This window comes from Thermofilum sp. (assembly GCF_038871435.1).
GTDB classification, from domain to species: domain Archaea; phylum Thermoproteota; class Thermoprotei; order Thermofilales; family Thermofilaceae; genus Thermofilum; species Thermofilum adornatum.
In genome coordinates this window covers 54,615-108,442 of sequence record NZ_JAVZIC010000003.1, presented here as the reverse complement: position 1 = coordinate 108,442, position 53,828 = coordinate 54,615, and the positions used below count along the sequence as shown (strand labels likewise).

Annotated in this window: 63 protein-coding genes, 4 tRNA genes, 2 rRNA genes, 1 other RNA gene and 1 CRISPR repeat array (1 of these 71 only partly in view); of the genes, 31 read left to right on the top strand and 39 right to left on the bottom strand. The window is 48.9% G+C overall.

Annotated elements, in window-relative coordinates; translation table 11 throughout:
* Positions 1-10: 10 nt before the first annotated feature.
* Genes QXT17_RS05300 through QXT17_RS05290 form a run of 3 tightly spaced genes read right to left on the bottom strand, consistent with a single transcriptional unit; the run spans position 11 to position 2,096 of the window.
* Positions 11-493, bottom strand: coding sequence for an RNA-binding domain-containing protein (locus QXT17_RS05300; RefSeq protein ID WP_020962275.1), 483 nt, complete (start codon positions 491-493; stop codon positions 11-13).
* A complete protein-coding gene (locus QXT17_RS05295) occupies positions 471-1,022 on the bottom strand; it encodes a 50S ribosomal protein L15e (protein WP_020962276.1) in 552 nt (183 codons plus the stop codon). Before QXT17_RS05295 ends, QXT17_RS05300 begins: the two co-directional genes overlap by 23 nt.
* 48 nt (positions 1,023-1,070) lie before the next feature.
* Complete coding sequence (locus QXT17_RS05290) at positions 1,071-2,096, bottom strand: GTPase (protein WP_020962277.1); 1,026 nt, start codon at positions 2,094-2,096, stop codon at positions 1,071-1,073.
* Between the two features lie 63 nt (positions 2,097-2,159).
* Between QXT17_RS05290 and psmB the strand changes: the two genes are divergently transcribed.
* Together psmB and QXT17_RS05280 are read left to right on the top strand one after the other, a co-directional pair.
* Positions 2,160-2,777 carry an archaeal proteasome endopeptidase complex subunit beta gene (gene psmB, locus QXT17_RS05285; protein ID WP_020962278.1) on the top strand — a complete coding sequence of 206 codons (618 nt, stop codon included), beginning with the start codon at positions 2,160-2,162 and terminating at the stop codon, positions 2,775-2,777.
* Positions 2,778-2,857: 80 nt separating this feature from the next.
* Positions 2,858-5,248, top strand: coding sequence for a DNA-directed DNA polymerase (locus QXT17_RS05280; RefSeq protein ID WP_052887164.1), 2,391 nt, complete (start codon positions 2,858-2,860; stop codon positions 5,246-5,248).
* A 10-nt stretch (positions 5,249-5,258) separates the two neighbouring features.
* Here the strand turns inward: QXT17_RS05280 and QXT17_RS05275 are convergent, their stop codons facing one another.
* The 3 genes from QXT17_RS05275 to QXT17_RS05265 form a co-directional block, all read right to left on the bottom strand.
* Positions 5,259-5,912, bottom strand: coding sequence for a DUF47 domain-containing protein (locus QXT17_RS05275; RefSeq protein WP_020962280.1), 654 nt, complete (start codon positions 5,910-5,912; stop codon positions 5,259-5,261).
* Positions 5,913-6,179, bottom strand: a complete 267-nt coding sequence (locus QXT17_RS05270; RefSeq protein ID WP_287912225.1) for a hypothetical protein — start codon at positions 6,177-6,179, stop codon at positions 5,913-5,915.
* 91 nt (positions 6,180-6,270) lie between these two features.
* Positions 6,271-7,248, bottom strand: a complete 978-nt coding sequence (locus tag QXT17_RS05265) for an ATP-binding protein (RefSeq protein ID WP_020962282.1) — start codon at positions 7,246-7,248, stop codon at positions 6,271-6,273.
* 78 nt (positions 7,249-7,326) lie between these two features.
* On the opposite strand from QXT17_RS05265, the gene QXT17_RS05260 reads away from it, so the two are divergent.
* Positions 7,327-7,794 (top strand): OB-fold nucleic acid binding domain-containing protein, encoded by a 468-nt coding sequence (locus QXT17_RS05260; protein ID WP_052887165.1) that lies wholly within the window; start codon positions 7,327-7,329, stop codon positions 7,792-7,794.
* A gap of 55 nt (positions 7,795-7,849) precedes the next feature.
* A complete protein-coding gene (locus QXT17_RS05255; RefSeq protein WP_020962284.1) occupies positions 7,850-8,203 on the top strand; it encodes a hypothetical protein in 354 nt (117 codons plus the stop codon).
* 2 nt (positions 8,204-8,205) lie between these two features.
* Here the strand turns inward: QXT17_RS05255 and QXT17_RS05250 are convergent, their stop codons facing one another.
* The 7 genes from QXT17_RS05250 to QXT17_RS05220 all read right to left on the bottom strand — a co-directional run bounded on the left by QXT17_RS05250 (position 8,206) and on the right by QXT17_RS05220 (position 15,508).
* Positions 8,206-8,532, bottom strand: coding sequence for a hypothetical protein (locus tag QXT17_RS05250; protein ID WP_020962285.1), 327 nt, complete (start codon positions 8,530-8,532; stop codon positions 8,206-8,208).
* 61 nt (positions 8,533-8,593) lie between these two features.
* Positions 8,594-8,670, bottom strand: a tRNA-Gly gene (locus QXT17_RS05245).
* A gap of 61 nt (positions 8,671-8,731) precedes the next feature.
* Positions 8,732-8,807, bottom strand: a tRNA-Met gene (locus QXT17_RS05240).
* Between the two features lie 115 nt (positions 8,808-8,922).
* A complete protein-coding gene (locus QXT17_RS05235; RefSeq protein WP_020962286.1) occupies positions 8,923-9,822 on the bottom strand; it encodes a CBS domain-containing protein in 900 nt (299 codons plus the stop codon).
* Positions 9,823-9,928: 106 nt separating this feature from the next.
* Positions 9,929-13,009, bottom strand: a 23S ribosomal RNA gene (locus QXT17_RS05230).
* A 161-nt stretch (positions 13,010-13,170) separates the two neighbouring features.
* Positions 13,171-14,671 (bottom strand): 16S ribosomal RNA (locus QXT17_RS05225).
* The 16S and 23S rRNA genes sit together here, the layout of an rRNA operon.
* A 225-nt stretch (positions 14,672-14,896) precedes the next feature.
* Positions 14,897-15,508, bottom strand: a complete 612-nt coding sequence (locus QXT17_RS05220) for a hypothetical protein (protein ID WP_052887166.1) — start codon at positions 15,506-15,508, stop codon at positions 14,897-14,899.
* Positions 15,509-15,553: 45 nt separating this feature from the next.
* Here QXT17_RS05220 and QXT17_RS05215 point away from each other — a divergent pair, with 45 nt between their 5' ends.
* On the top strand, positions 15,554-15,940 hold the full coding sequence (locus tag QXT17_RS05215) for a hypothetical protein (protein WP_287912550.1): 387 nt from the start codon (positions 15,554-15,556) through the stop codon (positions 15,938-15,940).
* A 29-nt stretch (positions 15,941-15,969) separates the two neighbouring features.
* Here QXT17_RS05215 and QXT17_RS05210 read toward each other — a convergent pair whose 3' ends face one another.
* From QXT17_RS05210 to argF, 4 genes are all read right to left on the bottom strand, one after another.
* Complete coding sequence (locus QXT17_RS05210) at positions 15,970-17,292, bottom strand: UbiD family decarboxylase (protein ID WP_148682006.1); 1,323 nt, start codon at positions 17,290-17,292, stop codon at positions 15,970-15,972.
* A gap of 69 nt (positions 17,293-17,361) precedes the next feature.
* Positions 17,362-17,841: a transcription elongation factor Spt5 gene (locus QXT17_RS05205; protein WP_020962290.1), complete on the bottom strand. Its 480-nt coding sequence runs from the start codon at positions 17,839-17,841 to the stop codon at positions 17,362-17,364.
* A gap of 17 nt (positions 17,842-17,858) precedes the next feature.
* Complete coding sequence (locus QXT17_RS05200; protein WP_020962291.1) at positions 17,859-18,137, bottom strand: SecE/sec61-gamma family protein translocase subunit; 279 nt, start codon at positions 18,135-18,137, stop codon at positions 17,859-17,861.
* A 57-nt stretch (positions 18,138-18,194) separates the two neighbouring features.
* On the bottom strand, positions 18,195-19,154 hold the full coding sequence (gene argF, locus QXT17_RS05195; RefSeq protein WP_020962292.1) for an ornithine carbamoyltransferase: 960 nt from the start codon (positions 19,152-19,154) through the stop codon (positions 18,195-18,197).
* 93 nt (positions 19,155-19,247) lie between these two features.
* Between argF and serS the strand changes: the two genes are divergently transcribed.
* The 3 genes from serS to QXT17_RS05180 all read left to right on the top strand — a co-directional run bounded on the left by serS (position 19,248) and on the right by QXT17_RS05180 (position 21,683).
* Positions 19,248-20,606, top strand: a complete 1,359-nt coding sequence (gene serS, locus QXT17_RS05190) for a serine--tRNA ligase (protein ID WP_052885503.1) — start codon at positions 19,248-19,250, stop codon at positions 20,604-20,606.
* A 70-nt stretch (positions 20,607-20,676) separates the two neighbouring features.
* Positions 20,677-21,075, top strand: coding sequence for a translation initiation factor IF-5A (locus tag QXT17_RS05185; RefSeq protein ID WP_020962294.1), 399 nt, complete (start codon positions 20,677-20,679; stop codon positions 21,073-21,075).
* Between the two features lie 59 nt (positions 21,076-21,134).
* On the top strand, positions 21,135-21,683 hold the full coding sequence (locus tag QXT17_RS05180; protein ID WP_020962295.1) for a pantetheine-phosphate adenylyltransferase: 549 nt from the start codon (positions 21,135-21,137) through the stop codon (positions 21,681-21,683).
* Here the strand turns inward: QXT17_RS05180 and QXT17_RS05175 are convergent.
* From QXT17_RS05175 to QXT17_RS05155, 5 genes are all read right to left on the bottom strand, one after another.
* Positions 21,624-21,857: a hypothetical protein gene (locus tag QXT17_RS05175; RefSeq protein ID WP_148682008.1), complete on the bottom strand. Its 234-nt coding sequence runs from the start codon at positions 21,855-21,857 to the stop codon at positions 21,624-21,626. The genes QXT17_RS05180 and QXT17_RS05175 overlap by 60 nt on opposite strands.
* Positions 21,858-21,862: 5 nt before the next feature.
* Entirely contained in the window at positions 21,863-22,885 is a 1,023-nt protein-coding gene (locus QXT17_RS05170; protein WP_148682009.1) for a glycosyltransferase 4 family protein, read from the bottom strand.
* A gap of 13 nt (positions 22,886-22,898) precedes the next feature.
* Positions 22,899-23,894, bottom strand: coding sequence for a deoxyhypusine synthase (locus tag QXT17_RS05165; RefSeq protein ID WP_020962297.1), 996 nt, complete (start codon positions 23,892-23,894; stop codon positions 22,899-22,901).
* Positions 23,895-23,975: 81 nt separating this feature from the next.
* Positions 23,976-24,185, bottom strand: a complete 210-nt coding sequence (spt4, locus tag QXT17_RS05160; RefSeq protein ID WP_020962298.1) for a transcription elongation factor subunit Spt4 — start codon at positions 24,183-24,185, stop codon at positions 23,976-23,978.
* Positions 24,178-24,765, bottom strand: a complete 588-nt coding sequence (locus tag QXT17_RS05155) for a DNA-directed RNA polymerase (RefSeq protein WP_187147051.1) — start codon at positions 24,763-24,765, stop codon at positions 24,178-24,180. The genes spt4 and QXT17_RS05155 overlap by 8 nt, the downstream gene beginning before the upstream one ends.
* Positions 24,766-24,878: 113 nt before the next feature.
* On the opposite strand from QXT17_RS05155, the gene ffs reads away from it, so the two are divergent.
* The 3 genes from ffs (at position 24,879) to QXT17_RS05140 (ending at position 27,118) form a co-directional block, all read left to right on the top strand.
* Positions 24,879-25,197: signal recognition particle sRNA (ffs, locus tag QXT17_RS05150), an RNA gene on the top strand.
* A 419-nt stretch (positions 25,198-25,616) separates the two neighbouring features.
* A complete protein-coding gene (locus QXT17_RS05145) occupies positions 25,617-26,564 on the top strand; it encodes a DNA cytosine methyltransferase (protein WP_240366754.1) in 948 nt (315 codons plus the stop codon).
* Positions 26,565-26,629: 65 nt separating this feature from the next.
* Positions 26,630-27,118 carry a RecB-family nuclease gene (locus QXT17_RS05140; RefSeq protein ID WP_020962301.1) on the top strand — a complete coding sequence of 163 codons (489 nt, stop codon included), beginning with the start codon at positions 26,630-26,632 and terminating at the stop codon, positions 27,116-27,118.
* Here QXT17_RS05140 and QXT17_RS05135 read toward each other — a convergent pair.
* The 3 genes from QXT17_RS05135 to QXT17_RS05125 form a co-directional block, all read right to left on the bottom strand.
* Positions 27,105-27,296: a 50S ribosomal protein L37e gene (locus QXT17_RS05135; RefSeq protein ID WP_148682010.1), complete on the bottom strand. Its 192-nt coding sequence runs from the start codon at positions 27,294-27,296 to the stop codon at positions 27,105-27,107. The two genes, QXT17_RS05140 and QXT17_RS05135, sit on opposite strands and share 14 nt — an antisense overlap.
* Before the next feature lie 13 nt (positions 27,297-27,309).
* On the bottom strand, positions 27,310-27,531 hold the full coding sequence (locus QXT17_RS05130; protein ID WP_020962302.1) for an LSm family protein: 222 nt from the start codon (positions 27,529-27,531) through the stop codon (positions 27,310-27,312).
* Between the two features lie 65 nt (positions 27,532-27,596).
* Positions 27,597-27,767 carry a ribbon-helix-helix domain-containing protein gene (locus QXT17_RS05125; RefSeq protein ID WP_020962303.1) on the bottom strand — a complete coding sequence of 57 codons (171 nt, stop codon included), beginning with the start codon at positions 27,765-27,767 and terminating at the stop codon, positions 27,597-27,599.
* A 111-nt stretch (positions 27,768-27,878) separates the two neighbouring features.
* Here QXT17_RS05125 and QXT17_RS05120 point away from each other — a divergent pair, with 111 nt between their 5' ends.
* Both QXT17_RS05120 and QXT17_RS05115 read left to right on the top strand, forming a co-directional pair.
* Complete coding sequence (locus tag QXT17_RS05120) at positions 27,879-28,256, top strand: 30S ribosomal protein S6e (RefSeq protein WP_020962304.1); 378 nt, start codon at positions 27,879-27,881, stop codon at positions 28,254-28,256.
* Between the two features lie 83 nt (positions 28,257-28,339).
* Complete coding sequence (locus QXT17_RS05115; RefSeq protein ID WP_020962305.1) at positions 28,340-28,660, top strand: translation initiation factor aIF-1A; 321 nt, start codon at positions 28,340-28,342, stop codon at positions 28,658-28,660.
* 2 nt (positions 28,661-28,662) lie between these two features.
* Here QXT17_RS05115 and QXT17_RS05110 read toward each other — a convergent pair whose 3' ends face one another.
* Complete coding sequence (locus tag QXT17_RS05110) at positions 28,663-29,013, bottom strand: co-chaperone YbbN (protein WP_020962306.1); 351 nt, start codon at positions 29,011-29,013, stop codon at positions 28,663-28,665.
* 64 nt (positions 29,014-29,077) lie between these two features.
* On the opposite strand from QXT17_RS05110, the gene fen reads away from it, so the two are divergent.
* The 4 genes from fen to QXT17_RS05090 all read left to right on the top strand — a co-directional run bounded on the left by fen (position 29,078) and on the right by QXT17_RS05090 (position 33,674).
* Positions 29,078-30,100 carry a flap endonuclease-1 gene (gene fen, locus QXT17_RS05105; protein ID WP_020962307.1) on the top strand — a complete coding sequence of 341 codons (1,023 nt, stop codon included), beginning with the start codon at positions 29,078-29,080 and terminating at the stop codon, positions 30,098-30,100.
* Between the two features lie 24 nt (positions 30,101-30,124).
* The gene (locus QXT17_RS05100) at positions 30,125-31,726 is read left to right on the top strand and encodes an ATP-dependent DNA ligase (RefSeq protein ID WP_020962308.1); all 1,602 of its coding nucleotides are present in this window, start codon (positions 30,125-30,127) and stop codon (positions 31,724-31,726) included.
* Positions 31,710-32,708: an MBL fold metallo-hydrolase gene (locus tag QXT17_RS05095; RefSeq protein WP_020962309.1), complete on the top strand. Its 999-nt coding sequence runs from the start codon at positions 31,710-31,712 to the stop codon at positions 32,706-32,708. Before QXT17_RS05100 ends, QXT17_RS05095 begins: the two co-directional genes overlap by 17 nt.
* A gap of 66 nt (positions 32,709-32,774) precedes the next feature.
* The gene (locus QXT17_RS05090) at positions 32,775-33,674 is read left to right on the top strand and encodes a hypothetical protein (RefSeq protein ID WP_148684702.1); all 900 of its coding nucleotides are present in this window, start codon (positions 32,775-32,777) and stop codon (positions 33,672-33,674) included.
* A 7-nt stretch (positions 33,675-33,681) separates the two neighbouring features.
* On the opposite strand, the gene ftsY is transcribed toward QXT17_RS05090, so the two are convergent.
* From ftsY to QXT17_RS05070, 4 genes are all read right to left on the bottom strand, one after another.
* Complete coding sequence (gene ftsY, locus QXT17_RS05085; protein WP_020962311.1) at positions 33,682-34,590, bottom strand: signal recognition particle-docking protein FtsY; 909 nt, start codon at positions 34,588-34,590, stop codon at positions 33,682-33,684.
* Between the two features lie 20 nt (positions 34,591-34,610).
* Positions 34,611-35,012, bottom strand: a complete 402-nt coding sequence (gene pfdA / locus QXT17_RS05080; protein WP_020962312.1) for a prefoldin subunit alpha — start codon at positions 35,010-35,012, stop codon at positions 34,611-34,613.
* Positions 35,013-35,018: 6 nt separating this feature from the next.
* Positions 35,019-35,282 (bottom strand): 50S ribosomal protein L18Ae, encoded by a 264-nt coding sequence (gene rpl18a / locus QXT17_RS05075; protein ID WP_052887180.1) that lies wholly within the window; start codon positions 35,280-35,282, stop codon positions 35,019-35,021.
* An 88-nt stretch (positions 35,283-35,370) separates the two neighbouring features.
* Positions 35,371-35,473: transfer RNA gene (locus QXT17_RS05070), tRNA-Ala, on the bottom strand.
* Positions 35,474-35,697: 224 nt separating this feature from the next.
* Here QXT17_RS05070 and QXT17_RS05065 point away from each other — a divergent pair.
* The 3 genes from QXT17_RS05065 to QXT17_RS05055 all read left to right on the top strand — a co-directional run bounded on the left by QXT17_RS05065 (position 35,698) and on the right by QXT17_RS05055 (position 37,145).
* Positions 35,698-35,940: a hypothetical protein gene (locus tag QXT17_RS05065; protein WP_148682012.1), complete on the top strand. Its 243-nt coding sequence runs from the start codon at positions 35,698-35,700 to the stop codon at positions 35,938-35,940.
* 49 nt (positions 35,941-35,989) lie between these two features.
* Complete coding sequence (locus tag QXT17_RS05060; RefSeq protein ID WP_020962315.1) at positions 35,990-36,646, top strand: CDP-2,3-bis-(O-geranylgeranyl)-sn-glycerol synthase; 657 nt, start codon at positions 35,990-35,992, stop codon at positions 36,644-36,646.
* Positions 36,647-36,737: 91 nt separating this feature from the next.
* The gene (locus QXT17_RS05055; protein ID WP_342783197.1) at positions 36,738-37,145 is read left to right on the top strand and encodes a hypothetical protein; all 408 of its coding nucleotides are present in this window, start codon (positions 36,738-36,740) and stop codon (positions 37,143-37,145) included.
* A 21-nt stretch (positions 37,146-37,166) separates the two neighbouring features.
* Here the strand turns inward: QXT17_RS05055 and QXT17_RS05050 are convergent, their stop codons facing one another.
* Complete coding sequence (locus tag QXT17_RS05050; protein WP_020962317.1) at positions 37,167-37,484, bottom strand: AbrB/MazE/SpoVT family DNA-binding domain-containing protein; 318 nt, start codon at positions 37,482-37,484, stop codon at positions 37,167-37,169.
* 196 nt (positions 37,485-37,680) lie between these two features.
* Here QXT17_RS05050 and QXT17_RS05045 point away from each other — a divergent pair, with 196 nt between their 5' ends.
* Complete coding sequence (locus tag QXT17_RS05045; protein WP_020962318.1) at positions 37,681-37,926, top strand: hypothetical protein; 246 nt, start codon at positions 37,681-37,683, stop codon at positions 37,924-37,926.
* A 40-nt stretch (positions 37,927-37,966) separates the two neighbouring features.
* Here QXT17_RS05045 and QXT17_RS05040 read toward each other — a convergent pair whose 3' ends face one another.
* Complete coding sequence (locus tag QXT17_RS05040; protein ID WP_020962319.1) at positions 37,967-39,013, bottom strand: hypothetical protein; 1,047 nt, start codon at positions 39,011-39,013, stop codon at positions 37,967-37,969.
* Positions 39,014-39,083: 70 nt separating this feature from the next.
* Here QXT17_RS05040 and QXT17_RS05035 point away from each other — a divergent pair, with 70 nt between their 5' ends.
* From QXT17_RS05035 to rgy, 5 genes are all read left to right on the top strand, one after another.
* Positions 39,084-39,656 (top strand): 2-oxoacid:acceptor oxidoreductase family protein, encoded by a 573-nt coding sequence (locus QXT17_RS05035; protein ID WP_342783198.1) that lies wholly within the window; start codon positions 39,084-39,086, stop codon positions 39,654-39,656.
* Positions 39,649-39,945, top strand: coding sequence for a pyruvate synthase subunit PorD (gene porD, locus QXT17_RS05030; protein ID WP_020962321.1), 297 nt, complete (start codon positions 39,649-39,651; stop codon positions 39,943-39,945). The genes QXT17_RS05035 and porD overlap by 8 nt, the downstream gene beginning before the upstream one ends.
* Positions 39,942-41,126: a transketolase C-terminal domain-containing protein gene (locus QXT17_RS05025; protein ID WP_020962322.1), complete on the top strand. Its 1,185-nt coding sequence runs from the start codon at positions 39,942-39,944 to the stop codon at positions 41,124-41,126. The genes porD and QXT17_RS05025 overlap by 4 nt, the downstream gene beginning before the upstream one ends.
* 4 nt (positions 41,127-41,130) lie before the next feature.
* Positions 41,131-42,075 (top strand): thiamine pyrophosphate-dependent enzyme, encoded by a 945-nt coding sequence (locus QXT17_RS05020; protein ID WP_020962323.1) that lies wholly within the window; start codon positions 41,131-41,133, stop codon positions 42,073-42,075.
* A gap of 83 nt (positions 42,076-42,158) precedes the next feature.
* Positions 42,159-45,998: a reverse gyrase gene (gene rgy / locus QXT17_RS05015; protein WP_020962324.1), complete on the top strand. Its 3,840-nt coding sequence runs from the start codon at positions 42,159-42,161 to the stop codon at positions 45,996-45,998.
* A gap of 4 nt (positions 45,999-46,002) precedes the next feature.
* Here the strand turns inward: rgy and QXT17_RS05010 are convergent, their stop codons facing one another.
* The 5 genes from QXT17_RS05010 to QXT17_RS04990 form a co-directional block, all read right to left on the bottom strand.
* Positions 46,003-46,530, bottom strand: coding sequence for a nicotinamide-nucleotide adenylyltransferase (locus tag QXT17_RS05010; RefSeq protein ID WP_020962325.1), 528 nt, complete (start codon positions 46,528-46,530; stop codon positions 46,003-46,005).
* A 74-nt stretch (positions 46,531-46,604) separates the two neighbouring features.
* Positions 46,605-47,226: direct repeats of the CRISPR family, unit length 25 nt; unit sequence CTTTCAATTCATTCGTTTCTGATAC.
* Between the two features lie 332 nt (positions 47,227-47,558).
* Positions 47,559-48,284, bottom strand: a complete 726-nt coding sequence (locus tag QXT17_RS05005; RefSeq protein ID WP_020962326.1) for a Kae1-associated kinase Bud32 — start codon at positions 48,282-48,284, stop codon at positions 47,559-47,561.
* A complete protein-coding gene (kae1, locus tag QXT17_RS05000) occupies positions 48,269-49,261 on the bottom strand; it encodes a KEOPS complex N(6)-L-threonylcarbamoyladenine synthase Kae1 (protein ID WP_020962327.1) in 993 nt (330 codons plus the stop codon). Before kae1 ends, QXT17_RS05005 begins: the two co-directional genes overlap by 16 nt.
* A gap of 9 nt (positions 49,262-49,270) precedes the next feature.
* Positions 49,271-49,429 (bottom strand): 30S ribosomal protein S27ae, encoded by a 159-nt coding sequence (locus QXT17_RS04995; RefSeq protein ID WP_148682014.1) that lies wholly within the window; start codon positions 49,427-49,429, stop codon positions 49,271-49,273.
* 4 nt (positions 49,430-49,433) lie between these two features.
* Entirely contained in the window at positions 49,434-49,745 is a 312-nt protein-coding gene (locus QXT17_RS04990; RefSeq protein ID WP_020962328.1) for a 30S ribosomal protein S24e, read from the bottom strand.
* A gap of 150 nt (positions 49,746-49,895) precedes the next feature.
* Between QXT17_RS04990 and QXT17_RS04985 the strand changes: the two genes are divergently transcribed.
* Positions 49,896-49,989: transfer RNA gene (locus tag QXT17_RS04985), tRNA-Cys, on the top strand.
* 79 nt (positions 49,990-50,068) lie between these two features.
* Entirely contained in the window at positions 50,069-50,584 is a 516-nt protein-coding gene (locus QXT17_RS04980; RefSeq protein ID WP_187147052.1) for a hypothetical protein, read from the top strand.
* On the opposite strand, the gene QXT17_RS04975 is transcribed toward QXT17_RS04980, so the two are convergent.
* Positions 50,581-51,600: an RNA-guided pseudouridylation complex pseudouridine synthase subunit Cbf5 gene (locus QXT17_RS04975; RefSeq protein WP_020962330.1), complete on the bottom strand. Its 1,020-nt coding sequence runs from the start codon at positions 51,598-51,600 to the stop codon at positions 50,581-50,583. The genes QXT17_RS04980 and QXT17_RS04975 overlap by 4 nt on opposite strands.
* Positions 51,601-51,617: 17 nt before the next feature.
* Positions 51,618-51,914, bottom strand: coding sequence for a 50S ribosomal protein L14e (locus tag QXT17_RS04970; RefSeq protein WP_020962331.1), 297 nt, complete (start codon positions 51,912-51,914; stop codon positions 51,618-51,620).
* A 134-nt stretch (positions 51,915-52,048) separates the two neighbouring features.
* Between QXT17_RS04970 and QXT17_RS04965 the strand changes: the two genes are divergently transcribed.
* The 3 genes from QXT17_RS04965 to QXT17_RS04955 form a co-directional block, all read left to right on the top strand.
* Complete coding sequence (locus QXT17_RS04965) at positions 52,049-52,309, top strand: UPF0147 family protein (protein ID WP_020962332.1); 261 nt, start codon at positions 52,049-52,051, stop codon at positions 52,307-52,309.
* A gap of 11 nt (positions 52,310-52,320) precedes the next feature.
* On the top strand, positions 52,321-53,367 hold the full coding sequence (locus tag QXT17_RS04960) for a radical SAM protein (protein WP_020962333.1): 1,047 nt from the start codon (positions 52,321-52,323) through the stop codon (positions 53,365-53,367).
* A 213-nt stretch (positions 53,368-53,580) separates the two neighbouring features.
* Positions 53,581-53,828, top strand: the beginning of a protein-coding gene (locus QXT17_RS04955; RefSeq protein ID WP_342783831.1) for a hypothetical protein. It continues 1,108 nt past the right edge of the window; the window shows 248 of its 1,356 coding nt (coding positions 1-248); it begins with the start codon at positions 53,581-53,583; its stop codon lies beyond the right edge, outside the window.

The following is a 53,828-nucleotide window of genomic DNA, read 5'->3' as shown; positions in this document are numbered from 1 at the left end:
TGGGCTCCTCTTACGCGGCGCGGGTTGGAGCCTTTCTCAACGAAATCAGGAAGTTTTCAATACTTTGGGGACTTCTTAAGTGTGGCTTCAAAGAGACAACAATCCTTATTACGTCGTCGCTCTCGCTAAGAGAAACGTTTCCCCCATATGCTTTTTGCTTGTCAACGCGTATGTACAGTTTGCCGTGGTCAAATCTCTCCGGTATAGTTGACACAAGTGATTGAAAATCGTCCTCGCTTAGGCTAGAAACTATGTGAGAAAAAGTATTTTCGGAGTCCTTTTCGCTCGACAATAACACACGCAAGATGACTATAGGGTTTCCATGGTAGCCATGAGTAACCATTTTATAGATATTTTTAGTAACATCTTCTCTTAGTTCCTCTGGAAAAAGGTTCAAAACTGCATTCGTGACTTTTGATTCTTCTTCAGTTGCATGGACAAAACAGGAAAATTCTATCCTGCTTACTGAATTACTGTGTGTTCTTCTGCTCATTTTCTACATCTAGCTTGGCTTTGGAAAGTATCTTGAGCAATAATTCTCGGGATGGCCGTGCTTTTTCTACTTTGTATCCGGATACCCAGCGGCGCTCAATATCTTTCTTTACTGCGGGGTGGTTCGGGTCGACCATTACCACTTCGTACCACTTGTATACTCCGTCTTCTCCGACATAGTAAGACCCTAGCACAACAAGGTTCGGGAACTTCCTAGCGGCTTTTTCCTCTGCAATAAGCTGTGCACTCTTGTGTGGGGAATAGCCGTACACACCCATTCTCTTTGGTCTCCTTCCGCTGGATGGACGCGGCCTATTTAGACCGCCCTTGCGAATCCTTACGCGTGCTACAACAAATCCCTGCTTGGCCTTGTATCCCAGTGCTCTTGCCCTGTTAATTCTGGTTGGCTTCGGGATTCTCACGACTGTTGGCTCTCTCCTCCAGATAAGCATCCTTTGCCTCATTAATTCTGCGTGTTCACCTTGCATGGGTCTTTTCCACTGTTCGGCCATGTATTTTAGATACCCCATTTTGTTATCCCTTGCTCTTCAGTAAAACCCTGTTTATAAGTTTTCCTGTTAAATCTTGGCGTTTCTGTTTTGAAAATACTCTATAATCTCGTTTTTTAGCTTGTCAATGTTTACTCCTTTTTCGGCGGATATTATAAAAAATTCATTAATGTTAAATTTCTTCTTAAAGTTTTCAACGTGTGAGGGGGAAGCTATGTCCGCCTTATTCAATACTATCCAAACGTCACAGCTGACTATTGACCTAACGGTTTCTAGGACTTTTTTCTGGTAGTCGAGTGAAAAGCCGCATGTTTCAGTTGGGTCAACGATAAACAGTACAAGGTTGGAAATGTGTTTCAAGGCGATGACCGCCTTTCTCTCTACGTTTTTCTTCTCTTCTAGTGGAGAATCCAGAAGACCGGGGGTATCTATTAATTGGATTTTTCCAAGCAAGTGTTCCAGATGGCCAACGATTAGTTCCTTGGTGGTAAATGGATATGGTTTTACCTCGGGCTTCGCCCTAGATAGTCTCCTTAGTAGAGATGATTTTCCAACATTGGGGGCACCAGCTATTATAACGGTTGGAAGGGAGACATCTATATCGGGAAGGTTTTGAAAGGTTACCTGGAAGTTCCTGACAGTTGAAAGACAATCTTCAATATCTTTTAGAATAGAATATGTCCTGCCAAAGAACTCTCTCTCGAAACGAACTATTTCATCTGTTTTCTGGCTTCGTTTAACTTTTATAATATAGCCGCGTCCAATCCTGTTTATGAGTTTGGACGCACTGTAGACACGCGAGGCACAACTCTTATAGTCCTCTATATTGACACTTATCTCGAGGAGTTCTCTGAAAAATGGATGAAGATCCTCAACGAATGGGCTCTTTAATGCAACATTCTTTAGTTTACCTGCGGCAAACCTTGTTGCCGACTTGATGCATTCAAGTGTTCTTATCCTCCTAGTCTCAAGCTTGTTTGCGCCTTTTTTCGTCGTCCTTTTTCTACATTGTTTGACCATTTGTTCGAAAAGCTCGCTAGAAGTCTTGGGTGCAAACACCATCTGTTGCTTCAGCCTAGCTATCTCTGCACACATTCAATATGTATCCACAGACATAGTTTTATATGTGTGTCCTTTCTTTCTTCATAGGCGAAGTGTATGGAGGCATTACCAGGCACAACAGTAGGCATAAAGGTTGACGGGGGCGTTGTTCTAGCTGCCGAGAAGAGAGTAGCTTATCAGCTTTACCTAATGAGTAAAAGCGGGAAAAAAGTCTACCTCATACTGGACAAAATGGGACTTGCCAGCGCTGGATTGATGGCTGACATGCAGACGCTTGCTAGGATAATCGAGGCAGAGATGAGGCTGTACGAGCTCGACTCTGGAATCTCGCCAAAGGTCCAAACAGTTGCAAAGACACTTTCCTATATCCTTTATGAGAGAAGATTGTTCCCGTATTATGCCGAGATCCTTGTGGGCGGGATAGATGAAGAGGGATCTCATCTTTACACACTTGACCCTATAGGTGCAATAATTGAGGACAACTATTCTGCCCTTGGCTCTGGAACACAGCTTGCAATAAGCATCATTGAGGCAGAGTACAAGCCCGACATGAAGGTGGAAGATGCAAAAACCCTTGCCATAAAAGCCCTCTACGCGGCCATGAAGAGGGACGCGTCTAGCGGCGACGGCGTGGACGTGCTTGTCATCAGCAAAGACAAGACATATGAGCAGACATACTCCGTGGGAGACATAGAAAAAATGTTTTCCAAATAGCCTTTCCGATTTTTCCAAGGTTTCTTCTAGAACTCTAAACTTTAAATCATTGTGCTTCATGTAAAATACTGTAGCATACTATGGCGACAAGCTTTACTCAAACACTTTCTAATGGAGTTTCAAGCGTAGAGTTTTGGCTACTAGACATAAACTACGACGTAATAGATGAAGAGCCCATAATCTATATGTGGGGAGTAACTAGAGATGACAAAAGGATAGTTGTAGTAGAGAAAAACTTTAGACCTTACTTTTATGTCTTGACAGACCCTGGAAACATAGAGATAATAAAGAAAAAATTGCAGCCATACAGGGTTCTCAGTATTGATCGAGTCGAGAAAAAGTACTTTGGAAGGCCCGTCACAGCAATTAAAGTCACGCTCAGCAATCCACGAACCGTCCCAGAAGCCAGAGAAGCAGTGGCGAGTTTAGCCGGCATAAGGGAAGTCCTGGAGGCAGACATTCGGTTCTATATGAGATACATGGTTGACAAGGGGATTCTCCCTAGCTCATGGCTAGAGGCAAAGGTTCGCGAAGTAGAGGTTCCAAGGGGCTGGCAAGTAGATGAGGCATATGAAGTCGTCGGTGACATTACTGTACTTGACGAAAAAAGGGCGCCAAAGCTGAGAACCTATGCGTTTGATATTGAGTGCTATAATAAATATGGTGAGCCTGACCCAGAAAGAGACCCCATAATTATTATTAGCAGGATGCACGACGCTGGGGAAGAAGTTTTCACGGCAGAAAACGGGGGAGAAAGAAGACTAATTGAAGAATTCGTCGAAGACCTGAGAACATACGACCCAGACATTATATTCGGATACAACACGAACCTCTTCGACTGGCCATACCTACTCAAGCGGGCACATGTAAATAATGTGAAACTCAAACTGGGAAGAAACATGGGAGAACCAGCGCAAAGCGTCTATGGGCATTTCTCGGTCGTCGGCAGGGCAAACATAGATCTATACGACTACGCTGGCGACCTGCAAGAAGTAAAAATAAAGACCCTAGAGAATGTGGCCGAATTCTTGGGCGTGGTTCCGAAGTCGAGGAGGATACTGATAGACACCAATAGGATATATGAATATTGGGACGACGCGTCAAAGAGGCCTATATTAAGGCAGTATGCGCTGGACGACGCGAAGAGCACGTACCTGCTTGGACAGGTAGTTTTACCTTTTGGAATACAACTCTCGAGCCTCGTTGGGCTACCCCTTGACCAGGTTTTTGCCGCTTCGGTTGGGAACAGGGTTGAATGGTTCCTGATCAGGCAGGCGTATCGATTTAATGAGCTTGTTCCAAATGTGAAGGAGAGACGTGAAGAAACATACCAAGGCGCAATCGTTCTAAAACCGAAGCCTGGAATACACAAGAACATCGCGGTGCTGGACTTTTCCTCGATGTATCCAAACGTGATGATAAAGTACAACGTCTCTCCTGACACATATGTTCCGCCGGACGAGGATGTCCCCAGGGATATGGTGTGGGTCGCCCCAGAAGTTGGCCACCGCTTCAGAAAGGAGCCTCCCGGTTTCTATCGGGTTGTCTTGGAGAGCTTGATAAGGGCTAGGAAAGAAATAAGGGAAGCCATGAAGAGGCTCGACGTCAAAAGCGACGAATACAAGATACTCGATGAGAGACAAAAAGCCATAAAGGTAATTACTAACGCGACGTATGGCTATAGTGGCTGGAGCCTGGCACGGTGGTACAAGAGAGAGGTTGCCGAGGCTACGACTGCCTGGGGACGCGAATTAATCAAGAAGACTATTTCTTACGCCGAGGGGCTCGGGCTGGAAATAATCTATGGCGACACAGACAGCGTATTTGTAAAAAACGATGAAGAAAAAGTTGCAAAACTAATAGAGTTTGTCGAGGGAGAGCTAGGATTCGAGATAAAGGTAGACAAGGTGTATTCAAAGGTGTTCTTCACAGAGGCAAAGAAAAAGTATTGCGGCCTGCTTGCAGACGGCAGGATAGACGTTGTTGGGTTCGAGGCTGTTCGTGGAGACTGGGCAGAGATATCAAAGGACATACAGGAAGAAGTCGTCCGTATAGTTCTAACAGAAGAGGATCCATGGGAGGCAGTGGACTACGTAAAGAAAACCATAGGTGAACTAAGCAGAGGAAAAGTTCCCCTCGAGAAACTAATAATCTGGAAAACTCTCTCAAAGGACCTAGAAGAATACGAGGTTGACGCCCCCCATGTTCAGGCAGCAAGAGAACTCAAGAGGCTTGGCTACAGGGTTGGCAAGGGGTCCAAGATAGGATACATAGTCGTTAAAGGCTCCGGCAAGGTTTCTGAAAAAGCGAAGCCCTATGTTGCCGTAAAGTCTCCAGACGAGATAGACATAGACTACTATGTTAAGCGTCAAATCATACCGGCAGCGTTGAGAATCCTTGAGTATTTCGGTGTGAGAGAAGAACACTTCTTGGGAGGCAAGAAACAGGCTTCCCTGACAGACTTTTTCTAGCTCAGTGTTTCTAGGTGATTTCTAAGAGTATAATGTAGAGGTTGTTCACGATGTCGTAGAGGGTGTCAGAGCTGTCTTCCAGCATCTCTGCTATGCTTGTTAGCAGGAGCATTGTTCCGCTTGAGATATTGGACCCAAGAACCTCGAAGATTGTTTCTCTGTATAGCGCGTCATTGGCGTGCTCGAGTTCGGCGATTTTTCTCAGGTCTCCTAGCGACTGAGAGGGGTCGTTGAGCAACTTGTTCATAGCCTGGCTGAGTAGCTCGGTCATTGCTGAGACGTTGTCGCATATCTTGACGAGGTTTGTTGCGACATTTTCGGGGATAATCCAGTTTTTGTCCGTCAGGAATCCCAGCCTGTAGGATATCCCGCTCAACTTGTCAATTACAGCGAGGATCTGTGAACCAATTCTTACCCATTCTTCGCGATGCATCAGTGCACGCGAGGCCTTCGTTAAGTAGCTCAGGTAGTCTGTTTGGAGATTTATTGTTTCTTCTTTTGCCTTCTGTATCCTGTTTATCCGTGCCTTCTGGTCCTCCCGATACTTCTCGTCATTAATAGTCTTTATTATCCTCCGTATCTCCTCTAGCATTTCCTGTGAGAGCTGGAGCTCTTTCCTCAATGTCGCGATTAGTTTTGCGTCCGCGATGGATAGGTTGGACATTTATTCCACCCTTTTCGCCCTTATAGTAGCTATCGAGTTGTCTGCGACGCCATTGCTTTTAAGTTCATCGGTGTTGCACCAGACTTCTCCTCGTGGTACAGACTCATTTGGCATGGCTGTGAAGTAGAGTTTTTTCTTGCCGGCTATAACTACTTCTATGTCCGAGGATATCGAGAGCTCGTTCATTGTGTCGGGGTGCATGAATGCTTTGCCAGCCGGGACCTCTTCGCGCCATCGGAGCCTTAGCCTTCTTTCCTTGCGTTGCATAGCCATACGGACTCATGAATGTAAACGCTTGTAATAATTATTTTTTTCGCAGTTAGGATAAAAATACATGTTCAGGCATACTGAATCTATTCTACCTGTGCATAGATCTTTTTGCTCTACGCACCTTTAACCTTCGTATCCTACAATTCTCAGTTATGCATAATACGACGCCTCTTTTCAATTTTGTGTATTTCAGGAGCTCGGAGGCTTGAAGCTGGCATCCAAGCTTCTGGAGTTCTAGCTGGGTAAAACTGGTAAGCAAAATATAGCGCGAATTATAGACTGCCCTCTCTGAGAGGTCGTCTAGCCGCTGGGACACAGCTATCACGAGTTCTCCGTACTTTCTCAGTTCAAGAAAAAGCCTTTCACCTATAGTTGGCTGTTCCCATCTAGCCCTATATGTTAGTATGTTCCATGCCTCCTCTATTACGGTTGCATGCATGATTCTCCCTGGCCTGGTCTTGGACGTGACATAGTCGTACAGATGTTTCAGTATAATGAGTGAAAGAAGGCCGCGGTATCTTACCGGGAGACGGCTCAGATCGACTGCGACCGTCTTCTCAAATAGAAAACTCGGTGGGTTGTCTCCGTTAAGGGTCTTTCCAAGTGTGCCCTCATTGAGTATCGTTAGCCTCCTCAATAATGCAGACTTAATCTCGTATTCCCGCCAATCCCGTACAGCCTCCTCTTCGAGCAGTGAAATAACATCCACTAGCCTGTAGGGCGGCTTCCCCCTCTTCAAGGCCTTCAGCAAGATGTACCACTGTGGCTCTGATACCTGAAATACACTGCTGAGAATATCCACTATGAATTCTATTTCCTGTGTAGCCAGCATGTTAAAAGAAAGATCTTCGCCCGGAGTAACCCGGGGCAGTTCATCGTATTCCCCGTGAAAATCGAGAACAAGCGATGGTACCTCGTTTTTCTCGAGCTCCTCCAAAACAACCTTAACAGTATTTGTCTTGCCGCTACCAGTTGGCCCAACGACAAGCATGTGTCCCTGGTCGATTACAAGCCTTGGAAAAGGCAGGGAGCCCAGCGAGAGCTTTATCTTTGAGCGGATCACCATCAATATTTTCTGTCATCTAGCTTTTAAATTGGTCAAGGAAACATTTTTTACCGTGGGATATATTGCCATTGAAACAGGATGCAGGAAAACAGTGATACGAGGGAAATCTATCTGGACTGTTTTCTGAAAATCTACCCATGGGAAATAAAAACAAACAATGTAAAGCGAGGCACAAACATTTTCGTTAAGATACAGCTCGGCAACATAATTCTTTACTCGAGGAAGGTTTCCCTCGCAGGAAGGGTAAAAGAGATCTATAAAGGTGAAAAATTCACAGACATACTCCTAGAGGCAAAGGAAGATGTAGTACCCCTAAGGCTCTGGCCAGAGAAACAACATCTCCTCGACGTAAAGAACATAGAGGAAAACTCTTTCCTTAAAGCCTTCGGCACACTTAGGGAGGACCGGGACGGGAATATATATGTATCCGTTCTGGCTCTCAGCCGCATCCCAGAAAACCACATAGAAAGCTTCTACACAAGTGTAGAGGAGGATAGAAAGTTCTTCGAAAGATTCCTGAAAAACAATAATACAGGCGTGTCGTAGATATACGCGTCAACCTTAAATCCTTGTTGAATGCATTTCTAAATGAAAAGAGATAATGAGCGAGAAGACAACAAAAAAGACTAAGAAAGAGAAAAAGACTGAGGAAAAGCCGCAATCAATAGACCTAACAGCATTTCTAACTGGGCCGAGCTCCGAGACAAAAGAAAAGTCCCCCGAGGAAAAAACCGAGGAAAAAGCATACTTTACAGACGAAGTGGAAAAAATAGTTCTATCAGAGCTTGCCCAGGCAGGCAACAAGCTTCCAAAATCAAAGCTCTACGAGAAAGTTGTCCGTAGGGGAGTCAAGCCCGTAATATTCTACCAGGCCCTAACAAGGCTAATGGAAAAGGGCAAAGTCAAGCGGATATTTGATCCAGAAATAGAGGAATACGTCTATGTGGCCAGCTAGCATTATACCTTTGAGAACTTCTTTTTCAGCTCTTTGTATTCTTCCTGCTTCATCTGTGTAGCTATAGCCTTCCCCGCATCAGTCAAAACGACTTCATATCCCCTGATCTCTATGAGCCCCTTGTCTCTAAGCCCCTGAAGAGCCGCCGCGAATCCTTCAACCACACGGTTAAAGTTGGGATTCTTGCGTGGCAGGAACTCCTCGGCTATTAGCTCGGCTATAAACTTCTCCGCCTCACTGCCCCCGCTCTGGAAATAGATCTTGCCCCAGTATTCATAGTAAATATACGAAAGCAGAAACTTCTCCACGCCCGTAGTTGCCTGAGACATCCTAACACCGTCAATACTCGAACAAATCCATTTTTAAGCTTTTCTCCAACGCCAGAAACAGTGGTGCGGCCGCCGGGATTTGAACCCGGGTTCTGCGGCGTGGAAGGCCGCCATCCTACCAGACTAGACTACGGCCGCTACAACAATTTATCTAAAAAGAGCCGGCCTTAAAAAGCTTTCCACAAGAACGCTACGGTAGTGCCGGGGCCGGGATTCGAACCCGGGTTGACCGGATTATGAGTCCGGCGCCCTTGACCAGGCTAGGCGACCCCGGCTGGCGCGCCATAAAGGAAAATGCCTGGTGGAGATTTAAATCTTTTGTAGAGGACGTGCTGGATACCTCTTGGAAAAAGGATACCATGGATACAAAGCTACCCGTATTGTTGCCTCCTAGAAGGAGACTCTGCTACCAATGATTCTCTTTTCTGCCTCGTCTAGGAATATTTCGACGCCTTTCACTCTGGGGAGACGCGTCAAGACATCTCTCTCCGTCAGTACGCCGGTGATCTTGCCGCCCCTAGTGACGACGAGGGCGCCGATGCCGTGCTTCTTCATGTGGTTGACTGCTTCCCCCACGTCTGCCTCCTCCTCGACTGTTATCACTGGCTTGGAGGCCAGGTATACCAGGGGAGTCGAATAGACGGCGTCCCTGTCGCTCTTGAGCTTCGAGAGGCTCTCCTCCTTCGAAAGGTAAGCCAGCACGTCCTTGACTGTGACTATGCCTTTCAGCTCTCCCGAAGACGCCAAGGGCAATCTACGTATACGCCTCTCAGACATAACCCTCATGCAGTGCTGCAAGGTATCCATTGGCGAAGCCGTGACAACCTCTGGAGTCATAATCTCCTTAACCTTGACATGCGTATCAACGTCGGCCAACAGTGAAATCACGTGCCTCTCAGACACAATACCAACAACACGGTGAGCCTTGTCGACGACGGCAAGCGCGCCAAGCCCACGCTCAACCATTAACTCGATAACCTCGCGCACATCGGAATCATTGAACACAAATGGCGGATCATAACTGATTATATCAACAGATACGTCTCCCAGCGCCCTGTAAACGTCTCCACCAAACCTAGACACGACAATCTCATCGTATCTCTTGCCCCCAAGAAAGTCAACAACGCCACGCGCAGAAACCATTCCGGAAAGCTTCCCATCCTCGTCAACCAATGGGACATGACGCACCTTGTTCCTCCCCATAGCCAGCAATACGTCCATAACGCTTGACCTCCTAGGCAAAACCGCCAACGGAGGAAAACGGCCGATCGGTAGTTCTGCTACACGCATAACAAAAAAACCACAAAAATGACTAAAAAACTTTGCCGTTAGGCAAAAACAACTACAACAAAAAACGAAAAGCGCCGCACAGAGAGATTTGTGCCCAAGCTTACACCGGTAGACAGCCTCGGGCTATTGGGAGTGGCCGGCTCGCACCTCGGAAACCCTCGGTGCATACACCGCCACCCCATCAACCCCGTCTTCTACGGGTGCCCTCGTCCCGACCCAGCCCCCGTCGCCGGTAGGCCACGGTCGGGAGCGGCCGCCTCGTCTCGGGGTGGGTTTCCCGCTTAGATGCCTTCAGCGGTTACCCCTTGCGGCGTGGCTGCCCGGCAGTGCCCTGCCGGACAACCGGTACACTAGAGGCCACGGCCCGCAGTTCCTCTCGTACTGTGCGGACCATCCCCTCAGGCGGCCAACGGTCCCGGCAGGTAGAGTCCGACCTGTCTCGCGACGGTCTAAACCCATCTCACGTTCCCTTTTAATGGGCGAGCAGCCCCACTCTTGGCCCCTGCTGCAGGGCCAAGCTAGGAAGAGACGACGTCTGGGTACCAAACCGCGGGGTCGATGTGAACTCTCGCCCGCGACGAGCCGGTTACTCCCGGGGTAACTTTTCTGTCATGCCCGGCCCCCACCGAAGGGGGCACGAGCGTTCGCTAGGCCCCGGTTTCCCGCCTGCGCCCCGTGCGTTTAAGGGCGCAGTCAGCCCGGCTTTTGGCCTTGCCCTCTACGGCGGAGTTCTGACCCGCCTGAGCCGAGCTTTGGGCACCCCTGATACCTTCTCAGGGGTGTGCCGCCCCAGCCGAACAGCCCACCTGGCGCTGTCCCCCGGGTAACGCCCCAGGGTTAGGGACACAGTCGCGAGTGGGCGGTGTTTCATGGTCGCATCCCCTAGCCCCGGAGGGCTAGGTTCATCGCTCCCGCCTACGCTACGCACCCGCAACCGTATCCCAACGCCAGGCTGCTGTGAAGCTCCACGGGGTCTTCTCGCCCCACCGGGACTCCCAGGACTCTGCACCTGGTTGCGGGTTCAGCGGGTCCCAGGCTGGGACAGTGGGGACCTCGTTGATCCATTCATGCGCGCCGGAACTTACCCGGCAAGGCATTTGGCTACCTTAAGAGAGTCAGAGTTACTCCCGGCCTTCGGCGGCGCTTCGCCCGGTTGGACCCGGGTTTCACGTACCGCCAGTGGCCAGGATTCAGCCCCCGTACTCACCCTTTCGGGCTCGCGGGGACCTATGTTTTTATTAAACAGTCGGGTCCCCCTTGTCACTGCGACCTGCGGTTCCGGGGGTATGCCCCAAAACCGCAGGCACCCCTTATCCCGAAGTTACGGGGCTAATTTGCCGAGTTCCCTAGCCTGGGTTACCCCGCCACGCCTTGGGCTTTTCACCCAGGGGCACCTGTGTCGGTTCTCGGTACGGGCGTGGGGGCTCCTTCCCTGCTCCCTTTTCACGGGCTCCGGGAGTCGGGAGAACCCGCCTAAAGGCGGGCCCATCGCGCCTTCACCCGCTTCTCGCCATGACGGCACTCAGCGGGCTTCAGCGCTTGGATGGGACGGCGGTCCCACTCCCCCTATCCCGAGGCGTCAGGAGCAGGGCGTGCGTTACCGCGAAACGTACCCCCACGGCAGGGGAATATTAACCCCTTTCCCTTTCGGCGGCACCGGTTAAGGGCCGCCTTAGGACCGGCTAACCCTCAGCCGACGACCGTTGCTGAGGAACCCTTGCCCTTTCGGCGGAGGGGATTCTCACCCCTCTTGCGCTCTTACTACCGCCGGGATATTCATTCCGAGCGGATCCATCGGACCTCACGGCCCGACTTCTAGTCCACCCGGACGCCCCCCTACCGGATCACTCCGCAGTGCGGAGTGCCCCGGGGTCTCGGCGGCCGGCTTAGTCCCGGTAATCTTCGGGGCCTCCCGCCTCGGCGGGTAAGCTGTTACGCACTTCTTAGCCGATGGCTGCTTCTAAGCCTACGGCCCCGCTGTCTAAGGCGGGAGACACCCTTCTAGCTTGACGCTTTAGCCGGCACTTTGGGGCCTTAACCCCGGTCTGGGTTGTTCCCCTCTCGGCCTGGCGGCTTATCCGCCAGAACCCGCCTCTCCCCTTCTACGGTGCCAGTCGGTTCGGGGTTCGAAAGGGGGCTGGGACCTTTCGGTCCCCGGACCCCCAATCGGTGCCCTACCCAACTGGCCACCTCTGGGGAGGCCGGGTTGGGGCCCGCTTCGGGGGGAACCAGCTATCACCGAGCTTGATTGGTCTTTTGCCCCTAGGCCGAGGTCATGGGAACGAATTGCACGTCAGAACCCCTTCGGGCCTCCACCCGGCTTTCGCCGGGCTTCACCCTACCCCGGCCTAGATCGCTCGGTTTCTGGTCTCATGGCTGTGACTACGGGCCCTTTCAGACCCCGCCCCACACCAGCCTTGCGGCTGGCTACGGGCATGTCGGTTTCCCTACGCCTACGGGGCTTGGACCCCTTAAGCTCGCCACAGCCATGAACTCCCCGGCCCGTGTTTCTAGACGTAAGGCGCGACCCCGGTCCCCTCCCCTCGTACTCCTCGGTCGCCCGAGTTTCCTTCGGGGAGGATCTACCCTTTCGAGCCGCGCCACCTGTAGCTACCCGGTTTCAGGCTCTTTTCACCCCCCTTCCGGGGTACTTTTCAGCTTTCCCTCACGGTACTAAGTTCGCTATCGGTCTCGGGACGTATTTAGCCTTGGAGGTCGGTGCCCCCCAGCTTCCCACGGCAAAACCAAGCCGTGGTACTCAGGGACATCCGCTATCCCCCACCCGGATTTCGCCTACGGGACTGTCACCCTCTACGGTGCGGCATTCCAGCCGACTTCGGCTATCCGGGCTTGGGGGAGCGCGGAGCCCTACAACCCCACATCCGTCCGTGCTCTTCGCACGGAAGTTCGGTTTGGGCTCTCCCCCTTTCGGTCGCCCCTACTCAGGGGATCCCAATTGGTTTCTTCTCCTCCCCCTACTAAGATGTTTCCGTTGGGGGGGTTCCCACTCGGTACTCCCCTTGCGGGTTTCCCGAGCACCGTGGGTTATCCCCACGGCAGGAGGTCCCATTCGGCGATCCTCGGATCGAAGCCTGCCTGCGGCTCCCCGAGGCGTATCGCCGCTTGCCACGGCCTTCCTCGGCGCCCGAGCCGAGCCATCCACCGGGTAGCTTAACGCTGTCTACCGGTGTAAGCTTGGTCTGCACACTCTCTGTGCGGCGCTCATATTCTCCCACTGGTACCCCAGTGGGAGTTCACGCCCTTCACCCGGAAACGCTCTGGTTTCCGGGTTGCATCTCGGTAAGCATGAAAAGTGAGGCACGGTGTGCGTTTCTCGACCGGATCGAAAGGAGGTGATCCGGCCGCAGGTTCCCCTACGGCCACCTTGTTACGACTTCTCCCCCCTTGGGAGGCCCAGATTCGACCTCCCACCTCGTCGGCAGGAGGCCTCACCTGGGCCTCCCTCGGGTGGAGCGACGGGCGGTGTGTGCAAGGAGCAGGGACGTATTCACCGCGCGTTGATGACACGCGGTTACTAGGGATTCCAGGTTCACGAGGGCGAGTTGCAGCCCTCGATTCCTACTGAGGCGGGGTTTAAGGGATTGCCTCCCCCTTTCGGGGTCGGAACCCGTTGTCCCCGCCATTGCAGCTCGCGTGTAGCCCGGGGGTTTCGGGGCATACTGACCTGCCGTAGCCCCCACCTTCCTCCGGCTTATCGCCGGCAGTCCCCCTAGAGTGCCCCGGTCCCGAAGGACCGGGTAGCAACTAGGGGCGGGGGTCTCGCTCGTTCCCTGACTTAACAGGACACCTCACGGCACGAGCCGGCGACGGCCATGCACCTCCTCTCAGCTCGTCTGGCAAGGTCGTTAGCCTGGCCTTCATCCTGCTGTCGCCCCCGGTAAGGTTTCCGGCGTTGACTCCAATTAAACCGCAAGCTTCACCCCTTGTGGTGCTCCCCCGCCAATTCCTTTAAGTTTCAGCCTTGCGGCCGTACTCCCCAGGCGGCAGGCTTAACGGCTTCCCTACGGCACTAGGCGGGCACGAAGCCCGCCTAACACCTAGCCTGCATCGTTTACAGCTGGGACTACGGGGGTATCTAATCCCCTTTGCTCCCCCAGCTTTCGTCCCTCACCGTCGGGCGCGTGCTAGCCGGGCGCCTTCGCCACTGGTGGTCCTCCTGGGATTATAGGATTTCGCCCCTACCCCAGGAGTACCCCCGGCCTCTCCCGCCCCCTAGCCCGGCAGTATCCCTCCGCTCCCACGGTTGAGCCGTGGGCTTTAAGGAGGGACTTACCGGGCCGGCTACGGACGCTTTAGGCCCAATAAACGTCCCGACCACTCGCGGGGTTGGTATTACCGCGGCGGCTGACACCAAGCTTGCCCCCCGCTTATTCGCCCGGCTTTTTAGACCGGGCAAAAGCCACCCTCATCGGGTGGCACTCGGGGTGACTCCGTCACGGTTTCCCGCATTGCGGAAGTTTCGCCCCTGGTGCACCCCGTAGGGCCTGGGCCCTTGTCTCAGTGCCCATCTCGGGGCTCCCGCTCTCACGGCCCCTACCCGTTATAGGCTTGGCGGGCCGTTACCCCGCCAACTACCTGATAGGCCGCAGCCCCATCCTCGGGCGGCTACGGCAGGGATGGTGCCGTAGCCCTTTCGGCGTAGACCCATTCCAGAAGTCTACACCTATGGGGGATTATCCCCAGTTTCCCGGGGTTATCCCCCTCCCGAGGGTAGGTTAGCCACGTGTTACTGAGCCGTCCGCCGGAGCCGGCCGTGCCCCCGGCTCCTAGACTTCCATGGGTTAGCCCCACCCCGATAGCGGTCGGGTCCGGCAGGATCAACCGGAGTCTGGCCGCGTGCGGAGGAGTCGATAAGCTTACGCACACCGTGCCTCACTTTCTTATCCCCGAGAGTTCCGAGCTAGCGCTCGTTTTTCTCGGGGACGCACTGTGTAGCCATGGGCGGAGGCCGCCTTTTCATTGGGAGAGGTTGCCTCTCCCGTTATCTAGGCGAGCCGCCGGTGCCCATGGCGGCAAAATTATTGGTTAATGGGGTTGTTTATAAATTTTACTATTAGGCTATACTCCGGGAAGCATACGTGTCTATGTAGAATTTTGCTAGTGCCTGGGGGTTTACTGTGCCTGCGAGCCATTCTAGTAGCTTGCTCATATATAACGTTGCCGGGGGCAACGTGTCCTGCTTGTAGACTGCTTGTAGCTCGTTGATTGTTGTTGTGGCTAGGGGGTATGCTGTCCTGTGCCTTGCCTCGAGTTTTAGCCCCTCTATGTTTCCCCTTATGAGCTCGTCTAGGAAGTATGTTGCGATCTCTTCTGCGGTGAGGGGGAGTACGACGAGTTGGTGTGGCGAGGCTTTTTCCAGTATTTTGAGCTTGAGCTGGGTGTATGTTGCAGGCTCCGCGTCTATGGCTATGGTCTCTATGCCTGGCAGTTTTTGGGCTAGCTGGTTGATTTCTTGGGGGATGTTTCGTCCGATGTGTATGTGGCTTATCTTTACTTGGAACTCTTTCTCTATGTCTACAAGGAGGTCTAGTGATGCTTTTGACTGGAGATTCGGCAGTGTCGCTACTAGGATGCTGTCCTGCCTCTTTATGCCTGCTTTCCGGAGGTTCCTCTTGTACCTGTTTCTAAGCGCTGTCTTTGTGACCATGTTTTTCACTCTATGCACGGCAAAGTGGACAGTTTTTATTTTGTGGGCTTCAAATAAAGTTATGTGGGCTGCGTAAAGGAGGCGTCTTTCCTGCTTAACGGAGTGTCGAGCGATCAGCTTGCAGAGGTCTTGCTGAATATGGGTGGATGGGGGGTGAACTACTTCATCGAGGAGAGGAGGGGCGGCAGGTGGATGTATGCTTTTTTCAGGGAGGTGAAGAGACAGGACGACTACTTCTTGGTAAAGGTTGGCCTCAGGGAGAAAGATAGGTGGAAGTGGGGCGAGGTCTTCATGGTGAGGCTGGTGGAGGACGGTGGAGGGGTAAGGATGGTTGTTAGGCGTGTGAGGGGTGTGGGTAGGATAGGTTCTGACCTGGTTGGGTACTGGATTGTAGAAAATGCTAGGAAGCATTACCCAGACGTCTTACTTGAGGACGGTACGACTTTCTAGACTCTCGCATAGGATTATAGGGGGCGCGCCTACTCTGGATGCGGGATCTTGGCTTTGCGGAAGAGCTCTGGGTTTTTGTGTAGTGGACGTGTAGCGTCTATGCCGATCTTCGAGGTTTGAAGTGTTTCCTGGTCTGCTGACGGGTCGAGGCTGCTCCCCCTTGCCCCCCTTATGATGATTACGTCCTCGTCTGGCTGCATCCTTGTAGCCAGCGCCCATTCAACGTCCTGTGGATTGTCGGGGTCTATGTCTGTATCCACAACTACTACCGATTTCAGGGAGGGGTGTGCAGCGAACGCCGCCATTATCACGTTTTTGGGGTCGCCCTCTATTGTTTTTTCCATCGAGATGACTGCATGGAGCCACCCTCCTCCCCCAGGCGTGAGCCTAACCTTTTTTATGCCTGGGGCTGTCTTTGACGCCACTGTGTAGATTGCTACTTCCCTTGGAAAACCCATCAATAGCAGGTGCTCGTAGCCCGAAGGCAGAATAGTATAGTACAGGTAGTCCTGCCTGACACTTATCGATTCAACGTGGAAAACAGGCTCTTTCCTAACTATGTCGTATGTCCCGAGGATATCTACGAATGGCCCCTCGTCTACCCGTTTCCCAGCTACGAATTCCCCGGTTATTATTATTTCCGTGGGAATAGGCAACGCGACTCCTTCAAGGAAGCTGTCAGTCCCCCTCAAGGCGCCGTTTACAAGTGTGTTTGCGACCTCGGCCTCGTAGACGCCAAACGGCGGGCTCATTGCTGCCGCTAGATACATTATCGGTGGTGCACCTATGAGTATGGCCGCTGGGAGGTTCCGTCCCCTCGCCTCTGCCTTCCTGTGTATCTGGTAAAGGTGCCTTGGGACAAGCCTTACTGCTAGGTTTTCCTCGTCTAGTACAAGTGCTCTGTGGATGCTCGCGTTTACTGCGCCTGTCTCGGGGTCTTTCGCTATGAATATGCCTGAAGTAATGTATCTTCCAGCATCCTTCTCGAAGAATTTAAGGATTGGTAGCTTGTAGAGATCGACGCTCGTTTCCTTGAGGCTGGGCTTTTCTAGAATCCTTATTGATGTAGGGTTTTCCATGGCTCTCGCTACACGTGTATATATCTCTGCGTCGGAGCCTCCGCCTAGAACCAGCGACAGGTTCTCCCGTTTCGCAAGCAGATTTGCAACAACTTTTCCGTTTGGCGTATCGAGAGCTACGGGGTATGGCTGGGCCTGCTGGATGTGCCAAGCGGCCTCATAGTCTAGCGCGAGTTGCCCCGGGATTTTTCTAAGCAGGCCAGATTCGTCTAAATGTGTCAAAAGTGCTCTAATATCAAGGGAAATATTTTGCTCCATGAGTACTTTAGACACATGGTTGTGTAAATAAACCTATACTCGGCTGTCATCCATATGCAAGTAGTCAGACTTCTAGAAGATGCGTTAAGACTCTCCCTCTGCCTTCTTTATGACCTTTAAGTCTTCGGCACTTATTGTAACTGGTAAAACAAAGACAGCCTCGGCCAATTCTACTTTTACCTCGTTCCTTGACTTGTCGATGCCCACAATTTTGCCACGCATTCCAGTGAAGGGGCCCCTAATTATTTCTACAAGGTCGCCAACATTAAGCTGTTCCACAAGTGGCTTGGGCTTCAGCATTTTCTCCATTTCGGCGAGGCTAACCGCGCCCCCTATGACGCCCCTGACATGTTTCAGGCCATAGGCAAGCCTTTGTGCCTCGTAGAGGGCGTCGCTTTCAACAAACACTAGGCCCTTAAGTGCGGGGATAACGAGTATCGAGTACACCTTGTAGTTTCCAGAGGTTGCACGTCTATACAGGAGATAGGCAACGTTGTATTCCTGGCCCTGGGTTACCCTCAGCGCGTAGAAACGGGAGAGCTCAACCTTCTTCTCCTCTGCCAACAATCTTCACCCAGGGGCTATATTTCTTCGCGTCTGCGTAGATAGACGGCGAGGACGAGGATTACCACTATGATGATTATTCCTCCTAGGAGTACGTATTCCCTAGAGATGCCTCCCAGGCCAGCAAATTCTAGGAACGAGCCCATCAGCTGGAATACGAAGCCTATGGTTCCTAGGAGGCCCAGACCAATTAGCACTACTCGTAGCATCATCTTGTATTCTTCTGGTTCTGGGCGTGAAACCATCCTCAATAGCCGGATAATTGTGTCGCTGAGTTTGCCACTTTTGCTACTCATGTCGCTCGGTTCTTCTGAGAAAAATGTAAAATAAATATCTTGTGTTTCGGGAAAACTTTACTGATGTAAGGGCTGTTTGCCCAGATACTTGGTCCACTCTGGGTACAGCAGGTGAAGGAGAACAGCCTTAGACGTATGCAACCTGTTTTCGGCCTGATCAAACACCACGCTGTTTTTCGACTCTACAACCTCGTCGGTTATCTCTTCGCCCCTATGCGCAGGCAGGCAGTGCATCACGATAAAGTCTTCCCTCCCCACGTGTTTCAAAAGCTCGCTGTTTACCTGGTACCTTGGGAGAAAAGCCTTGAGCCTGGCCTCCTTCTCTTTTTCTTGCCCCATGCTCACAAACACGTCCGTATAGATAACGTCCGCGTCCTTCACAGCCTCATATGGGTCTTCCGTAACCTGGATCTTGGACAAATACTCTTTTCCAACTAGATCCTCCCTGGGCATGTAATCTCTTGGAGACGCCACTGTAATCTTGGCTCCAAGCTTGACTCCAGCAATTATAAGCGAATTGAGAACATTGTCCGTGCCGTCCCCTACAAACGTAATCTTTACTCCGTCTATCTTGCCCTTCTTCTCCAGGATAGTCATATAGTCGGCTAGCGACTGTAACGGGTGATACTTATCGCTCAGCAGGTTAACAACTGGAACACTTGAATATCTTGCAAGCTCCTCTAGATCCTCGTGCCGATAAACCCTGGCAGCTATGAGGTCGTGGTACCTGGACAAGACGCGCGCAACATCTTTTACGGGTTCTCCCCTGGCAAGCTGCAACTCGTTAGAGGAGTAGCTTACGGGGAACGCCCCAAGTTCATATGCGGCGACAGTAAATGAGGCGCGGGTCCTTGTAGAGGGCTTCTCAAAAATCATTGCAACTGTTTTCCCGGATAATAGATTCAGGTACTTTGCACCTGCATTTCTAAGCTTTTTGAGCAGGATTGAGTCTTGTAGAAGTGCAAGTATCTCTTCTCTAGAGAAATCTCTCAAGGTTAACAGGTCTCTTTTCTTCACGTTTCAAAAATTTTTGATCAAAAATTTAAAAGTGACGCAGGTAAACCAAGAAAATATATACCAGTTTATCAGACTTTGTGTCTTTGAGTCTGCATGTGGTCGATGCTGTATCTTTTAAGGAACAATCCCCAGCGTCTCATAGACAACATGAAGGCTAGGTTTCTGGATACGGGTCTGGTGGAGGAGGCTATAAGGCTTGACACTGAGTGGAGGGCGAAGAAGAAGGAGTATGACGAGGCAAAACACGAACTGAATGTTGTCTCCTCCCGCATCAGGACGGCGCAAGGCGAGGAGAGGGAACAGATCCTGGCCAAGGCACGTGAATTGAGCAGGAAAGTTGACAATATCGAGAAAGAGCTGGCCGAGCTCGAGGCAAAGAGAGACGAGGTTTTGAAAAAGTTGCCAAATGTTATCCACGAGACAGTCCCCATCGGTCCCGACGAAAGCTATAACCAGCCAGTGAGATACTGGGGAAAGCCGAAGGTTTACAGTGGAGACGTTGAAGCATTCTTGAAGGAAACCAAGGAGAAGGGCTTCAACGTTGACTATGAGGTAATTGACTGGAAACCGCTGGGCCACGCAGATTTTCTGGAAAGCAAAGGGCTCACAAACACTCAGAAGGCAGGCGAAGTTGCAGGAGCAAGATTCTACTACATGTTCAACGACCTTTTGTGGCTCGAACTCGCGCTAGAAATGTATGCACTGGAATTCCTGGCTTCGCAGGGATTCACTATACTTCTGCCACCCTACATGCTTAGACGTGAAGTCTTGGAGGGAGTGATAAGCTTCGAGGACTTCCGAGACATGGTCTATAAGATTGATGGCGAAGAACTGTACCTGATCGGCACAGCCGAGCACCCGATAGCCGCGCTACACTCAGGGGACGTTATACCAGAAAAAGACTTGCCACTACTTTATGCTGGCCTCAGTCCATCGTTTAGGAAAGAGGCTGGCGCTCATGGAAAAGACACCAAGGGAATCTTCAGGGTCCACCACTTCGAAAAGGTAGAACAGTTCGTCTTCTCGCATCCCGACGAGAGCTGGAAATGGCATGAAAAGCTGATAGAGAACGCCGAGAAATTGTGGCAGGGACTAGAGATACCCTACCGGGTCGTCAACATAGCTTCTGGAGATCTAGGAATGGTGGCCGCCAAAAAGTATGACTTAGAAGCATGGATGCCTGCCCAGGCTAAGTACAGAGAAATGGTGTCATGCTCGAACTGCACTGATTGGCAAAGCTACAGGCTTAACATAAGGTATGCTGAATACAAAGGAGGTGTAACGAAGGGTTATGTCCACACCCTAAACAGCACCGCCCTCGCTATTCAGCGGACAATCTGTGCTATAGTGGAAAACCACCAGACAAAGGACGGCTACGTAAAGGTACCGAAAGTACTTCATAAATACCTAGAACATGTAGAGAAAAACCTTAAGGTACTTGTACTTGAATAGTTGCCATTCCTCTTCTCATGGTAAAGATAATCTTTTATATACACATTTAACCATTTATGCTTGATGAAATATGAGTACACGACCCGAGGAAGCTGGAAACATCAAGGTTGGATCGTTCATAGTTATCGACGGTGAACCTTGCAAGGTAGTTGAAGTCGAGAAAAGCAAAACAGGAAAACATGGATCCGCGAAGGCCAGGATAGTGGGCATAGGCTTCTTTGACGGAAGCAAAAGAAGCATCGTTGTGCCAACAGACGCACGCGTAGAGGTCCCAGTGATAAGGAAGTTCACTGCACAAGTCGTTGCTATTGTTGGTGACAACCTACAGTTGATGAACCTGGAAGACTACTCTACATTTGAGATGCCGATGCCACAGGAAGAAGAACTAAAGTCAAAGCTCAGCGAGGGCGTTGAGGTCGAAGTCTGGGAAGTAATGGGCAGACCAAAGATAATGAGGATTAGGACTTAGAGACTATTTTCGTGATGAGCCAGGCAGGAGTGAGCCAAAAGCGATGACCGCGATCTTGAGTGCTGACACAAATTTTCTCCTGGCTTACACCTGAGGGATGCGTACTGCCACAAAAAGAGTGCAAAATTGGGCTTGTCGGTGGCACTTTTTCTCTCCTTCACCGGGGACATAGACACCTTCTGAGATATGCGGCCAGCAAGTCTGAGAAACTTATAGTTGGCGTGACTAGCGACGAATATATTAGGAAAAACCAAAAAAGTCATCCAGTAGAGCCATACGAGCTGAGAGCGTTATCCGTGATTCTATTCTTGATGCACGTTGACCCCTCGCTAAACATACTCGTAGTGCCAATCGACGATGAGTATGGACCAGCTTTAACAGAGGTGGAGGCTGACTGTATTTTCGTAAGCGAAGAAACATTCTCAGGCGCTGTAAAGGTAAACCTGGCCAGGAGAGCGAGGGGTCTAAAACCTCTCAAGGTGTATTCCGTTGAGCTCATAGGACATGAGGGAGAAAAACTCTCAAGTACAACGTTATGGAGAAAAATATTAAGCAGACAGACTAGAGGCGATTTTTCTCCGTATAGCTTCAACAAGGAAAATTACTAATAGCCCCCATATAGCCAGGATAAGTATTCCCAGGAGACTCCTTGCAAAACTCTGTGGAACAACTGTTGCAACCTTCTCAGCCAGTGCTACGAGGGCAATAAGAGACCCCCAGAAAACAAGTAACACCCCAGACAAGAGAGCAATGGTTCTAATCTTCCTATTTATGCTAGCCATCTACATCACCCCACCGGTGTTAACAAATAGGACAGAAAAGCAAGGAAAGCTGCTACAACTTCCAACCATATGTACATTTCAGCAACCTCTTTCTCAGTTAACGGCCCAGAGAAATGCAGAATCAGTCTAGTTAAGGTCAGAGGTGCCTTTGGGTCTGGGTTAGACCTTAATATCCCGTTCTCTACAAGAACCGGCCTCACTTTTATTTCCCGATGCTCCCTGAAGCCCCTAAAGCTCACTAGAACAAAGAGACCATTAAGTATATGTGGCAACAGAAGAACCAGGACAACGAACTCCAGGTGGAAAGCTACGGCAATTGCTCCAAGAAGAGCGCCCAGGAAGAGACTACCGCTGTCCCCGTTAAATATCCTCGCAGGGTAAGCGTTGAAAGGATAATAGGCGAGTAGAACGGCTAGAGATACTACTGTTAGTACAAAGAGAAGCGTGTCTCCTTTCAGTAAACTGATTATGGCAAGTGTTGTAAATATGACTATTGACGTGCCTGGGACAATGCCGTTTAAAACATCAAGCATGTTGACGACGTTTGCCGTGCCGGCAACGGAGACAGGTAGGAGGAGCCAGTATATTATTGTCATTCTCATCCTGCCAATTATTGGAACTACTGGTCTGCCCCATTCGATAGCTTTTGGGTAAAGAAAACCTATGACGGCTAGTGGAACAAATGTAAAAACGCTTAGAATAGTTTTCGTCAGTCCTCCCAGGATTTTTTTGTCATCTATGTATCCTATAGCGAAACCTATCCCAGCGCTGAGGGCGACTCCAACTAGTTTTGCTAGAGAAGATGCGTCCAGAGGATAGAAAAGCATGAACAATATCAGTCCAGATACAAAGCCTATAAAGAGGGCTACGCCTCCGCTGTGCGCAACGAGAGGATTTCCAGGCTTATGTGCATCGGGCCGGCTTAGGCCGTGCTCCAAGTGCAGCTTAATTATTTTAGGTGTGGCTATCTTTACCACTAGAAAAGCTACGATAGACGACAGCAAGACACCTAAAAAGGCTTCCGGCATACCTCATTACCTCCTAGACAACACCTGTTTTTTTGGCTACGTAACCCATCAACACTGGGAACAATATAGTTACATCCCCCGGCACTGTCACATGTTTGGCCTGAGGCTTTATTTTTCCCCAGCTTATTGCCTCCCTGGTCTGTGCTCCAGACAAGCTCCCGTCCCACTCTGGAGCCGAAGTAATTTGGACTGCATAGTCTAGTCCACCTCGGAACTGTGACCACCAAATAAGGTGGTGCTTAGATATGCCGCCGCCAAGAATTATACCCGTCAAGTTGTCAACACTGTATATGTATTCGGAGATTTTTCTCTCGTCTTCTAGCAAGTCAAGCTTGACTTGCTTGGCGTTGGGTCTGAGGCGTTGCTCCTCGTTAAAGGTAAATATGGCGGTTCCAAATGCAGAATCGAGAACTCCGGGTGCAAACAGGAGCTTGTTTCTCTCATAGACGGCTCTGAGAATAGATGACTCGTCTCTGAGTCTTTTACCAGACTCATGTGCAAGCTCGCTGGTTGTCCATGTATCTTTTATTTTTATTAGTTCCTCGAGCATCTCGTGGACGAAACGCTCAATTGGCGGGCCATAGTTTTCGACGGGAATAAGGATGTTTCCCAGCCTATGTATTTCGAGCTCTTTTAGAAAGACGTCGTCCATCGCGAATTCGCCTATATAGTAGTTGTTCCCTGTTCCTCGTGCAATGTCATGGTCGAAAGTGCCGCCAGTCGTCATGAGTAGTTCACATATCCCTTTATTGACCATATCGGCTATGATGCCCCTTAAGCCCGTAGAGACAAGGTTTGCTGGAAAAGCCAACGCAATCTTGCTAGAGGTGGTGATCGCATCGACCAGTATATCTGCGGCTCTCACTAGGTATTTTACCGAGAAGCCTCCCATCTGTTTATACTTCTCCATTAATTTTTCCGAGGCTTCAGCTATGTCGGCTAGCCTAATGTCTGTAACTGGCTCACGCAAGAGTTCTCGACGGATTTTTATCTTCTCGCTTTCATTCACAGCCACGAAGAAAACGTCCTTTCTAAAAAACCTAATGCAGGCTATACTGTACAGCTATTTCGGAAAAAGAAGGCCAACGCCCTAGTGCACCTTTATACTGAACACTCCTTTCTGACTTATCGACAGCATTTTAGCGGCTTCAGACTTCTCTGGGTCAATCACCGCTATAAAGCCATCCCACTCCTCGGTGAACTCTCTAGACCCGCATATGGGGCAAACCTCTACAGTGTCCTGGACAAGCGTTTTACACTTTACACATGCCTTTAACGGGAGCTTACGTTTCTTAGCCACTCTTTTCACCGGCTTGCTGCGTCTTAGACTTTTCGATAAGCTCCTTAATAAACTCTAACTTGCCCAAGTAGGGCTGACGCATCGTCAACCTAATTTTTAGCTGACCTTTCTGCTCATCGTAAGCAATACCAACTACTCTCGCCCTGACAATGTCGCCCTTCCTTATCGTCCTGGTACCCTTTTCGTCCTGTATAAGAACCACGCCATTTTCTCGATCATACGTTATGTTCTTCGATGGATAGATCTGTGACTTGTGCACAAAGCCATCAACGGGTCCTAGCCTCACAGTTAGGCCAATATTTTCAACGAGGACAACTTCTCCCTCAACAATCTCGTTATTGACAGCACTATAAACCAATGCCTTGAACCTCACATCGTGATATGGCGCGCCATCCCCCCAAGTCAAATAGCCATACTCAGATACATCCACATCCAAAACTGTGACAACCATCCCGATTCCCTGGATAACTCTGCCCTCAAACTCCTCTTTCAAAATCTCTAGTGCAACCTCTTTTAGGGGTCTGCCAAACATTCTCGGAGGAATCCTAATTACGTCTTGAAGCTCTACTAACTTGTACACATCTTTGCTTAGACAAACAGATATTTTAAACATTTTCTTTAAAGACAATCATCTCAGAATAATCGCGAGCAACCGAAACGTAAATAAGACTTCTCAGAACAAAAATAAATGCCCGGCGGGAAAGCCCCAGGGGGCTAGCCCTCCCCTGCACCACAAACGGGCTTTACGGTGGGGGGCGTCAACCCCCATGGGCGTCCAGCCTGCTGTGCGGAGACCCGCAAAGGTACCAATGAAAACCGTTTCCACGGGACGCCTCGTCCGCGTAAGGCTCCTCGTAGGAGGAGTCCTTGCGCGGCAGAGGCCGAACCGGGTTAGGCCCGGGAGGGAGCGGCCCTAAGGCCTCCGAGGCGTGTTCGTGGAGGCGACGGTTAGAGGGCTGCCTTTGCGGGGACCCCACACAGCAGGCTGGGCCACCGTGGGGGGATGCCGCCGGGCATTTCTGTATGCGAAAAAAATGTATAGTATCACTGTAATCAATTTTAATGGGCGCCAAGTGGTCCGGCGGGCGGCCTCCGGTCCGTCTCGGCGACGAGACGGGCTGTGGAACCCCCTCACCGCCGCGGACCTGTAGCCGCGTAAGCGGCACGGCGAGATGCCGTGGATCAGCTGTTGCTCTTGCCACGGATGGGGATGACCTACTTTTAGTGGTAGCGACGACGTGGCAAGCTTGCGTGGAACGCTGATCCTGCAGGGGGAGGGTCAAGCAGGAGCCTATGAGGCTCCGCGGGGAGGCTCCGGGTAGACCCTTAGACAGATGCCGCCTAAACATAAGGGGGGGTACGACCGGCCACTTGGCGCCCGATCGTAGAAATAGTTATTTCTGGTGCCGCGTTCCATGCATGGAGTTTGCAATGAAGGTCTTAGACCTGTTTGCCGGCGCTGGGGGGTTTAGCAGGGGGTTTCATCAGGAAGGGTTCGAAATTGTGGGGGCTGTAGAGCTGGACAGTAATGCTGCCTCCTCTTTTGCCCTGAACTTTCCTAAGGCCCATGTATTCGTGAACGACATAAGGGAGCTACACTCACTGGATATTTTGAGTAAGCTTGGGGAAAAGCCAGATGTAATTATCGGGGGTCCACCGTGTGAAGGCTATACGAGGGCTAACCCCAAGAGAGAAAAAGAGCCGCTAAACAGGCTTTATGTGGACCCGCTTGGATCTCTTGTCCTACATTTTATCCGTATTGTCGGGGACCTAGAGCCAGAAGTCTTCGTAATGGAAAATGTTCCGGGAATTCTTGACGGTGGACTAGGTGAAGTTATTAGGGAAGAATTTGCACGCGTCGGATATTCAGAAGTATACTTCAATGTGCTAAAGGCTGAGGACTATGGAACCCCTTCTCATCGTGTACGCGTATTTATCTCTAACAAAAAGATAGCCCCGAAAAAGACGGGCAGACAGGTTACTGTTTGGGAGGCGATAGGCGACCTGCCGCCGCCTGACCCATATTATGAAATTCCAAATCATGAGCCAGTCTCCCTGAGCACGGGGAAGCTCAAGAGAATAGCAAAACTGAAGTGGGGCGAACCACTGATACATTACAGAGGCTACGGAAAACGTGTACTAGGGAACTTGGTTAGGCTACACCCTTATCGACCTTCTCCCACCGTGATGGGGTCTACACGGTTTGTTCATCCGTTTGAAAACAGGCTTTTAACGGTACGTGAGCAGGCACGATTGATGGGGTTCCCAGATAGCCATGTTTTCGTTGGAAGCAAGGATTCACAGTTCAACCAGGTTGGGGAAGCTGTCCCAGTGCCGCTGGCGCGTGCAATAGCTGGAGAGATAAGAAAGATCCTATGACCCCAGCCATTGGAGAGTTTCCAAAAAGTTCTTTACCCAGTATGCATCCCTTGTAGCGAAAAAGTATGCTTGACAAATTCATACCGGTGCTCCACAACACCAATAGTTCACAGCGTGTAGCAGACACTGCCAGAATAGCCTTCGGCCTAGGATACAAGACACTAGTTATATCTAAGGCAGTAGGGCCGGCGGCACAGATAGGGCTCCCCGAGGCGCAGAAACTTGCGATCCGCTACAATGCAAATATAATTTTTCTCTCGGACCTGTCAGAAGTAATAGAGCTTCTACAGCCAGACGTAACCCTAGTGGTTGTGCCAGGCAAGTATGGAGGAGCGAATCTCTCGGAGACACTTAGCAAACTATCCCAGAGGCTTAGCGAGATAAAGAAAGTGCTCCTAGTTTTCGGAGGCTCAGAGCCCGGGCTTACCCAGAAAGAAATGAAGCTTGGAGAGGTAGTACACCCGGACAGGGTAATAGAAGATATAGGCACCGTCGGAACAGTAGCAATAACGCTTTACACGGTGTCACAGACAATACAGACTAGACAAGTCTGATGCGTGTAACTGTTTTCTTGTTCTGCCAGCTGTATTTTCGAATCCTTTTAGACTTTCCAAAGCCGCAGTGCGCACAGTAGCCCTTCCTAATGTTGTAGCTGTGGTGTCCACACCGGCGGCAACGTATATGTGTGATCTTTTTACCCCTTTTGCCGAAAGATGTTGTACCCTTAACCATTCCTCAACACCCCTCACGGGACTGGGGAAACCAGGATCACGTTATCCCCCCTAACAATTATGGTGCCTAGCTGCCTGGTCTTGGCGTTCTTTATTTCTTCGGCATTTTCTAGAACAAGGTTCAAGTGGTAGTCATAGCTTTTTAGGAGCCCACGTATCTCTCTTCCACCCTTTAGCCTTACAAGCACGTTTTTGCCCAAAGATTCTGCTAGGATCGAGATTGTCCCCTCTTCCATCTGATACTCGCCTCACTAACAGCCCCCTAGGAACTTTATAAAGTTTTTCTTAGCACAAGTTACACTCAGGGACGCTGAGAGTTTTTGTACTCATTTATTAGTAGCGTGACTGCGTGTCTGACGAGTTCACTCATAGAGGAGTATTCTCCCCTTTTAACGAGTTCAAGCGCCCTATTATAGTCCTCAACGCTCAGGCGAAAATTAACCTTTACCAGGTCGCCTTCCTTGCTCATCATCTTATATATGATGTAGCGCTCTATTAAATATTTGCCACAAGGACGGGGTCTATGCTCATGCAAAGCTAAAGTTTAAAAAGTCCGTTTTTGTCTATGTTGAGAGGTGTTCACGTGTCAGCTAAAACCTCGTTCAAAATCGTAATATCCGACCCAAAGACTGGAAAAGCAGAACAAGTCGAGGTAAGCGGTGAACAAGCCCTGAGGCTGATTGGACACAAGATTGGAGACATAATAGACGGCGCGCTCGTAGGAAAGCCCGGAATCAAGCTCCGCATCACCGGTGGATCTGGAAGAGCTGGAGAGCCAATGAGGCCCGATATCCAGGGCGCCAGGAAAGGGTACTTCCTGCTCTCTGGCCCTCCAGGCTACTGGCCCAAAGAAAAGGGTGAACGCAGAAGGAGATTTGTCCGTGGAAATACAATATCGGAAGACATTGTACAGATAAACGCTGTAATCGTCTACGAGGAACAAGCAAAAGCCTCAAGCTAGATTGTTGTAGTTTAAGCCGGCTTTCTTCAAACCGCAATTGTTGTAAATAGTTTTATAAGTGCGGTCTACCTAGCCTTAAATATATGAGTAAAACACCTGATGAGACAGAAAAAACAGAAGAATTTCCGCTTCCCGACAACCAAACGACACTTCTCTGTATAATCCAGCAACTATTAGGATTTGATAGGGCACGTGTCTATTGCAGTGACGGTAAGATCAGGCTATGCAGGATACCTGGAAAATTCAAAAAACGCATGTGGATGAAGGTCGGCGACGTTGTACTTGTCGCTCCGTGGGATTTTCAGCCAGAGCGTGGCGACATAATTTATAGGTATACCTCTAACGAGCTACAAAAATTAGAGAAGAAGGGGCTTTTGAAGGAGCTGAAGGACCTTCTCGGATAGCCCTACTCTCTGAGACAGTTTTTAACTGTGTGGGCCAAGTCGGAAGCGAGGTCTCTCGGCACGCCCGAATACCTCTTGACTTCCGTTCCTTTCTTTATCACAACTACTGTCGGGAGACCTAGAACCTCAAACTTCTCGGCAATCTCCTTCTCTACGTCAACATTTACCCTGACAAAGCATACAGATCCATATTTCGCGAACAACTTGCTAACCTGTCTAAGTATCTCGTCAACAGCTTTGCATGGGACACACCAATCTGCATAAAAGTCTATAACAACTACTCTCATGTTTTGCAAGAGCTGTATCAAGACGTCGCCAGTCACGTCTACTAGCTGGTTGCATGCCTCAGACATACCTTATCCAAGGTGTCCCAGGCACTTAATTTATTTAGCGCAAGGCATTAAATAGAACAGAAAGATGGGTACATATCTAACTCCTCTGATAAGCCCTAAACATGTTGAATTGGACAAGCTTCAGGGAAGAATACTGGCCATAGACGCTTTCAACTCTATTTACCAGTTCCTGGCCCTCGTGCGAGACAAGTATGGGAGACCCCTAACAAACAGTAGAGGACAAGTTACCTCTCACTTGGTTGGACTAGTGTCCCGGTATTCTAGGCTTGTATACGAGTACAACATGCTCTTTATCTTCGTATTCGATGGGCCACCCCACCCATTAAAGAGAAAAGAGCTGGAAAGAAGGAAAACCCTGCGCGAAAAGGCTAGACAAGAATATCTTGAGCTTTTGAGGAAAGGCGACCTAGAAAAAGCTTTCTCTAAGGCAGTAGTCTCAGCCTCGATAGACGAATGGATAGTTGAAAGCTCAAAGAAGCTTTTGAGACTTATGGGCTTCCCAATTATACAGGCTCCCCATGACGCCGAGGCGCAGGCTGCCTTCCTGGTGAAAAGTGAGCAAGCGTGGGCTGTGGGCTCCATGGATTGGGACTCTCTCTTGTACGGTTCACCCAGACTTGTCCGGTACGTTACGCTTACAGGGTTCGAATGGCTACCTTCTAAGATGATGGCTCGAAAACTTATGCCAGAAATAGTCGAGCTCGAGGAGACGCTGAATATGCTTGGCATCACGCATCAGCAACTAGTTGATTTAGCTATCCTTGTCGGCACGGATTACAATGACGGGATTCCCGGGGTAGGACCTAAACGTGCACTCTACCTGATAAAAAAGTATGGATCCCTCGAAGGCTTGCCGCTAAATCTGAAGAAAATGCTCCCAAACAACTATAAGGAAATACGTGAACTCTTCTTGAATCCTCCTATAACCACGAGCTATGATATAATCTTTGGAGAGCTCGACGAGGAGGGGCTTAGAAAGTTTCTCGTAGACGAAAACGACTTTTCACATGAAAAAGTAGAAACATATCTTAAAAGGTTAAGAGAGGCGTTCCAGAGGCGAACTAGGACTCTAGATTATTTTTTATAATGGTGTTGCAGAGTCTATTATCATGTGGCATTCTTTAGGGACCTAGTAGAAGTAGCAGACAGGGTTACACAGGTAGCTAGTAGAAAAGAAAAGATACGCCTACTAGCAGAGTTTCTTGAAAAGCTGTCCCCAGAAGAAGTGCCCATCGCGGCAAGGTTCCTGGCCGGCGAGGTTTTCCCAGAATATGACACGAAGGAGCTCGGCGTGGGGTATTCTTCGCTTAAACAGGCATATAGTGTGGTGAGGCATGCATCTATCCTGCCGATAGCTGTACAGCCTTTAACAATTACTGAGGTTTATCGTACACTTGAGAGGATAGCTGGCGCTACTGGAGAGGGTAGCAAAAACAAGAAGATCAAGCTTTTGCAGTCTCTCCTTTCTAGGATGGAGCAAAGAGAAATAGACTTTCTGCTACGTGTACTGTTCGGCGAGGTCCGGATAGGTGCAAGCAAGGGCCTCCTGCTCGAGGCGGCCTCAAAGATTGCAAATGTGCCAATAAGCGACGTACTGCACGCATACATGGTTCTAAGCGATGTGGGTGACGTGCTATTAATGGCCCGAGAAAAGCCTTCAATGCTTGGAAGAGCAGAGCTGAATCTTTTCCATCCAGTCAAGCCCATGCTTGCAGATATGGCATACAGTGTGGAAGAGCTTTTCCAGGAGCATGGGGCTCCACTATACTTAGAGTACAAGTATGACGGTATACGCTTGCAGATACACATAGACTCAGGAAGGGTTGAGGTTTTTTCTAGGCGGCTGAACAGGATTACCGAGTTTGTGCCGGATGTTGTAGAAAAAGTCCTAGGAAACGTTAAGGCGGAGAAAGCTATTCTTGACGGCGAGGCCCTAGCTGTTGTCGACGGCAAACCTGTAGCTTTTCAGGATCTGCTGAAGAGGGTGAGACGGAAAAGAGAACGCGAAAAGTTTTTCCGCGAGCTTCCGTTCCAGCTCCATCTTTTCGACGTGATATATATCAATGGCAGGACGCTGGTTAAGGAAACCTATAGTTCGAGAAGGAGCATCTTGCAGGAAATAGTTACAAGCGACGAGCTACTTGCCAAGATGAAGATCGTATACGAGAAGGAGGAGGCCGAGAATTTCTATAAGGAGGCGCTGAGCGAAAACCATGAAGGCGTAATGTCGAAGCGTGCATCTTCATTTTACAAGCCTGGAATAAGGGGGAGCGACTGGCTTAAACTTAAGTCTTATGATACGATTGACTGCGTCATCATCGCGGCAGAATGGGGGCACGGCAGAAGAAGTGGATGGCTCAGCAACTATCATCTAGGCGTTCTAGATGAGGAAAGTGGAAAGTTTCTATCTGTAGGAAAAACATTCAAGGGGCTCAGCGACGCGGAGTTCGAAGAAATGACAAAGAAACTTTTACAGCTGAAGACCAGAGAGGAAGGCTACACTGTATATGTGAAGCCTGAAATAGTTGTGGAGGTCGACTATAGCGAGATACAGAGAAGCAAGCGATACCCCTCAGGCTTTGCGTTGCGTTTTGCACGTATCAGAAGGATACGCTTTGACAAAAGCCCCGATGAAGCCACAACGCTAGGCGAGCTTAGAAGAAGATATCTCCAGAAAATGCAGAATAAAGAACTGGATGAGGAGGAGGGATAGAGCATTGGCAAAGATAAGTATAGAGCCTATTGCCGACGAGAGCCTCGGAGTCAGATCAATGGCGCTCTATGCAGATATAGCGGGACTAAAGATTCTCTTCGATGCGTCTGTTTCTCTTGGCCCGGAAAGGTATGGCTTACCCCCGCATCCAGAAGAATTCAAAGCACTGGCTAAGCGCCGAGAAAAGATTCTAGAAAAAGCTCGACAAGCAGAAATAATCACAGTGTCACACTACCATCGTGACCATTATACACCGCCCTACCCATCTCTCTTTGAATGTACAGGTGGAAACGAGTACCTAGAAATATATTCTGGAAAAATACTCGTAGCTAAACATCCCTCTGAAAAGATAAATCCCAGTCAGAAAGAGAGAGCTAGAAAGTTCTTTAAAGCTATCGAAGGCAGAACCAATGAGATACACCTAGTAAACGATTCTCTCCTAAGCTTTGGAGATACTAAAATTGAAAGCTTCCTGGCCCCTCATGGAGAAAATCTAGGCTATGTGCTATGTTTTATCGTTTATTTTCAAGACAAAGCCGAGCTAGCCTTCTTGCCCGACGTGCAGGGTCCCTACAGCAACGATGTCCTAGAAAAGATAACAAAAATCAAACCCAGAATCGTAATAGTTGGAGGTCCCCCAACTTATCTCTCGGGGTCGAAAGTATCAAAGGATGCTGTGGACAGGGGGATGAGGAACCTCTCGAGGCTTTACGCCCAGCTCTCACAAGAAAGCAAAATCATTATTTCCCACCACCTTCTAAGAGATCCCGAATGGAGAGAAAAGCTTGAAAGCTATGGTATCCCTGGGAACAGCATAAAGACTTATAGCGACATTCTCGGGCTCCCATACACGGGTTTGGAGGCATACAGAAATTTCCTCTTCGAAAACAACCCGCCGCCAAGCAACTACAGAGAGATACTGGAGGCACTGAAAAAAGAACGCGCGAGATGTGATAAGCTCTTTGATTTCCTGGAAAAATAAAGACTTATTAACTCTGCATCTGCTATAGCAAACTCCTTGTTGTGAAAAATAGTGAAGGTGATAAGGTTGAGGGGAATAATAGTAACCGTGCTATCTAAATCCCCAGAAAAAGCACGTGAAATAGCGGGGAGCATTGCAAAACTCGAGGACAAAAACAAGGTTGAAATCTACTATAGAAAGCTTTCCCCAGACCTTCTCCTCTCTCTACTTGTACCCACAGACTACCCAGACAGCATACTCAACGCTGTTTCCACGGCTACTCTCTCTGATGTGATCATATTTTACGGCGACGAGCCGCTAAATTCATTTGATGGAGAACTCCTACTGTTGATGGGCATGCTCGAGAAGAAAAGCATAATTATAGGTGGAGACGAAAGAATTAAGAAACTTGCGTCAAGCGCCGGAGTCAAGAACGCCCTCTTCGTAGACAGCCCCCACGAGATCCGCTTTGAAGACTTAGCAGTAGATAAAAATGCGGGCTTCATCTATATCGACAGAGTTTTCCCGGTGAGGGGTGTCGGCACAGTGATGCTTGGATATGCCAAGACATCCATAAGAGCACATGACAAGTTTGTCTCTCTCCCTGCAAAAAAGGAAATAGAGATAAAAAGCATACAAGTTTTAGACGTTGACTTTGAAGAAGTGGGCTATGGGACAAGGGTAGGCCTAGCTATTAAGGGCGAGGAGTACGAAAGACTCAAAGAGACTTATTCGCTGGTAAGAGGCAACTTGACTGAAAAAATTGAAGGCAAGATCGTAAAGCTCCCCTGGTCCGTCGACCTCAAAAATGGCAATGAGTACCATATATACAGCGAAGGCTGCTATTCTACTGGAATAGTTGAGGTTGAAGGAGACGGCATCAGAGTACAGCTTAGGAAACCGTTGCCTGAGGCAAAGGAATACTTGATAGCAACGCCTAATACAAATGGGAAAATGTCACGGATAGTAGGCAAGATAACATTCTAACGCATGGCTAGTCAAGAAGCATTTCTAGGTACCATTCCGGATCGAATTCTTTTAGGTCTCTTATACCCTGCCCGACGCCGACAAAAATTATTGGCTTCCGTGTTATGTATACAATGGACAGGGCAGCACCTCCTTTAGTATCTGCATCAAACTTGGTGAGAATAGAGCCGTCGAATCCGACCTCGTTGTAAAATGTCTTGGCCTGCTCTACTGCATCGTTCCCTACAAGGGCATCTCCCACAAATATCTTTAGGTCTGGCTGAGATACTCTAACTATTTTCCTCATCTCGTCCATTAGATTCTTCTTTGTATGCATCCTGCCCGCAGTGTCGATCAAAACAACCTGAGACAAACCCTTTTCCCCGCGTTTCACAGCCTCATAGGCAACAGCGGCGGGGTCAGCATCATATCCCAGAGACACAAAGTCTGCACCAATTTTGGACGCCCAGTACTGTGCCTGCTCTATGGCACCTGCCCGAAAAGTGTCAGCCGCCGCTATGGTAACCCTATAGCCCTTTTCCTTGTATAGATTGGCCAGCTTGGCCACAGTAGTTGTTTTTCCGTGGCCATTTGGCCCTAGAAATACAATTGTGAAATAGCCTTTTTGTCGAATAGCCTCAGCAGTTCTCTGCCATATATCTATCTTCCCCGCCTGGGAGAAAAGGTCTTCGAGGAGCCTCCTGAACTCTTTAAGGATGATTTCCTTCTTGTTTTCTAGTCTGCCTACTTTTTTCCCAGAAATACGCTCGGAAAGATCCCTAAAAATAGACTCTGCAACTTCTAGGGCTACTCCTTCTTCGACAAGCTTCAATACATAGGTCGACGAAACCTCTTCTACAGCCTTGGGGTCAAGCTCCGTATAGGCAAGCTCCTCTACAAACGACTTTAAAACATTTTTCAGGCTAAAGCTCGGCATTAGAAACTACTCCCGGCAGGCTATTTTGTTGCCTTGATTATTCCTTCGATTTCTCTGATCCTAGACACGATTTTGTTCAAATCGTCTACTCTTTTTTGTATGAGCTGGTTCAGTTCTTCCTTTCTCTTGCTGAGGAAATCCAAAGTCTCCTCGAAGGTTTTCTCAACAAGTATGTCTCGCGCTATTGCCACTAGGAACTTCTCTTGCTTCTTCACATTTGCCCTGATATATATCCCTGAGGAAACCGGGACAAGTATCTCCTTTGAATCTTCCAAAGAATTTATATTTTTAAGAGCCGAAATAGCAGCTTCAACTTCGGCGACTAGGCTCTGTGCAAGGGTTATTTCCTTCTCGAGTTCTTCAGCTATTTGGGCCAGGTAACCGTATTCCTCGGCCAGCCTCTCCCTACTTATCTGTGACAATTATATTCACCTTAAAATATACGCGACAATCTTGTCTGCCTGTGCCAGATCCCTGACGTATTCGTCCTGAACCTCTTCTAGGGGAACCTCTCTAATACTTGCAATCTTTATGTGGTTTCTAGTGAGCTTGTGTCTCGACCCCAAGATACTGTATACTTTTTCTTTTGCTTCGTCCTCGCTTAGCCCCCTTACGTAGATCCTAAACTTCCTTTGTTCGCCGAGCCTTAGACGCATTGTTCCCGAAACTTCAAATGTTTTCACTGAACCCATAACGACCCTCAGAAAAAATGTAACAAGATTTATAGTTTTTTTGCTTCAACGCGGCCAAAACTTCCTCACAAAGCATTTGTCAGAAAAATGGTGGACCGGCCGGGATTCGAACCCGGGACCACCGCCGTTCTCGGAACCCCAACTTTCATGGTCCTTGCAAAGGCGGCATCCTCCCACTAGACGACCGGCCCCCTTTGTTTAGAATACTTGAGATTTTTAAAAGTTTTTGCGCTGAGCTCCATCGCTTTTCTTTCCAGTCATTGTTTTTTGTATAGGAGAGATAACTTTCAGGATTATTTTCGGAAGCAATTTCATGTTTTTGTTACAAACCTATTACGGGGTTCATATGGTCAACAAAGGAAGTGACACTTTTTTGATTAGCGGAGGAGATTCCCTAGTTAGGGTGGAAAACACTATGAAGAACCTAGTCTTGTTTGTTGGTAGTGATGAGGACTCAAAGAAGCTCCTCGAAGACATTAAGATTTGGGGGGCACACGACAAGATAAAGATTGTAGATGTAAGTGTAAATGGGTTAAGGGGCTGGCTTCTAGTAGAATATGGGTCTACAAAGACACCATTACTCGTCACTAACAATACGATTCTCTCGGGCTACGAGGAAATTAGGAATTACATTAAGGCCTCTTTCTCAAACCAGTAGATCGTGGAAAAAGATAAATTATAATCCTTTTTCTGTTTCTAGATGAGCCATGGATAGTGCATTTGCTGCCATTGACAATGTTCGCAAGGCGTTGCTTTCGAGCTTCCTAGTGTTTTATGGCTTCTACGTGTTTGTCCTTTTGGTTTTATTCTTCTTCACAATGGGGCCCAAAGCTCTCATGAATGTCTTTACCTTGCAACACGTGGTCAATGCTATAATCTGGATTTTACCTGCATACGTAGCAAACGGGTCGCCCGTAGTCATTGGAAAATTTTTCTTGTCAAAAAACATAAAGAGACACCCAATAGATTTTAACAAGCGTTTCTTTGACGGTAGGGAAATATTCGGCAAGAACAAGACATTTGAAGGATTCCTCGGCGGACTGGCCGCTGGCTGTCTCGCCTCCCTTATACTACAATACATGGGTCTTCACGACTTAGCCCTAGGGAGTTTGCTGGCGCTGGGAGCTTTGCTGGGGGATTTGGTCGGCGCCTTCATAAAACGTAGAATAGGAATAAAGCCGGGGGATCCCGCGTGGATACTTGACCAGGTGGACTTCCTAATAGGATCCTTCATTTTACAGTTTATCTTCTTCGGAGACCTAGACATGGGCCTCGCATTCATTGCCATGGTTATAACGCCTCTCATACATATCTTAACGAATTTCGCCGCTTATCTTCTAAAGCTAAAAAATGTTCCATGGTAAAGGGCTATTCTCTTCTCAAAGAAGTGTGTTGCCCGTTATAGATATCCGATAAATTTAACCGTTTGAAGATTTCTCGATAAACAGTGAATCTATGACAAGCATCGTTGAGCTCAGCGAGCTAATGAAAAAATACACACAAGAGTTCTCTGACGCAGTCTCGAGAAAAAACTACGACGCGGCAATCTCCCTTGCACTTATGGTGCTAGAAAAACTCGTCACGATAGCGAGAAACGAGGTCTTAGGGGTGATAATTGACCCTACTGTACGTTCATTGGCAGACAACTATATTTCGGGGTATGAAAAGACACTCTCATACACAAAGGGTGTCCTCGAGGGGCTGAAATACGTGAGCCCCCTCTATGCCTACGGGGAAAAAGAACAGCTAGTCCAGCTCCTGGCGAGCTCTGTTTCAGAACTATTCTCATTCATAATGGGGGCTTTGATAGTCGTTGCTTCTCTTTCTCCGCCCACACACGAGGAGAGATTTGGAGTAGTTTAGGACTCCAGGAAACACACATTGCTATATAACGTCTTTTGGACGCCTTATTTCAACTATCTCTACCTCCATGCCTGGGAGAATACCCAGCTTCTCTCTAACTTCTTTAGGTATGGTGAACTGTCTAGAGTCTGTGAACCGTGTCTTAAGCAACCTCACAAAAACAGTTACAGATTGATCGCCCCTGCGTAGGACTATTTCCGCATATTCAAGGGTCTGAATTCCCAGGGCTCGTACAAGCTGAGCAGGGATCAATACCTGATTGTTGGAATAGACTTTAACCTTGTAAGGCAAAGTCGTTATGCTGAGTCCCCGTGCTCCCCTTCTACCCCTTGAAATCATTTATCATCACCATTTAAAATAAGAATTTTCATAGATTAAAATTTTTTGATTAAGCCACCCAAAAATTCAAAACCACGAAACGGTACATGTCTCGATACTGCCTCATGACACACAATAAGCCATTTCACAATAGCAACCGTGGCATCTGCTAGAAAAACTTTTAAAGAGGGGTCGTCTGAAAGCCACTTGAGGGCATGTGATAGCTAAAACTGATATTGAGAAAAAAGTAAAGAGCCTTTTTAAGGATGCCGAGATAGACGTCAAAGTTGACGGAAAAGGTGTTAAGCTAGCGATAGAGGGAGTAGGCGAAGAACTCAACACGTTGTTCGTCAAGCTTGGCGACCTCGTCTCTGGCATAGCGAAGCTTACTGGCGCAAAAGACGCAGATGTCATAGTGAGCATACAAGGAGCCGCGTACGGTGTAGAAGTAGAGATTTACTAAGTCCGGTTGAAGTTGAATAGAGAACATATTTCCTTGATGTTTAAAGACATTCAGCAGTTTTCTTTCTAAGATGCTCTATTCTAGACTGCATAGCCTTAACAATTCCGGGTTCTGATACGGTTTCCCGGTCAATGGGTCCAAGTTCCTTTATGCATTTGCCTGAAACGCACGCCAGCATGAGGGCCCAGAGCCTTGCCACAACTTCGGGCTGGTAGCCTCCCCCTCCAGTCATAAGTATAGGTATTCCCTTAGATGCATACCTCGAAAGCATCAACGAGAAAGCGTAGTATGAATTATCAGTCAATCTGAGGCCTACAAGGGGGTCTCCTTTATACGCGTCGCCCCCCGCCTGAACAATAATGAAGTCGGGATGATACCTTTCAAGTATTTCGTCGATAAAAGCTAAAACGAGCCTGAATACGTCGTCCCCACTTGGGAAAGGCATTGGAAGATTAATGTTTCTACATTGGCCCTCTCCCTCGCCTAGCTCATCTATCCATCCTGTCCCCGGATAAAATCCATAGCCGTAGCCATGGCTACTAATTTTTAGAATTGCATCCCTATAGAGTATCTCTTGTGTCCCATCGCCATGGTGAGCGTCGATATCCACTATTGCTATTCGTTGCACTCCATTTCGCGACAAATGTCTCGCGGCGATAGCAATGTCGTTAAAAACGCAGAAACCGCCGGCAGACGATCTCCTGGCATGATGAAAACCTCCCTGAGGATTGAAGCCTATCCCCCCTCTTTCTCTCAGAAAATCTGCAAGCATAAAAGTACCTGAAACCGCCAGCAAGGCTTTCTCGTATACCCCTGGGAAAGCCGGAGTGTCTCCATAGTCGAGAAGACCGACACCGATTCTAGACACCTCTCTGACAAACGAGACATATTTCTCATCATGTGCAAGAAGCAATACATCTTCTTGAATAGGTCTAACCTCTACAATCCTAAGAGGCAACATGCTCTGAAGAAGCGGCAAAAATCTATCATAGAAAACTCTCCGGGAGCCTGTCCACCTATCCTTCAAAGAGGGAGGAGTAAAAGATATATCTCGATATTCTTTGTGCCAGGCTACCAATATTTCCATGCCTATGATTTATATTCCCTCTTATTAAAAACATTTTTATCCCACATATCTTTAAGTAGCTTGACGAGAAATGGAAAGAGAGTTTTACGAAGTCCGTTGGCTTGGACGTGGAGGACAAGGAGTAGTCACAAGCAGTGAACTTCTCGCCCTCGCCGCCCTAAAAGAGGGTAAACACGTTTACCATGCTCCCGAATTTGGGCCGGAACGCCGGGGAGCTCCTGTGAGAGCCTACACTAGGATAGGGAACGTCCCTTTAGAACTGCACTCCGGCATATACGAGCCCGACATAGTTGTCGTGATAGACCCCTCAATGCAGAACGAGCCCTTCATATTTGCTGGGCTCAAGAAAAACGGGACACTAGTAATAAATGCGAAGACTCCTAGCGAAAAGGTTCTAGAAAATGTGAAGAACCTTGGATTAAATCTGTGGATTGTGGACGCCTACAAGATAGCAATGGAGGTATTTGGGCGCCCATTCTATAATACGCCTATGCTCGGAGCACTAGTAAAGGCAAGCAACATTGTTAATCTAGACTCTGTTCTCTCAGCCGTCTCTGAGCGGTTCTCCAAGGACAGCAAAATTGCACAGCTAAATGTTCTCGCAATTAAAAGAGCTTATGAGGAGGTGAAGAAATATGAGTAAGAGCACACCATTTGTCTTGAAAACCTGGAAAGAAATGCCAATTGGAGGCATAATTTCGGAGCCCAAGACGAGCCTATACAATAAGACTGGTAACTGGCGCGCGTTAAAGCCCGTCCTTAACAAGGACAAATGTATAAGATGCCTGCTTTGCTGGACCCACTGCCCCGAGCCTGCGATCATTAGACTTGATGACGACTATGTATCGATAGACTATGACTACTGTAAGGGATGTGGGATATGTGCGAATGTTTGCCCCGTACACGCAATTGAAATGGTGATGGAGGAATGATGGGAAAACGTGTCGGAATGAATGGGGACAGGGCTGTAGCATTTGCCGCTAAACAGGCAAAGGTCGACGTGATCTCCGCTTACCCAATAACCCCCCAGACAATAATTGTCGAGACACTCGCCGAGTATGTGAACAATGGTGAACTTGATGCCGCTTTTATCCCAGTGGAGAGTGAGCACAGTGCTCTATCGGCTGCTATCGGTGCCTCACTGGCTGGGGCAAGAGTATTCACGGCAACGAGTAGCCAGGGACTTGCACTAATGTGGGAAATCCTCTGGATAGCCGCTGGTCTAAGAGCGCCGATAGTCATGGCAATGGGCAACCGCGCGCTCTCGCCCAACATTAATATCCACTGTAGCCACGACGACGCCTATGCTGCACGCGACACGGGATGGCTTCAATTATTCGCTGAAAACGTCCAGGAAGCATACGACCTAACACTGTTGGCTTTCAAAATTGCCGAGGACCACCGCGTCCTACTACCCACAATAGTCAACCTAGACGGATTCATACTTACGCACGCCGCAGAGGGGCTCTACGTCCTAGACGACAAAGATGTTGACAGCTTCCTTCCGCCGCGGAAGCCAGTAAACCCAATAGACCCAGATAACCCAAAGACCTATGGGCCACTCGACTTTACCGACTGGTACATGGAGCACAGAAAAATCTGGTACGACACGTATCCAAATGTACCACAGGTAATTAAGGAGGCCTTCGCCGAATATGAGAAACTCACCGGGAGAAGATATGTCCAGATAAAGACCTTCAACGCCGAGGACGCCGACAAAGCCATAGTTATTCTAGGCTCGTCCGCAGGCACCGCAAGGTATGCGGCTAGGAAACTAAAAGAAAAAGGACAAAACATGGCCGTTATAAGTCTGACGCAGTACAGGCCATTCCCAAGAAAAGAGCTAAGAACCATACTTGAAAAATTCGACGTGGTAGCGGTCCTCGACAGGAGCCTAAGTTTTGGAAGCCCTGGAAACCAGCTCTTCATGGATGTCGCCACATCCCTGTACAACGCGAAAAAGAAGCCTCTTCTAGTTAACGTCGTCTATGGTCTCGGCGGCAGAGACTTTACTCCACGCCACGTGGAGCAGGTGTACCAGTTAATGGAGGAGGTACAAAAGAGGGGTGAAGCTCCCGAAGAGCCTGTTTGGGTAGGATTAAGGGAGGCATGAGGTGATGTATGTGAGCGTAAAGGCAACACCAATTAAAAGCCTGAAAGAACTGCCACGCACAGAACAGTTTGCGCCCGGACACCGTCTATGCGCGGGTTGCGGAATACCGCAAGTAGTCAGGTTTGCATTAAAGGCTGTCCCAGACCCCAAGGTAGTCGTCAACGCCACTGGATGCCTAGAGGTTGCAACAACTATTTTCCCATACACTAGCTGGGGCGTGCCCTGGGTGCACGTAGCATTTGAAAACGCCGCCGCAGTTGCAAGCGGGATTGAGGCTGCCTTCAGGGTTCTCTCCAAGAAGTACGGAACAAAGAAGCCGAAGATCATCGTATTTGGTGGCGACGGAGGAACATTTGATATCGGTTTCCAGGCTCTTAGCGGTGCACTAGAGAGGGGACACGACTTGATCTATATCTGCTATGACAACGAGGCATACATGAACACTGGTATCCAGCGGAGCGGAGCCACGCCGAAAGGTGCAAGCACCACCACGAGTCCAGCCGGCAAGGCTGTTCCCGGAAAAATGGAGAGAAAGAAAAACCTGATAGAAATAGCCATTGCGCATGGAATTAAGTATGCGGCCACTATGAACCCGGCCTTCCCGATAGACATGTACAACAAGATTGTAAAAGCCGCAAATACCCCTGGTCCAACCGTGCTACACTACTTTACTCCTTGTCCAACTGGATGGTACTTTGACCCGTCGAGAAGCATTGAGATCGCTAGACTGGCAGTGCAGACCCGCATCTGGCCACTCTACGAGTATGAAGACGGCAAGATCAGGATAACCGTGCCCGTGAAGGATCCTAAGCCAGTGGAAGACTACTTTAAGCTTCAAGGTAGGTTTAGGCACCTGCTTGAACCCGAGAACAAGTGGTTGCTAGACGAGATTAAGCGGGACATAGAGGAGAACTGGAACAGGCTCCTAAAGCTCGCAGAACAGAAGTAGGGCTTCCCCAGGCTACACCTGTAAACTACCCGATAAACATTATCTTTTTTTATTTAGAGTGGCAATTCATTTCTGAAGTTTACATGCATGATTACGAGCTGGGCGCAGTCTACAAGTCGATGTGCCCTAACTGTGGCGGAGACATCAGCGACCACCGTTTAGCCAGCAAGACCCCCTGTAGGGTATGTTTACCAGAAGACAAGCTATCCGAGCTAAAAAATACAGCAACTGGGAAGAAACATAGAGGAAAAAATGTCGACGACTTCCTTGCACATCTAGAACAGGTAATCCGGCTACTTGAGGCTCAGGGGACAAAGAAAGAACTGGAAAAGTTTTACAATGTGGAAAAGAAGTTGCTGGAGTTTGGAGAGTTTTTCTCCCAGGCACTAGGTAGCAGACCCTGGAGTGCCCAGAGGACTTGGGCTAGGAGGGTTTTCCTCGGAAAAAGCTTCGTGATTCTTGCACCTACGGGTGTTGGTAAGACTGTTTTCGGCATTCTCACCGCCTTGTTTCTCTCAAAGGAAAAAAGAAAATCTTACCTTATTTTGCCTACCTCTGCTTTGGCGTCTCAAGTATACGAGAAGGCTAGAGCCTTCGCGTCAAAACTCGGCCTGGACCCGGAGAGCATCGTTATATATCATGGTAGTCTCTCGAAGAACCATAAAGAAGAAGTCATTGAGAAGATTCGAAGCGGAGGATACTCCGTCCTCATCACAACGTCCCAGTTTTTGGCCAGGAATTTTGACAAGCTGGAGGGTCAAAAATTTGACTTTGTATTTGTCGACGACGTGGACAGCATAATAAAGTCTTCAAAAAACATTGACAAGCTACTCGTTCTGCTCGGTTTTTCCCGGGAAGACATTGACCTTGCTTTAAGGACTATAAGAGAAACCTCGAGACTAACTCGCCTACTGCGGAATGGTAATGTATCTGACGAGGACAGGTTGCAGGTCGAAAAGTTGCGTGAAAAACTAAGGGAAAACCTGTCTAAGAGTGAACACGGGGTTTTAGTCGTGTCAACGGCGACCGGGAGACCCCGTGGGACAAGGATTAGGCTCTTCAGGGAACTTTTAGGATTTGAAATTGGTGCTCGAGGAGAGTTCCTAAGAAACATTGTTGACACTTATACCATTGTTGCTAACAAAGACATTGTCGAAAAAGCTGTAGAACTAGTGTCAGAACTTGGGGGAGGGGGTCTCGTCTTTGTTCCTATAGGGACCCAGGAAGACTTTGTCCTTCGTCTCGCTGGAGAGTTTGAAAAGTCTGGCATAAGAGCCAAAGTGCTGTATGGCAAGCACAAAGACAAAAACGCCATAAAAGAGTTTGAGGCGGGAAACGTTGACGTCTTGATTGGGACCGCTAGCTACTACGGGACGCTTGTAAGGGGCCTTGACCTTCCACATGTCGTGAAGTATGTGCTCTTCGTGGGCGTGCCACACTTCAAGTTTTCATTGGATCTAGGCGATATCACCCCGCTGCGCCTTGTCCAGATCGCTTCTAATGTCAGAAATATAGCTACAAAAGAAGATCAAGCCTCCCTGGACCGACTAATCCTATACCTGCGAGAGGCCCTACAAAACATGGAGCCTGGAGAATACATGGCTTTCACTAATTGTATAAAGGATAATTCCTGTACCGGAAAACTGGCAAGGGTCGCGGAGAGAATCGACTTGTTGAAAAGAATAGTCGGGAAGTATCTTTCCTCCCTTGAATACCTGGACAGGCTCTCGAAAGAGACTTCCCTCATGATAGTGAAAGACGGAGAAACATTAAAGCTTCTGTTGCCAGACGTCATGACATATATACAGGCTTCTGGCAGAGCTTCACGTCTCTACGCCAGGGGTGTTTCAAAGGGACTCTCAATAGTCATATGCAACGACGAAATGTTCTTTGAAAAATTCAAAAAATTCACCAGTTTCTATGAGATTGAGTGGAAGCCTCTAGAAGAAATCAACCTGGAACAATTAATGAGGGAAATATCCCACGAAAGACAGGTTATTAGGGAAATAATGGAGGGAAAGATCCCTGCAGAGCTAAAAACAGACCTAGTAAAATCTGCCCTAATAATTGTAGAGTCGCCGACAAAGGCAAAAACCATAGCTAACTTCTTTGGCAAGCCCAGCCGAAGAAGGCTTGGACCCCTCATAGCCTACGAGGTGTCCTATTCTGGATACATAATGAACATCGTGGCCACACAGGGCCACATATTTGACCTAACCACCCAACTGTACAGCTACGACTCTGCCAGGGATTTCTACGGCGTCCTCGTAATAAGACGAGACTCGAAACTAAGGTTTGCACCCGTCTTTACCACGATCAAGAGGTGCTTGAGGTGTGGGGAACAGTTCACCGATCCGCCTCTCCAGAAAATCTCCCTCCACGGCTCTGTGCCAAACACCCCGGTAAAGCCTGGTATAGTGGTCTGCCCGAAATGTGGCAGTGACAAGATCTTTGACAAAGCAGAGGTCATCAGGGCGCTACGTGAGCTGGCAATGGAGGTAGAAGAGGTCCTTATAGCCACAGACCCCGACACCGAGGGAGAAAAAATCGGCTGGGACGTCTACCTATCACTTGCCCCCTATGTGCGCAAAGTGAAACGCATAGAGTTCCACGAGGTTACCCGCAAAGCGTTCGAAGAGGCCTTGAACAATCCGAGAGAAATAGACCAGAACCTTGTTCATGCACAGTATGTACGGAGGATAGAAGACAGATGGCTAGGATTCGCCCTAAGCAAGGCGCTTCAAAAACAGTACGGGTTAGCATGGCTTTCTGCGGGCCGCGTACAGACCCCGGTGCTCGGATGGGTCATCTCAAACTATGAAGAATCACTAAAAAGCAAAAAGTATGTCTTCTGGCTCACATTGAAGAGCATCGACAATACAGGCAAGCTCCAGCTACTCGTTGACACAGTACGCCTCGACGGCAAAACCCCACGCACAGTCGCAAGCGAAATGCAAGGCGCAAAAGTGGTTCTCAAGGAAGTACAACGCTCAGAGAAAACAGTCAATCCCCCACCTCCATTTACAACAGACACATTGCTCCGCGAGGCAAACACAGTCCTAAGACTCGACGTAGACAAAACAATGAGGCTGGCACAGGACCTCTTCGAAAGCGGTCTCATCACCTATCACAGAACCGACAGCACGAGAGTATCCGACGTGGGCCTAGCAGTCGCCAAGAGCTACATCTCTGAGAAGATTTCTCCTTCAAGCTTTGTCCCGAGGAGGTGGGGCGAGGGGGGCGCCCATGAATGCATACGTCCCACCCGTCCCCTAGACGTCGACGGACTTATGCAGATACTACGCCAAGGCGTCCTACAGCTACAGATAACCTTGACCCGTGACCACATCCGTCTCTACGACCTGATTTTTAGAAGGTTTATAGCGAGCCAGATGCCTCCAGCAAAAGTCCTAGAAGTAACGGTAAAGGCGTCTGGCCCATACTTCGAGAAAGACCTGGCATTCATCAAGGAAGTCCTAGAAGAGGGGTTCACCAAAGTCTTGCCCCTAAGAACTGGGATTACAAGTCAAGAGGGAGAATACATTATCGAGGACGTCGCCTACAAGAAAGTTGCAACAGTGCCTCTCTATACCCAGGCAGACATCATCAGGCTTATGAAGGAGAGAAACATTGGCAGACCATCCACGTATTCTAAAATCGTCAAGACCCTCCTCGACAGAAACTACGTGTTCGTGGTCAAGGGCGGAAAGCTGGTTCCAAGTAGCCTGGGCAGGCAGGTCTACCAGTACCTCTCAGAGATGTTCGGCGACGTTATAAGCGAGAAGAAGACCGCAGAAGTCCTGGCAAAAATGGACCTCGTAGAAAACGGCGACGCCGACTACATAGATGTCCTAAACGAGTTCTACAACGAGGTACACGAGAAGATATGCTCGAAAGTCCAGGAAGCATGTCCCCCACATTAACATGTTAGGCTGGGGACAACCTGTATAACTCCGCTATCCTAGCGTCACCCCTAATCCTCTTAATTATCTCTGCAACCCGTGGATGCACATATTTCTCCCAGTCTCCACCCTCGGCCATCAGCTTCCTGATACGTGTACCCTCGAGCACCTCCCTTTCGTGAAACGGTATCCCCTCAACCTGGAAACCCTCTTCCCTAAAAAGCAACTGCGACAAGGGATCATTCGTGTACACCTTGTCGAAGCAGGGAGACCAGCTAACCACAAGCCTCACCCAGAGAGAATGCTCGTTGTCAGTGTCGGGGACCACGCTGACCATAACCCTGTCAGCAAGATTTTCAGCTCTCAGGACTGCCTGAATCATTTCCAGCCTCTCCCCAACCGTAAACGGGTTCCTGAAACTATGCGAATACTGGGCACTACCAATAGCCAGAACCACCTCGGGCTCTCTCTCAAGAATCCACTTTAACGCCTCCAGATGACCGTTATGGAAGGGCTGGAAGCGCCCAAGGAACAAGGCACGCCTACAACTCATGGTTCACCTTATTGGGGCTCCAAAATAAATTTCTTTGTTGTTCTGCACATGTAAAACAATCCCCGCACCAATCCCACCCAATTCATTCGTTTCTGATACAACAATCAATGGCAAAGCATTATATTGTTCGATGGGAATGGCTACAGCTTCTTTCAATTCATTCGTTTCTGATACATGCAAAATGGGTGCCCTTACTATGCCCAACTCTCTGTCCTTTCAATTCATTCGTTTCTGATACGTCATGGTACTTGGGAGACGGTAAGAGACATCAATTTATTTCTTTCAATTCATTCGTTTCTGATACGTATATACGTATGACTTAAGAATTTCACATACACTGGCGGCTTTCAATTCATTCGTTTCTGATACATTCCCAGGCAGGCAATAATAATTGCGGTCACGATGAACACCTTTCAATTCATTCGTTTCTGATACTTGTTCACTGTGCCCGCGGAAAAAGGCGGCACGCTGAAGAACTTTCAATTCATTCGTTTCTGATACCGCCTTTTTCCTCGAGTCCATACAACAAAAATACAGAAAACTTTCAATTCATTCGTTTCTGATACCTATCTTCCGCTCGGCACTCGCCCAATCTTCAAATAACCTTTCAATTCATTCGTTTCTGATACAGACCTATGGTAGAACGTATAGATCTATATAAGCAGCTGTTTCTTTCAATTCATTCGTTTCTGATACTGTTTCCCAGTGGTTTATTTTGTTGGGTGTTATTTATTTGTTTTGGTGTTGTGTGAAAGTGTTTTTGTGTAAGTGTTTCTCGTTAAGTACATTAATTTTGTTTTATTTTTCCTCGTTGTTGCATGTAAATGATATGGATCGGGAAGAGGGTCTAGGGAAGAATGTATTTTACAAAAAGGCTTCTTCCCGTAAAGCGTTAAAGCTTCCCGTGGAAAACATTTCTACAGAGATTTTTAGGGGAACCCTTTCCTCCCACCCCGTATCACGATGGAAAAATCTCTGTTTTTCTTTTTCATGATTTTTTATTTTATGTCTCTTTGGAAAATAGAGGGCTATTGGGGTTTGTCTGGAGATGTTGAACGTTTTCTTTCACGTACGTATCTGCCGCGCATACGTATTTCTTTTACTTTCCGTAGTATTTGTGTGGTTTTTTCTTTTCCTCTGGCTTCACGGTAGCCTTTTACAAACGAGATGAACGCGGTGTCTAGGAGGGATGGGTGTGTGCTTTCTATTGCTCTTCTGAACAGGTGTATGTCTACTCCTGCGTCTTCGTCTCGGTTGGAGAAGAAGCCTAGGCCGAAGTCTATGATGACTGGCTCGCCGGCCTGGGTGAGTATGACGTTGCTCGTGGTGAGGTCTCCGTGTACTATGTTTGCCTCGTGGAGAGCCCCTACTTCCCGGCCGATTGTTTGGAAAATTTTTTTCAGGTTTTCAGGCTGGGCGGTTCCCATGTATTCTTTGAGTCTTTCTCCCCTGATGAAGCTCGTTACGAGGATTCCCTCCTCGGGGTAGACAAGCACGACGCTGGGGACGCTTACTCCAGTGAGGGCGGCTTTGCTGAGTAGCTTTGCCTCGAGTACTGTTCTCTCGTATCTGAGAATGCGGTCGAGGTCCTCGTTTCGGTAATTCTTCTTTAGGCGGTACTTCACTACGACTTCCTGTCCAGAAAGGGAGCCCTTGAGAAGTACTGCTTCGGCACCGATGCCTAGGACACTTTCAATGGAAAGGCCCAGCCTGTCCTCGATGAGGCCCGCGAGCCTTGCTATTTTTGTCTCCACGGTATTTCGACCTCGTCCATCCTCCAGTAGGGCTGGATGTGGCTTTTCTCTACTGGTATCGTCACGCCGTGGACAAACGCCAGGGCCCCGGTATACGCGATCATGGCCCCGTTGTCCCCTGCATACTCTGCGGGGACGAAGCTAAAAACCCCGCCCCTGTCCTCGATCATCCGTCTTAGCTTTTCTACGAGTATCTTGCTCCTTGCTACTCCGCCCGTCAGGACTAGCTGGGACTTGCCTGTGTGGGCGAGAGCCCTCTCGGCGACCTCCACGAGCATGGAGTAGGCCGTCTCTACGAGGCTGTAGCATATATCCTCTAGGCTGTGTTTGCCGCTCCTGTAAAGCTGGAGGGCCTGCGTCAAGATGCCGGAGTACGAGACATCCTGGCCCTTGACAGTGTATGGCAGTGCTATGTACCTCTTCCCCCTAGATGCCAGCTCCTCGACCTTTGGCACGCCTGGAAACCCTAGGCCGACCTCTCGGGCAAACGTGTCTAGGCAGTTGCCCAGCGGTATGTCTAGTGTCTCTCCAAAAACCCTGTAGCGTCCCTCATTAAAAGTAGTGATGATCGTGTTTCCCCCAGCCACATAGACAAACACGGGGTCCGAAAGCCCAGTTGTGAGCCTCGCAATCTCCAAGTGTGCAACTGAGTGGTTGACGGGGACTAGGGGTTTCCCGTATTTTAGTGCGAGATACCTTGCCAGGGTGGCTCCGACCCTGAGGCATGGCCCCATCCCTGGACCAAGGGCGACTGCGACTGCGTCGACGTCTCTCATTCTTAGACCGGCTCTCTTTAGGGCTTCGGCCAGGATTTCCGGGGCAACCTTGCTGTGGTGCTCGGCTGCTTCTGTTGGCTTTATGCCGCCAGATTTGGGCACATAAGTGTGGTTTACGTTGCTCAATATGTTTCCAGTATGAGAAGCTATCCCGACACCAAAAGTATGGGCGGTAGACTCGATGCCTAGAACGATCGCCATTATCGTGCACTATACAAACTCGGTGTAGCCACACTTACCACAATGCCATCTCTCGACTGGCTTCATGTGGTGAGCCATTACGGAGCCGCACCTTGGGCACTTCTTGTTTTTTAGCTTGATTGTGCCGGCCTTATAGTCGTACTCGTATAACTCGTGAACCTTCGACATTTACTTATCCCTCTTTCTTCGCCTCCTCCTGTATTAGCCCGTTGCGCTTGAGGATGTATCTGGGCTCGAAGGCCTTGGCCACAATTTCGTTGTCATACACGTGTACGAGGACATCTGAAACTCTCTGACCATACCTTGTAGAGACCTTTCTCACTATTATAACTCCCTGCGTGCCGAGGACGCTTTGTAGCTGCGAGACAATGTCCTTCTTCGAGGGGGTCCCTGTGGTTTCATGCATGATGGTGAAGAGTAGCTCGCGTCGCCCAATCACCCTGTTGACCCGTTCATGTACAAGCTTTATGGAGCCAACACTCATCCGAGGCACCTTTTACCCTGAATCCCCAACATAAATTTAAGTTTTTCTTGAAAAATGTGCAGCACTCCTAGTCACGCACACGCTCTCTCAAAAAGACCACGCAGAGGCGCGCGATAAACTTAATAAGTCTCCAAAGAAAACTTATTCATAGCCGGGGTGGCCGAGTGGCCTAAGGCGTCGGGCTGCAGTGGTCAACTAGCCTTAGACACCCGATTTATCCCGGGTTCGAATCCCGGCCCCGGCTCTAGATTCTCATGGGCCCGATGTCTTTGTATAATTGTTTTAAATGGAATGCTATGTGTTCCCTATAGGTGGTGGATGGTTTGAAGCGTAGGTTTGTGGTCTTGATACCGTTTGATGTGTTTAGAAGTGACGTTTCTCTAGTTAAGAGGATAGTTGTTTCCGCGCTGTTTACGTCTCACGATATCCGTAGGGACGTTGTTCTCGTTTTCCTCCTGCATGACATAGATGTGAAGGTTACAGTTTTAGGCGAGAAGGCTAAGCATGTCCACGTTGACGAGGCCTCGTACATGGGTATACACAGGAGGATCCTATCTGCAGTCGAAGAAGTTAAGGCGAGCGGACAGAAGAAGTTTCCACACTGGGGTTTCACCGTGGAAAAAGCGAAAGGTGATGCTAGGGACCTTCAGGGATACCTGGTCTCGACACGGGGAAGGGACATTTTGGAGGTGCTGAGAAGCGGAATAGAGGATATTACCCTTGTTTTTTCGGAAAAAGGGGACCTGCAGGGACTTGAAAGTGTGAGGATTTCCCGCGGCAAGAAGCCTGTGGATGTTTTGATTGCCCTTGCAAATATCTGGATAGATAACTATGCCTAAGTGGTTTTTGCCTCGCTCTGTTTTGACTTCCACATTTTTGGATATGTACCGGGATCCATGACTACGTACTTTGGCTTTACAGCTTCGCCGCTGTGTGCTGACAACATTTTCTCTGAGGTCATCTGTGCGCTTCCCACTGCTACTAGCTCGTTTTTGAGCGTTAATATTGCGACTTCTGACCCCACCTTTATGCCGCTTTCAAGCTTTACTATGCCGGGTACGGCCAAGGGTGCTCCATGACATATCGCGTCGACCGCAGAGTCCCTTATCCACACTTTTGGCAAGTGCTGTACCGCTCGCTCTACTGGGAGAAAGGTTTCGCGGAGGAATTTATCTATTCCTTCCTGCTTCCAGATGAAGTATGCATCTACCACGTCATGCAGTGTAGATAGGTGATCCTCCTCGGTGAGTGAGCCCGACCTTATCCTCCTGAGCTCCTGCATGTGTGCTCCTACTCCCAGGACTTCTCCCATGTCGTGGCAGAGCTTCCGCATGTAGGTTCCAGCCTCGCACCAAACTTGGAGGAGGACTGTGCGGCCCGAGACCTCTAGGATTTTGATGTCGTATATTTGTCGAATCCTAAGGGCCCTCTTTACAGCGCTACGCAGTGGTGGACGCTGGTAAATCTTTCCCTTGAAAAGGTTAACAACTTCCTCGAGTCTTTCCTGCTCGACGTCTCCGTGGAGACGCATCACGCATACGTATTCCTTGTCTTCCTTTAGCAGAACCGGCAACACCCTGATAGCATTGCCTATCGTTATGGGCAGTATTCCAGAGACCTTGGGGTCAAGCGTGCCGGCATGGGCTATTTTCTCTATGCCGAGCTGTTTCTGGAGCCAGGCAACGACTTCGTGGCTGGAGGGCCCAATGGGCTTGTCTAGATTTATGACAGAATATTTGAGCAGGACTTCTGGCGGGCGCTCTTCGGGTAGCCACCCATAAGAGAAATCTGTCTCCTCTTCTGACCTAATTAGTACTTCTCGTCTAGGCGGCGTCGCTAGGTATTTTGACGGCAATGTAGGGGCACCGGAACCTAGATGAAGGTTGCTGTAAGCTCTGGCTTCACTTTCTCCTTCATGAAGTCTGTGAGCCCGGCTTTCTCTATGGCTGCCAATACCTCCTCGTCGCTTGCACCCTTGTTGATGCTTATCTTTTTGTCTAGGGGTTCTAGGTGCTTGATGTTGGCTCTTCTCCTCTTTACTCCTGTAAGGCTCTTGGGGCCAGTCACCAAGACGTAGTTGTCGTCAATAATGTCGACTATCACGCATTTTGAGCCGGCCTCTCTGCCGCTTGTCTTCACGCATATTCTTCCAACATCGTAGAGCTTCATAGTGATAACCAAAGCATGAAACAAGGGGTATATATTAAAAATTTTGTGTAGGCTTCTTCCCAGCCATGCCTGGACACGTGAAAACAAAATAGATATATTGGTGGATAGAAAAAGCTGAAACTTGGTGAAAATTTATGGGCGAAGTTGTGCCCCAGATTAAGAACGCAATTGAACTTTTAAAACAAATAGCGGACGACAGGGGGGTTCCCAGAAACATTAGGCGCGTAGCTACAGAGTCGATAGAGGTCCTGATGAACCCCGAGATGACCCCTGGTCTAAAAGCAGCCACGGTCATATCCAAGCTCGACGAGATATCAATGGATCCCAACACACCCCTATTTGCTAGGACAAAGATCTGGCAAATCGTCTCTCTCCTAGAACAAGTAAAGGACTAACGTGCAGTTAAATGCGTATAAAGCGTCTACCTACAGGAAGCATAGTCTACGGAAAACTCCCCCGCGGATGCAGGCTCTGCCAGCAGGGCTTAAAAACCGTTATATTTCTGACGGGCCTCTGCCCATACAACTGCTTTTACTGCCCACTGAGCGAGTACCGGAAACAGAGGGACGTCACAATAATCAACGAGACGGAAGTATCTTTTCCAGAAGAATATTTCAGGAAACTCGTAGGCGAAGTCCTAAAGTCTGGCTCTAGAGGGGCAAGCCTGACTGGGGGAGACCCGCTAGTAAAACACAGGCTCTCCGTCGAGACGATCAGGTACCTAAAGGAAAACTTCGGAAAAAATTTCCACGTACACGTGTATACGACTGGCCTCCTGCTAGGAGACGATAAACTCCGAGAACTGGTAGACGCTGGCCTCGACGAGCTAAGGATACATTCACCACTGGAAAAGCTAGAAAACATATTGAAGCTAGCCCACAAATACAGAGACAAGCTGGCCATTGGGCTAGAATACCCATCCCTACCAGGAAGCATAGAAACCCTCCTCAAACTCCTAGAACTAGCAGAAAAATACGAGCTAGAGTTCATCAACCTAAACCAGCTAGAATTCACCGAGACAAACTCTCTCGCGCTACAGTTACACGGCTACAAGCTTGCAAAAGACTACCGCGGAGCAGAGGGCAGCAAGGAAACAGCACTGGAACTAATAGACCACGCCGAGAAAAAAGCGTCAAACGTGACCATCCACTATTGCCCAGTAATAGTCAAAGACCACTACCAGACAGGTCTAAGATTCTATAGAACAGCCAACATAACGGCGGCCCCCCACCAAATGGTCACAGACTCGGGGACAACACTCGAAATAATATACGAGGAACTCGTAGAGAGCCAAAACACGCCACGAGAACTTTACCCAGACAACAAGCTACACCCACTCCTTGTAGACTATGTTAAAAAAGGAAGAATTATCGAAAAGGCACCCTCAATGCCGTCACTGATCCTCGAAGAAACACCCATAGAAAAACATCCAAAACCCAAAAAGAACACATAGCCTTTTAACGCGCGCCCAGCACACAGCAAAACACTACACAGCCCACAAGCCCAAAACAAAACACAAGCCAAAATCAGGAGCTCAACATGTTCCTTGTGATAACCGTTGCCCTTCTCTTAGCCCTAGCTCTCCTGGGCTACACAGTCTATAAGAGGAGTATCGATACATCTCGTAACGCTAACTTTTTGTGCTCGCCAGAAAGCCGTTTTATACATGCAGTGGAAAATCCTTCTAGTTGCATTGGTGTTCGTTGTTGTTCTGGCATCGGCGCTCTTTTTCTTCGTGTTCAAGCCCAAGTTGCCGGGCCTGGCACAGCTAGCACAGTTGAAGCGATCAATGATTGTGGCGAGGATAGAGGCGAGCCAGGGAGGAAGAGTCATAGTAAACGGCACAGAGACTGCCGCATGGAACTCCACTAGGCCATTCACCCTCGTGCTAGAAGCCAAGCCTGGAGAGTGCCA

Coding starts and splice junctions, on each gene's coding strand:
- QXT17_RS05300 (WP_020962275.1), bottom strand. CDS start 493: ATGAGCAGAAGAACACACAGTAATTCAGTAAGCAGGATAGAATTTTCC.
- QXT17_RS05295 (WP_020962276.1), bottom strand. CDS start 1,022: ATGGGGTATCTAAAATACATGGCCGAACAGTGGAAAAGACCCATGCAA.
- QXT17_RS05290 (WP_020962277.1), bottom strand. CDS start 2,096: ATGTGTGCAGAGATAGCTAGGCTGAAGCAACAGATGGTGTTTGCACCC.
- psmB (WP_020962278.1), top strand. CDS start 2,160: ATGGAGGCATTACCAGGCACAACAGTAGGCATAAAGGTTGACGGGGGC.
- QXT17_RS05280 (WP_052887164.1), top strand. CDS start 2,858: ATGGCGACAAGCTTTACTCAAACACTTTCTAATGGAGTTTCAAGCGTA.
- QXT17_RS05275 (WP_020962280.1), bottom strand. CDS start 5,912: ATGTCCAACCTATCCATCGCGGACGCAAAACTAATCGCGACATTGAGG.
- QXT17_RS05270 (WP_287912225.1), bottom strand. CDS start 6,179: ATGCAACGCAAGGAAAGAAGGCTAAGGCTCCGATGGCGCGAAGAGGTC.
- QXT17_RS05265 (WP_020962282.1), bottom strand. CDS start 7,248: ATGGTGATCCGCTCAAAGATAAAGCTCTCGCTGGGCTCCCTGCCTTTT.
- QXT17_RS05260 (WP_052887165.1), top strand. CDS start 7,327: ATGCAGGAAAACAGTGATACGAGGGAAATCTATCTGGACTGTTTTCTG.
- QXT17_RS05255 (WP_020962284.1), top strand. CDS start 7,850: ATGAGCGAGAAGACAACAAAAAAGACTAAGAAAGAGAAAAAGACTGAG.
- QXT17_RS05250 (WP_020962285.1), bottom strand. CDS start 8,532: ATGTCTCAGGCAACTACGGGCGTGGAGAAGTTTCTGCTTTCGTATATT.
- QXT17_RS05235 (WP_020962286.1), bottom strand. CDS start 9,822: ATGCGTGTAGCAGAACTACCGATCGGCCGTTTTCCTCCGTTGGCGGTT.
- QXT17_RS05200 (WP_020962291.1), bottom strand. CDS start 18,137: ATGAGTAGCAAAAGTGGCAAACTCAGCGACACAATTATCCGGCTATTG.
- serS (WP_052885503.1), top strand. CDS start 19,248: ATGTGGTCGATGCTGTATCTTTTAAGGAACAATCCCCAGCGTCTCATA.
- QXT17_RS05185 (WP_020962294.1), top strand. CDS start 20,677: ATGAGTACACGACCCGAGGAAGCTGGAAACATCAAGGTTGGATCGTTC.
- QXT17_RS05175 (WP_148682008.1), bottom strand. CDS start 21,857: ATGGCTAGCATAAATAGGAAGATTAGAACCATTGCTCTCTTGTCTGGG.
- QXT17_RS05170 (WP_148682009.1), bottom strand. CDS start 22,885: ATGCCGGAAGCCTTTTTAGGTGTCTTGCTGTCGTCTATCGTAGCTTTT.
- QXT17_RS05145 (WP_240366754.1), top strand. CDS start 25,617: ATGAAGGTCTTAGACCTGTTTGCCGGCGCTGGGGGGTTTAGCAGGGGG.
- QXT17_RS05140 (WP_020962301.1), top strand. CDS start 26,630: ATGCTTGACAAATTCATACCGGTGCTCCACAACACCAATAGTTCACAG.
- QXT17_RS05135 (WP_148682010.1), bottom strand. CDS start 27,296: ATGGTTAAGGGTACAACATCTTTCGGCAAAAGGGGTAAAAAGATCACA.
- QXT17_RS05130 (WP_020962302.1), bottom strand. CDS start 27,531: ATGGAAGAGGGGACAATCTCGATCCTAGCAGAATCTTTGGGCAAAAAC.
- QXT17_RS05125 (WP_020962303.1), bottom strand. CDS start 27,767: ATGATGAGCAAGGAAGGCGACCTGGTAAAGGTTAATTTTCGCCTGAGC.
- QXT17_RS05115 (WP_020962305.1), top strand. CDS start 28,340: ATGAGTAAAACACCTGATGAGACAGAAAAAACAGAAGAATTTCCGCTT.
- QXT17_RS05110 (WP_020962306.1), bottom strand. CDS start 29,013: ATGTCTGAGGCATGCAACCAGCTAGTAGACGTGACTGGCGACGTCTTG.
- fen (WP_020962307.1), top strand. CDS start 29,078: ATGGGTACATATCTAACTCCTCTGATAAGCCCTAAACATGTTGAATTG.
- QXT17_RS05095 (WP_020962309.1), top strand. CDS start 31,710: ATGAGGAGGAGGGATAGAGCATTGGCAAAGATAAGTATAGAGCCTATT.
- ftsY (WP_020962311.1), bottom strand. CDS start 34,590: ATGCCGAGCTTTAGCCTGAAAAATGTTTTAAAGTCGTTTGTAGAGGAG.
- rpl18a (WP_052887180.1), bottom strand. CDS start 35,282: ATGGGTTCAGTGAAAACATTTGAAGTTTCGGGAACAATGCGTCTAAGG.
- QXT17_RS05065 (WP_148682012.1), top strand. CDS start 35,698: ATGAAGAACCTAGTCTTGTTTGTTGGTAGTGATGAGGACTCAAAGAAG.
- QXT17_RS05060 (WP_020962315.1), top strand. CDS start 35,990: ATGGATAGTGCATTTGCTGCCATTGACAATGTTCGCAAGGCGTTGCTT.
- QXT17_RS05055 (WP_342783197.1), top strand. CDS start 36,738: ATGACAAGCATCGTTGAGCTCAGCGAGCTAATGAAAAAATACACACAA.
- QXT17_RS05050 (WP_020962317.1), bottom strand. CDS start 37,484: ATGATTTCAAGGGGTAGAAGGGGAGCACGGGGACTCAGCATAACGACT.
- QXT17_RS05040 (WP_020962319.1), bottom strand. CDS start 39,013: ATGGAAATATTGGTAGCCTGGCACAAAGAATATCGAGATATATCTTTT.
- QXT17_RS05035 (WP_342783198.1), top strand. CDS start 39,084: ATGGAAAGAGAGTTTTACGAAGTCCGTTGGCTTGGACGTGGAGGACAA.
- porD (WP_020962321.1), top strand. CDS start 39,649: ATGAGTAAGAGCACACCATTTGTCTTGAAAACCTGGAAAGAAATGCCA.
- QXT17_RS05025 (WP_020962322.1), top strand. CDS start 39,942: ATGATGGGAAAACGTGTCGGAATGAATGGGGACAGGGCTGTAGCATTT.
- QXT17_RS05020 (WP_020962323.1), top strand. CDS start 41,131: ATGTATGTGAGCGTAAAGGCAACACCAATTAAAAGCCTGAAAGAACTG.
- rgy (WP_020962324.1), top strand. CDS start 42,159: ATGCATGATTACGAGCTGGGCGCAGTCTACAAGTCGATGTGCCCTAAC.
- QXT17_RS05010 (WP_020962325.1), bottom strand. CDS start 46,530: ATGAGTTGTAGGCGTGCCTTGTTCCTTGGGCGCTTCCAGCCCTTCCAT.
- kae1 (WP_020962327.1), bottom strand. CDS start 49,261: ATGGCGATCGTTCTAGGCATCGAGTCTACCGCCCATACTTTTGGTGTC.
- QXT17_RS04995 (WP_148682014.1), bottom strand. CDS start 49,429: ATGTCGAAGGTTCACGAGTTATACGAGTACGACTATAAGGCCGGCACA.
- QXT17_RS04990 (WP_020962328.1), bottom strand. CDS start 49,745: ATGAGTGTTGGCTCCATAAAGCTTGTACATGAACGGGTCAACAGGGTG.
- QXT17_RS04970 (WP_020962331.1), bottom strand. CDS start 51,914: ATGAAGCTCTACGATGTTGGAAGAATATGCGTGAAGACAAGCGGCAGA.
- QXT17_RS04965 (WP_020962332.1), top strand. CDS start 52,049: ATGGGCGAAGTTGTGCCCCAGATTAAGAACGCAATTGAACTTTTAAAA.
- QXT17_RS04960 (WP_020962333.1), top strand. CDS start 52,321: ATGCGTATAAAGCGTCTACCTACAGGAAGCATAGTCTACGGAAAACTC.